This window comes from Streptodolium elevatio (assembly GCF_040649515.1).
GTDB classification, from domain to species: domain Bacteria; phylum Actinomycetota; class Actinomycetes; order Streptomycetales; family Streptomycetaceae; genus Yinghuangia; species Yinghuangia elevatio.
This window is the reverse complement of sequence record NZ_JBEZFP010000038.1, coordinates 1-56,811: the sequence shown is the minus strand read 5'-3', so window position 1 is coordinate 56,811 and position 56,811 is coordinate 1. Positions and strand designations below refer to the sequence as shown.

Here is a 56,811-nt window from a genome sequence, read left to right as displayed (position 1 = left end):
CGGGCGCCACGATGATCTCGTCGGGCACGTGCCGCGGGGACACCTCGGTGCGGATGACCTGCTTGATGCGGTCGCGCAGCGCGTCGTCGAGTTCCACGCCCGGGGCGGGGACCACGAACATCGGCATCCAGTAGCCGCCGTCCGGCTGTTCGATGCCGATCACCAAGGACTCGGCGACCTCGGGGATGCGTTCGACGGCCTCGTAGATGTCCGCCGACCCCATGCGCACGCCGCCGCGGTTGAGCGTCGAGTCGGAGCGGCCGTGTACGACGACGGTGCCGCGCGAGGTGACGGTGATCCAGTCGCCGTGCCGCCAGACGCCGGGGTAGGTGTCGAAGTAGCTGGCCTTGTAGCGCGCGTCGTCCGGGTCGTTCCAGAAGCGGGTGGGCATCGACGGCATGGGGGCGGTGATGACGAGTTCGCCGACCTCGTCGACGACGGAGCGGCCTTCCTCGTCCCACGCGTGGACCGCGCAGCCGAGCGAGCGGGCCTGGAGTTCGCCGAGGTGGACCGGGAGGGTGGGCACGCCGCCGATGAAGGCGCTGCACACGTCGGTGCCGCCGCTGACGGAGGCGAGCCAGACGTCCGGGATCGCGTCCTCGTAGACCCAGCGGAACCCGTCGGGGGGCAGCGGCGATCCGGTGGTGCCGACGCAGCGCACCCGGGAGAGGTCGTGAGTGTCCCGGGGGCGCAGGCCGCGCTTGCGGCAGGCCATGACGTACGCGGCGGAGGTGCCGTACACGGTCGTGCCGGTGCGTTCCGCGACGGTCCACTGCGCGTCGGGGGACGGATGCCCGGGGCTGCCGTCGTAGAGCACGATCGTCGAGCCCACGAGCAGGCCGCCGACCAGCAGGTTCCACATCATCCAGCCGGTCGAGGTGAACCAGAAGAAGCGGTCGCCGGGGCCGAGGTCCAGGTGCAGGGCGTTGTGCTTGAGGTGTTCGAGGAGGATGCCGCCGTGGCCCTGCACGATGGCCTTGGGCAGGCCGGTGGTGCCGGACGAGTAGAGGATCCAGAGCGGGAAGTCGAAGTCGACCGGCTCGAAGTCGTCGTCGTGGTCGCCCGCGACGAGGTCGTGCCAGGCGAGCGCGCCCTCGGGGGCCGCGGTGCCGAGCAGCGGCACGTGCACGGTGTGCCGGAGCGTGGGCAGTTCGCGGACCAGTTCGGCCACCTCGTCGCGGCGGTCGATCTCCTTGCCGGCGTAGCGGTAGCCGTCGACGGCGATCAGGGCGACCGGTTCGATCTGCTGGAGCCGGTCGAGCACGCTGCGGGCGCCGAAGTCCGGCGCGCACGACGACCAGACCGCGCCCACGCTCGCGCACGCGAGCAGCGCGACCACTGCCTCGGGGATGTTGGGCAGGTACGCCGCGACCCGGTCCCCCGGGCCCACGCCCAGTTCCCGCAGGTTGTACGCCAACGCCGCAACGCGCCTGCGCAGTTCGCCCCAGGTGATGTCGGCCGGTTCGAGGCTCTCGTCGAGGTGCACGACGGCGATCTCGTCCGGGTGCGTCTCGGCGCGGCGCAGCGCGTGCCGCGCGTAGTTGAGGCGCGCACCGGGGAACCACTCGGCGCCGGGCATGTCGGCGCTGCCGAGTACGGCGCTCGGCGGACCGCTGAAGGCGACGTCGAAGTACGCGCAGACGGACACCCAGAAGGCCTCGGGCTCGGCGATCGACCATGCCCACAGGTCGGCGTACTCCTCGAACGGCCCGACCCCGCGGTCCTCGGCGAGGCGCGCGGCGAAGTCGGTGACCCGGGCGGCGCGGACGCGCTCCTCCGAAGGACGCCACAGGACCTCGGGTTCGCCGGGCGCTGCGGGCTGGGGCGCGTCGGACATGCGGCTACCTCCGGACGTCACGGCCGCCGACCGGGTTCTCGGCCGGGCGTACCGGGATGGGCTCGGGTCGACCTGACTGTCGACCGCGCCCGAGAATGCCACCCGCCCGCCCGCGGCGCACCCCTCGAGGTACGCCGGAAGGTTGACAGCGGCGCCCCCGAGGCGGGATGTTACTTGCGGTAACACCTCAGCTGTACGACCCAATACTCACGCGCACCACGGACGATCGAGGAGGCCCGGCATGCCGGTTGCGTCTGGCATCAAGGACCGCGAGCTGACCGCGGAGCGCCTGCTGGCCGCGTCCGCGAAGAACTCCTTCGACCCGCTGAAGGACATCGACTGGGACGCTCCGCTGCTCCCGGACACGTACTTCATCAACGAGAAGCGCTGCACGCTCTACGGAACCCGCACCTGGGCGCGCATGAGTCCGGCGCAGCGCGTCGACCTGACTCGGCACGAGGTCGCGAGCACCGCGAGCGTCGGGATCTGGTTCGAGGTCATCCTGATGCAGCTGCTGATCCGGCACGCGTACGACCAGGACATGACCAGCCGCCACATCCAGTACGCGTTCACCGAGATAGCCGACGAGTGCCGCCACTCGACGATGTTCGGCCGCATGATCGAGAAGTTCGAGGCGCCCAACTACGGCCCCGGGCGCTACGCGCACGAGCTCGGCCGGGCCATGAAGACCATCGGGTTCGGCATCCAGACCTTCGCCGCGGCGCTGATCGCCGAGGAGATCCTGGACAGCGCGCAGCGCGAGATGATGCAGGACGAGACGATCCAGCCGCTCGTCCGCGACGTGTCCCGCATCCACGTGATCGAGGAGGCCCGGCACGTCCGGTACGCGCGCGAAGAGGTCGTCCGGCGCTCGCCGCGGCTCAACCGTGCGGAGCTGGAGTTCAGCCGCCTGGTCATCGCGCGGTCGGCGCACGTCATCGCGCACCACCTGATCCACCCGAACGTCTACGCGGCGGTGGGCCTCGACCCGAAGCTCGCCCGTCGTGAGGCGCTGGCCAACCCGTACCGCGACGAGACCATGCGGGCGTGGGCGCGCCGCCTGGTCGCGTTCTTCGAGGAGACCAACCTCATGGGCGGCCCCGGCCTCTTGCTGTGGCGGCGCTCGGGCCTGGTGCCCCGCGACTACCGCCCGCCTGTCGCCCCCGCACGCTGACGCGGCGTCACGCCTCCAGAGCCCCCGGCCGGGCCATCCCCTCACCGTGCCCGGCCGGGCCCGCCGCAGTCGCGCGGTCGCGCGTACGCCCCGACCAGGTCGGGGACACGGATTGTGAGCAGTGCTACTGCCGACCACCTTGCCTCAGGTAACTGACGTACCGTCAGAATAGGGGGGTGGGCCCGCCGGGCCCACAACCGCACAGCCTCCACCGGAACCGTCCGGAGAGGACTGCACCCGAGACGAAGGAGGCCCAGGCGATGAAGGACCACAAGCCTGTGGTCCCCGGCTGGTTCACCACGGACGACGAGGACTTCCGCCTCCTCGGCACCCGGTGTACCGCCTGCGGGACCGTGTTCTTCCCCCGGCAGGACACGTTCTGCAAGAACCCCGCGTGCGCGGGCACCGAGTTCGAGGAGATCAAGCTCTCGGGCCGCGGCACCGTGTGGTCGTACACCAACGCCGGCTACCGCCCGCCTGCCCCCTACGTCTCCGACCCGGACACCGAGTGGGTGCCCTTCACCATCGTCGCCGTGCAGCTCGCCGAAGAGGGCATGATCGTCCTCGGCCAGGCCGAGCCCGGCATCACCGTCGACGACCTGACCGTCGGCGCCGAGGTCGAGATCGTCCCCGGCGTGCTCTACGAGACCGACGAGCAGGTCTACACCACTTGGAAGTTCAAGCCGACGGGAGCAACCGCATGACCCGGGAACGTGAGGTCGTCGTCCTCGGTGCCGGCATGCACCCGTGGGGCAAGTGGGGCCGCAACTTCGTCGAGTACGGCATCAAGGCCGCGCAGGACGCGCTCGCCGACGCCGGCCTCGACTGGCGCGACATCCAGTACGTCGCGGGCGCCGACACCATCCGCAACGGCTACCCCGGCTTCGTCGCGGGCGCCACCTTCGCGCAGGCGCTCGGCTGGACCGGTGCCCGCGTCTCCAGCTCGTACGCCGCGTGCGCCTCCGGCTCGCAGGCCATCGCCAACGCCCGCGCGCAGATCCTCGCCGGCCTGGTCGACGTGGCCCTCGTCGTGGGCGCCGACGCCGCACCCAAGGGCTTCTTCGCCCCCGTCGGCGGCGACCGCCCCGACGACCCGGACTGGGTGCGCTTCCACGTGCTCGGTGCGACCAACCCGACGTACTTCGGCCTGTACGCGCGCCGCCGCATCGACCTGTACGGCGCGTCCGTCGAGGACTTCGCCAAGGTCAAGGTCAAGAACGCGAAGAACGGCCTGCACAACCCGAACGCCCGCTACAAGAAGGCGTTCACCCTCGAAGACGTCGCCGCGTCCCCCGTGGTGGCCGACCCGCTGCGCCTCATGGACATCTGCGCGACCTCGGACGGCGCCGCCGCCGTGGTGCTGTGCAGCAAGGAGTTCGCGGCCAAGCGCACCACCAAGCCGGTGCGCATCTCGGCGGTCTCGACCGTCACCCCGACCTTCCCGAGCGCGGTCATCGAGATGCCGGACATCGCGACGGACTCGTCGGCCGCCGTGCGGCCGAACGACCTGTCCTTCCGCGCGTCGCTGGCGCATGCGGCCTACGAGGAGGCCGGCCTCGGCCCCGAGGACCTCAGCCTCGCGGAGGTCTACGACCTGTCCACCGCGCTGGAGCTGGACTGGATCGAGGACCTGGCGATCTGCGGCCGCGGCGAGGCGGAGAAGCTGCTGCGGGACGGCGAGACCGAGGTCACCGGGCGTATCCCGGTCAACGCGTCGGGCGGCCTCGGCTCGTTCGGCGAGGCGGTCCCGGCCCAGGCCATCGCCCAGGTGTGCGAACTGACCTGGCAGCTGCGCGGCCAGGCGGGCGCGCGGCAGGTGCCGGACGCGAAGGTCGGCATCACCGCGAACCAGGGCCTGTTCGGGCACGGCTCGTCGATCATCGTGACGCGCTAGCGGTCGTCGCGGGGATCCGGAGCTTTGTCGATTTCGTTCCGGGGTCCCGGCGGCCGGTAGCCGCCGGGGCCCCGGCGTTCGCACGAAAGGTGTGCCATGGGTTTCCCGTCCGACGTCGGGGTCGTCGACCTGCTGATGGGCCTGCCGAACAAGGACCGCCGCTGGTGGGCCACCGCCATGGCCGGGACGCTGCGGGACGAGGACAGCCGCAGCGGCATGACCCACCCGGCCGGCTACATGTTCAAGGACCTCCCCGAGATGGAGCGCTCCGCCTCGTCCGCCGACGACCTGCTGCGCGCCATGGACGGGTTCGGGATCGACAAGGCGCTGATCCCGGTCTCGTTCGAGGACGAGGGCACCGTCGACGCCGTGCGCCGCCATCCGGACCGGCTCCTGGGCAGCTTCCAGGTCGACCCGACCAACATCATGGAAGGCGTACGCGCGCTGCGCCGCGCCCGCGAGGAGGCCGGCGTCGTCGCGGCGTCGTTCTTCCCCTGCGGCTGCACTCCCCCGGTGCCGATCGACGACCGCCTCGCGTACCCGATGTACGCGGCGTGCGTCGACCTCGGCCTGCCGGTCTTCGTCAACGCCGGCATCCCCGGCCCGCGCGTCCCCGCGACCGCGCAGGACGTCATGCGGTTCGACCAGGTCTGCTACGACTTCCCCGAGCTCACCGTCGTGATGCGGCACGGCGGCGAGCCGTGGTGCGACCTCGCCGTCAAGCTCATGCTCAAGTGGCCCGGCCTGCACTGGTCCTCGTCGGCGTTCGCGCCCAAGCACTACCCGCGCGAGATCGTCGACTACGCCAACACGCGCGGCGCCGACAAGGTCATGTACGCGGGCTACTTCCCCTACGGCCTGACCCTCGACCGCATCTTCGCCGAACTCCCGAACGTCGGCTTCAAGGACGACGTCTGGCCCAAGTTCCTGCGCACGAACGCCCTGCGGGTGCTGGGTCTCTGAGCCCGGCGGTCACGGCGGCGGCGCCGGCGGGCGCGGCGGGACGGACATCGTCGGGGTGTGCATCAGGGCGGGACTCTGCGGCCGTGGCGGGTAGGCCGACGGCGGCACGGACGGGGGCGGCGGGACGCTCGCCAGGAACTGCGCCCGCTGCTGCGCCTGGCTCGCCCGGTGCAGGTAGACCCCCAGCCAGATGGCGCCGGCCAGCACCAGGACGAACAGGAACCATTCGAGGCCGCCGCCGAAGTCGCCACCCCCGAAACCTCCGTACCCTCCGCCCCCGCCTCCGGTGCCGCCGCCACCGCCGCGGCCCCCGCGACCCCCTCCGCCGCCGCTCGTCCGCCCCGGCAATCGCACGAACTCTTCAAGCATGGCTGCCTCCCCCGACAGGCTCGACGAGCCTCGACGGTACCCAGCACCGGATTTCCGCGGATACGGGGAAGTCCCTTGCGGGGGACAGCGCCCAGGCACCGTGACACGGTTGTGACGAGGTACCGCCGACCGGGTCGATCTTCTGCGCCGCACGGCTGACCGGCGGTCGCACACCTGTCTGATCCGGGGTGCGGCGGGAGATCGAACGCCCATGAGCACTACCGCCGGCCGCCGTTCGCGGCCCTGTGTCGTCCCCGTCGTCCGGTACTCCGGCGACATCACGCAGCCGACCGACCCCGGCGGCCCCGACGAATCCGCGACCCCGGCGGCGCCCGTCCCGTCCCCGCTGTGCCGAGGAGCCCGCATCCGCCGCCGATAGCCCGTGTTCTCCCGGTAGTCAGTAGCCCACGGTGAAGCGGGTGCGGTGGTGCTTGGGGTGCTCGGCCTCGTCGACCAGGGCGACGGCGAGGTCTTCCATGGAGACGGACGAGTTGCCCTCCGCGTCGACGACGAGCTCGTCGCCCCCCACCCGGTAGGCACCGGTCCGCACGCCGGGTTCCAGGACCGCCGACGGGCTCAGGTACGCCCAGTCCACCGACGCCGGGGCAGCCAGCGCCGCGTCCAACTGCTCGCCGCACGCGAGGGCGATCGGTCGCCAGGAGGCCGGGAAGTCGGGCGAGTCGATGACGGTCAGCCCGTCGGTGCCGGGCACGGTGAGGCTTCCCGCGCCGCCGACGAGGAGCAGGCGTACGCCGGTCCGCTCCGCCCCCGCGAGCAGTCCTCGCGTGGCGGCCAGGAGTCCGGCCTCGCTGCCCGGTGCCGGGCGCGTGGCCCCGATGACGAGGTCCTGCCCGGCGGTGAGCGCGACGACGTCCTCGACGCGTGCGGCGTCGCCGACGCGGTGGGCGGCGTCCGGATGCAGGTCCGCGAAGCGCGCGGAGTCGCGTACGACGGCGGTGACTTCGTGCCCCCGGGCCAATGCCTCGGCGACGACGCGGCTGCCGACGTTCCCGGCCGCTCCGAACACGGTGATGCGCATGGTCCACCCCTCCGGTCAATCTCTTAGTGCTAAGAGAAATATATCTCAACGCTAAGGGATCCGCTACCGTGGTGGTGTGGCTGATCATGTGGACCGCATCGTCGAGCAGTGGGGCCGTCAGCGTCCCGACCTGGACGTGTCGCCGATGGAGGTGTTCGGCCGCCTGTCCCGGGCCGCGCGCCTGGCCAAGGCGGAGATGGGTCGGACCTTCGCCGAACACGGCCTCGACGGGCCGTCGTTCGACATGCTGGCGACCCTGCGCAGGAGCGACCCGCCGCACCGCCTCACCCCGGCGGAACTGATGCGCGCGTCGATGGTCACCTCCGGCGCGATCAGTCAGCGCCTCGACAAGTTGGAGGCGCGCGGTCTGGTGACACGCACGCGCGGCGAGGCGGACGCACGCAACGTGTACGTCGGGCTCACCGACAAAGGCCGCACCCTGATCGACGCCGCCCTGCCCGACCACGTGGCCACCGAAGAGCGCATGCTCTCCGGACTGGGCGCGGCACAGCGCAAGGCGTTGGCCTCCGGCCTGCGCGCACTGCTGGAGACCCTGGGCGACGACGACTGACCCGAATGGTCCGGGACCCCCACCCGACCTACCGGACCGCCACCGCGTCGTCGGCAGGTCAGCACTCAGACGGTGGCGCGGGTCGACGTGTCGAGGAGTTCAGGGAGGGACCCCGGGAAGTCGGGGAGCAGGCGCAGGGCCACGAGCCAGGCGTCGATCCGGTCGCCGAGGGACGCGGCGGCGAGCGTGCCCAGCGCGTGCGCGCGGGCCTCGGGGGTCAGGTGTTCATAGGGCCTGAGCGCCGGAGGTGCGGGAGGCGGCGGCGGAACACCGGCCAGGGTGGCCGCCGTCGGGCCCGGCGGGACGCGGAACCACCACGGGGTGAGGACCCGCGCGGGGTCGGCGGCGACGCCGGTCGTACGCGGGTCGGCGCGGACCACGTCGGCGCGGGCCCTGAACTCGTCGGGGCACCCCGGCTGGTCCCCGAGGGTGAGCGTGGCCACTGTGCCCCAGCGCAGTTGCGCGTCGCAGCGCATCAGTTCGTCCCAGCCCAGCACGTGGGGGGCCAGCAACAGCAGGTGCAGGCCCGAGGGGTGCAACAGGCTCGGTGGGCGGTAGCCCGTGGGCTCGTCGGACAGCCACATGGTGTCGTGCCGGCGCAACTGGGCGATCAGCGGCCGCTTTCGCGCCTTGAACGTGCTCAGCCGATGCATGATGCCCGGACCGTCGGGGTGCCTGAACGCGCGGGCGACCACGTCCGCTTCCTTCTTGCCGAGGGTGGTCCCGTGCCTGGCGAACGTCGCGTGGCCCCGCTCCGGCCCGAGGAGTCGCAGGAGGTTGTGCCCCGCGCGCAGGACCACGGCCCGGTCGGCAAGCGTCCCGTCGCGGAAGATCCCGCGCAGTCCGTGGACGACGTACGCCGCGTCGGGCGACTCGACCAGCGCGTACTGCTCGTGTCGCGTGCGGTCGTACGGGCGGCTGTCCAGCAGCGCGCGGCCCGGGTCGGCCACCGCCATCACGCGCACCATCAGGTCGCGGTGGACGCGCGGGTGCAGCGCGAGCCGCCAGGCGGTCCGGCCGTCGGCGCGGTCGGCCAGCCGCTCCAGGTCCTCGGGTGCCAGCGCCTGGTTCGCGGCCAGGGTGTGGCGCAACACCGGTGAGCCGCGGGTGATCACGGCGTCGACGACGCGCCGGTCCGCACCGTGCGTCCCGGCCAGGATGGCGCCGCGCAGGTCGGCGGAGCACCGCTCCAGCAGCGGGACGAGGATGTGGTCCGGCGCGTGGCTCAGCAACTGCGCCGGCCCGTTCACCTTTCGCCTCCTTCGCGAGACCGTTGCACGTTAGGTGCGGGCCGGGACCGTGTCACCCGAATTCGCGCCAAACGGATACAGGTTCGGACGCTCGCACCGGCTCAGTCGGGGATGCCGCCCGCGAGCAGGAAGCGCTCGACCGGCAGCGTGGCCGCGCCCAGCGCGACCGCGTCCGGTCCCAGGCGTGCCAGTTCGATCGTGGTGCCGGCGAACGGCCTTCGCAGGGCGTGGTCCGCGGCCGCGGCCTGGATCGCGGGGAGCATGCGGCCCCCGATGGCCAGTCCCGCCCAGCCGCCCAGCACGATGCGCTGCGGGTTGAACAGGTTGACCAGGTTGCCGATGCCGACGCCCAGGTAGAGCGCGGTCGTCTCCAGGACCGATGCCGCGTCCGCGGAGATGTCCGCGGCCGCGACCAGGGCGGCGATGCGGGTCTCCTCGTCGGCGCCGGTCAGCACGTCGTCAAGGCGCAGTTCGCGGTAGCGGTCGAGGATGGCCTCGGCGCCGACGTACGCCTCCAGGCAGCCGAGCGCGCCGCAGCGGCACCGCCGTCCGCCGACGTCGACGGTCAGGTGGCCGAGTTCGCCCGCGCTGGTGGTGGAGCCGCGGTACATCTTGCCGTCGGTGACGATGGCCGCTCCGATGCCGGAGCCCAGCAGGATCATCACCGCATTGCCGACGCCCCGGCCCGAGCCGAACCACATCTCGGCCCGGCCCATCGTCTTGGCGCCGTTGTCGATGTGCAGAGGCAGATCGGTGCCCTCGCGCAGCAGACGCCGCAACGGGACCGCCTCCCAGCCGGTGGTCTGGCCGTGGACCAGCAGGTCGGCGTGCTCCCCCGGGCCCGCGTCCGCGGCGCCGTGCTCGACCAGGCCCGGCACCCCGATGCCCACGCCCATGACGGCGGACGGGTCGACGCCCGCGTCACGGCAGACCTTGTCGAGGCCGGCCAGGATGTGCCGCACGACCTCGTCCACGTCGGCACCCTGGGCGGACAACGCGAAGTCGGCGCGCGCAAGTTCGCGCATGCCGAGGTCGAACAGCTCGACCTTCACGCCGGTTTCGCCGACGTCGACGCCGATGACGCGGGCGTGGTCCGGCTCGACGCGCAGGAGCACCCGGGGGCGCCCGCCGGAACTGTCCAGCGCGCCGGCCTCGGTGACGACTCCCGCCTCGACGAGGTCGCCGACGACGTTGCTGACGGTCGCCTGGCTGAGTCCGGTCAGGCGGGTCAGGTCCGGCCTGCTGAGCGGGCCGTCGGCGTACAGCCGCTGGAGGACCTGGGCGCGGTTGGCGCGCCGCAGACCCTGCACCGTACTGAGTTTGTCGGACTGCCTGCCGGACTCCATCGTGGCTCCCACCCTCGTCGTGCCTCCACATACTTCAACCCTTGAAACAAGCTGGTCAAGCAGATTTTACCGGGAAGTTCGCCGGTGTCTTGCTCTTGACGGTGATGTTCACCGCCAGTTAAATCACACCGCGAACAAAGTCCCCTGCAGCTGAGGAGTCGGTCATCGTGCGAGTACGACGTGTTCGAAGAGTCGCCCCTGCTCTGGCACTGACCCTGTCGGCCCTCGTCCTGGCCGGATGCGGCGGGTCCGATTCGGACGACGACGGCGGCGCCTCGGGCGGCCCCGGCGGGTCCGCCGGCAAGACCATCACGTACTGGGCCACCAACCAGGGCACCAGCATCGAGCACGACAAGCAGGTGCTGCAGCCCGAACTCGACAAGTTCACGCAGCGCACCGGGATCAAGGTCGACCTCGAGGTCGTGCCGTGGGACGACCTCCTCAACCGCATCCTCGCCGCGACCACCTCCGGCAAGGGGCCGGACATCCTGAACATCGGCAACACCTGGTCCGCCTCGCTCCAGGCGACGGACGCGTTCGTGCCGATCGACGACACGGTGCTCGCCAAGGTCGGCGGCAAGGACCGCTTCCTGGCCACCCCGTACGCCGCCACCGGCGCGGAGGGCAAGCCCCCGATGGGCCTGCCGATCTACAGCAGCTCGTACGCCCTCTACTACAACAAGAAGATCTTCCGCGAGGCCGGCGTCCAACCGCCCAAGACCTGGGAAGAGATGGCCGAGGTCGGCCGCAAGCTGAGCACGGACGGCCGCTGGGGCCTCGCCCTGGAGGGCGGCAGCTACACCGAAGGCGTGCACCACGCCTTCACGTTCGGCAAGCAGTACGGCGCCGAGATCTTCACCAAGGACGGCAAGCCCGCCTTCAACTCGCCGCAGATGGTCCAGGGCGTCAAGCGGTACGTCGACCTGCTCGCCAAGGACAAGATCGTCAACCCCAGCAACGCCGAGTACAGCCAAGGCACCCAGTCGCTCAAGGACTTCGCCACCGGCAAGTCCGCGATGCTGATGTGGCAGGCCGCGCAGGGCTCGCTGGTCTCGAACGGCATGAACCCGGACGACATCGGCGTGGCGCCGATCCCGTTCCCGGCCTCCGCCCCCGCCGGGGCGCCGCGGATCAACAGCATGGTCGGCGGCATCAACATGGCGGTGTTCAAGGACTCCGACGCGAAGGACGCGGCGTTCGAGTTCATGGCCTTCATGACGAGCGCCGAGACGCAGAAGACGCTCAACAAGACGTACGGGTCGCTGCCGTCGGTCAAGGACGCCTACGACGACCCGGCCTTCCAGACCGAGGGCGTCAAGGTCTTCCAGCAGGCCCTGGCCGAAACCGCCGCACCGCTGCCGCAGGTTCCCGCGGAGAGCCAGTTCGAGACGTTGGTCGGCAACGCGGTCAAGAAGCTCATCGCTGATGCCGCGTCCGGCAAGGACGTCACCGAGGCCGCCGTCAAGTCCGCACTCGACGAGGCGCAGGAAAAGATGGTCGCCGCCGGCTGACCGCCGCGCGGGACCCCTGGAGACCGCGGTGCGGCGGCACCGCCGAGGCGGCCGGCGAATCCGTTCCGGCCCCGCCACCGCACCGCGCCCCTCCGTCACGACACGCGCCCTGGGCCGACAACACTCCCTCACCACGCTCGCCGTCAGGTAGCGCCTCTTCGGGAAGCACCCGCCCAGGCAGCGCCCACGTGAGGAAGCGCCCTCGTCAGGAAGCGCTCACCACGCCGCACCGCACCGCGCTCCCGCGCGGGGATCGCAGGAAGGAACGACCCGATGGCCGCCACGACCACCCGCCGGGACCCGGTCGCCGAGGACCCGCCGGACGACGGGCCGGGCGGCCTCGGCAAGCCGACCGCCCGCGGACGGTTCCCGCGCGGACGGTTCCGGATCCCCCGCAGAGCACTGCCGTACGTCCTGCTCGCGCCCGCCATCGTGCTCGAACTCCTCGTGCACGTCATCCCCATGGCGGTCGGTATCGGGATGAGCTTCCTGAAGCTCACCCAGTTCCACATCCGGCACTGGACCAGCGCCCCCGGGGCCGGGTTCGACAACTACCGGCTCGCGGTGGACTTCGACGGCCCGGTGGGCAAGGCCCTGCTGGACTCGTTCTGGGTGACCGTGATGTTCACGGTGCTGGTCGTCGGCATCTCCTGGCTGCTCGGCATCACCGGCGCGATCCTCATGCAGGGCGCGTTCCGCGGCCGCGGCTTCCTGCGGGCGCTGTTCCTGGTGCCGTACGCGCTGCCGGTCTACACCGGCGTGATCACCTTCGGGTTCATGTTCCAGCGCGACACCGGTCTGGTGAACCACGTGCTGGTGGACCAGCTCGGGCTGGTCGACGACCGGCCGTTCTGGCTCATCGGCGGAAACAGCTTCTGGGCGCTGGTGGTCACCGCCGTGTGGCGGACCTGGCCGTTCGCGTTCCTGTGCCTGATGGCCGCGCTGCAGAACATCCCGCGCGACGTCTACGAGGCCGCCGCGCTGGACGGCGCCGGGGTGTGGCAGCAGATCCGCCGCGTCACGATCCCGATGCTCGCGCCGGTCAACCGCGTGGTGCTGCTCGTGCTCTTCCTGTGGACCTTCAACGACTTCAACACGCCGTACGTGCTGTTCGGCAAGTCGGCGCCCGACGAAGCCGACCTCATCTCGATCCACATCTACCAGAACTCGTTCGTCACCTGGAACTTCGGCACCGGATCGGCGATGTCGGTGCTGCTGCTCCTGTTCCTGCTGCTGGTGACCGCCGTCTACCTCGGGGTGGGCCGGATACGGAGGGGGAAGTCCGATGCTTGAGCCGCGCTGGTTCCGCTGGGTGCGATGGGTCGGGCTGTCGCTGCTGACCGCTTTCGCGATGATCCCGGTGTACGTGATGGTCACGTCGTCGCTCAAGCCGCTGCCCGACGTACAGGGCAACTTCCGCTGGTGGCCGTCCGACCTGACGGTGCAGCCCTTCATCGACATCTGGGACACCGTCCCGCTCGCCGACTACTTCGTGAACAGCCTCATCGTCTCCACCACCGCCACGGTCTTCTCGGTGACGATCGCGGTGTTCGCCGCGTACACCATCAGCCGGCACCGCTTCCGCGGGCGGCAGGTCTTCTCGGTGTCGGTGCTGTCCACCCAGATGTTCCCCGGGATCCTGTTCCTGCTCCCGCTGTTCCTGCTGTTCGTCAACATCGGGAACGCCACGGGCGTCGAGCTGTACGGCAGCCGCCTCGGGCTGATCATCACCTACCTGACCTTCTCGCTCCCGTTCTCGATCTGGATGCTGGTCGGCTACTTCGACTCCATCCCCCGCGACCTGGACGAGGCCGCCCTCGTGGACGGCAACGGCCCGATCGGCGCGCTGATGCGCGTGGTGATCCCGGCCGCGTCGCCCGGGATCGTGGCCGTCGCCGTGTACGCCTTCATGACCGCATGGGGCGAGGTCCTGTTCGCGTCCGTCATGACCGACGAGTCGACCCGCACGCTCGCCGTCGGCCTGCAGGGCTATTCCACGCAGAACAACGTGTACTGGAACCAGGTGATGGCGGCGTCGCTGGTGGTCAGCGTGCCGGTCGTGGCCGGGTTCCTCTTCCTCCAGCGCTACTTGGTCGCCGGACTCACCGCGGGGGCGGTCAAGTGACTTACCCGCTCACCGACTTCGAACCCCAGCAAGTTGCTGCACACGATCCGCACAGCCGCACCGCCGGCACGACCCGGGAGACCGTACGCATGCCTGACCTGTCCGAGTTCCCCGAGGATTTCGTCTGGGGCGCGGCGACGTCCGCCTACCAGATCGAGGGCGCGGTCGCCGAAGACGGCCGACTGCCGTCGATCTGGGACACCTTCAGCCGGGTCCCGGGAGCCGTCGCCAACGGTGACACCGGCGACGTCGCCTGCGACCACTACCACCGCAGTTCCGAAGACGTCGCGCTGATGCGCTCGTTGGGCCTGGGCGCGTACCGCTTCTCCGTGGCGTGGCCCCGGATCGTCCCGACCGGCTCGGGACCGGTCAACGCCCGCGGACTCGCCTTCTACGACCGGCTCGTCGACGAACTACTGGCCGCCGGGATCCGCCCGTTCGCGACCCTCTACCACTGGGACCTCCCGCAGGGACTCCAGGACGTCGGCGGCTGGACCTCGCGCGCGACCGCCGAGCGGTTCGCCGAGTACGCCGGTGCGGTGGCGGCCGCCCTCGGCGACCGCGTCACCGACTGGACGACGCTGAACGAACCCCTGTGCTCGGCCTGGATCGGGCATCTGGAAGGCCGGATGGCGCCGGGCCTGACCGACCTGGAGGCCGCCGTACGCGCGTCCTACCACCTGCTCCTCGGCCACGGCCTCGCCACTCAGGCGATCCGCGCCGAGGCCCCGCGCACGCCGCAGGTCGGGTACGTGGTCAACCTCAGCCCGATCGAACCCGCGAGCGACCGGCTGGAGGACGTGGCGGCCGCGGTACGCGCCGACGGGCACGTGAACCGGTGGTGGCTCGACCCCGTGCACGGCCGCGGCTTCCCGGCCGACATGCGGGAGCTGTACGGCGTCGACCTGCCCGAGAGGTCCGGCGACCTCGCGGTGATCGCGCAGCCGTTGGACTACCTGGGCATCAACTACTACTTCCGCCAGATCGTCACCGCCGACCCGGACGGCCCCGCCCCCTACGCACGCCAACTCCCGGTCCCGGGCTCACCGGTCACCGGCATGGACTGGGAGGTCTACCCGGACGGCCTCGAAGAGCTGCTGGTCCGGGCGGCGGCCGAGTACGGCGCGCGCAGGCTCTACGTCACGGAGTCGGGCGCGGCCTGGCCGGACACCGTCGACGCGGACGGCGAGGTGCGGGACGCGGAGCGGACGGCGTACCTCGAAGGGCATCTCGCGGCCTGCGGGCGGGCGTTGGCCCGAGGAGTGCCCCTTGCCGGGCATTTCGCGTGGTCGCTGCTAGACAACTTCGAGTGGGCCTACGGCTACGCGCACCGCTTCGGCCTCGTGCACGTGGACTACGAGACCCAGCGCCGCACGATGAAGGACTCGGGTCGGCGCTATGCGGCGCTGATCGCCGAACACGCCGCGCTCCGGGCGGCGGAGCGTACGCCGGCTTCCTGACGACCGCGGAAAAGGCGGCGGAAAAGCAGCGGAAGCGGAGCGCGAACACGCGTCGGCCACGCCCCTGTTCGTCGCCCCGGGGTGATCCCGCGGGGCGACGCAAGGGCGTGGCCTCTGCGTGTCCGGTGGGGCTCGCTCAGGCGTCGTCGTCCTTGCGCGTCAGCGAGTCCTTGGCGCCGCGCGCCTTGTCGGCGGCGTTCTGCACCGCGTCCTTGGCCTTGCCCTTGGTCTGGTCCGTCTGGCCCTCGCCCTCGAGGCGAGAGTCTCCGGTGACCTTGCCCACGGCCTCCTTCGCCTTGCCCTTGAGCTTGTCCATCGTGCTGTCGTCGCCGGCCACGGCGTCTCCTCATGGTGCGTCGGGTGTCTGGTTACCCCCGCCTTCCACCCTGACCCCGCCAGGCATACCGCGCATCCGCCCACCGCCGTTCGGGCGACGCCGGACGCCCGGACGCGGTCAGCCCGCGTCGCTCAGCCACTTCCGGATCAGCGCGCCGAGGACAGTGGCCCACACGAGCCCGCCTGCGCCGATCAGTGCCGCGGTGATCTCGGGGGCGGGGGTGGCGACGGCGGCCACGGCTGTGACGGCGACCGTGAGCGCGAGCAGGGCGAGCATCAGGGTGCGGAGGTGGTCCCGGGCGGGTCGAGCGGGCTGTCCGGGTGGTGTGGAGGTGGACATGATCGGTGTGAACTCTCCTTCGCGGAGGGGTGTACGGAACGGCCCGGCTCTCCCTTCACGGGGTTCCGGGCGGCTTCCCGTTGTCGGCCGACGGGCGAAGGGCGAAAGCTGCGCAGGTGTCGGCTGCGCCTGCGCCGGGCACGCGACCGAGCCATCACGATAATGCAATCCGACGCCGAAGAATGAGCACATCGAACGTGATCTCGTGCAGATGCACGTGCATCTGCCCATGCATAGTTTAGCGAGACTTTCGCGGTTCCGATCGCATGGGCAGCTCACAGCCATGATCACAAATGACCGCAAGGCACTATGCATGATTGAGTCGACCAAATAGACGCGCTTCTATTATTCAAGGAGACCGCATTATCGGCACGCCGGAATCGGCACACAATAGTCACGATCGACACCGATAGCGGCTTTTGGGAAATCCCACGCCGGCAGCGAAGCCCGGCCCATCAGGCAGCGTCGCGCGCCCCGTCATGCGGTCATCATGACTGGGGTGGGGGGCGGCAGACTGGGGGGATGCGCATTCGAGTTGTCGCCGCGGACGAACTGCCGGACCTCCAGGACATCGAGGTCGCGGCGGGACGGTGCTTCCTCGACGTGGGCATGCCGGAGATCGCGGGTGACGAGCCACTGCCGCTCGGCGAGTTGGACGCGTACCGGGTCGCCGGACGTGCGTGGGTCGCGGTCGAGGGGGACGCCCGGCCCGGCGCGTACCTGATCGCCAAGTCCGTCGACGGCAACCTGCACGTCGAGCAGGTGTCCGTGCACCCGGACCACGCGCGGCGCGGTGTCGGGCGAGCCCTGATCGACCACGCCGCGGAACATGCGGCCGGGCGCGGCATGCCCGCGCTGACACTGACCACGTTCGCCGAAGTCCCGTGGAACGCCCCGTACTACGCGCGCCTGGGCTTCGCCGTGCTGCCCGAGGCGGACGCGGGACCGGAACTGCGGGCCGTGCGCGCCGAAGAGGCCGCGCACGGGCTCGACCGGTGGCCTCGCGTCTGCATGATCCGCCCGGTGTGACACCAGGCGGTGTGCGACCGAGGGTCAGTGCCGCGGGGCGAGCGACAGCGCGGCTTCCAGCGGGTCGGCGTCGGGGCGCGGGTCGATCACGGCGACGACCGGGACGGTGACGCCCGCGTCGACGTATTCCTGGATGCGCGCGCGGCAGCGCTCCGGGGTGCCGTGCACGACGAGGTCGTCCACGAGTTCGTCCGGAACCAGTTCGAGCGCCTTCTTGCGGTCGCCGGCCGCCCACGCGTCCCACATGGGCTTGAGGATCTCGCCGCGCCCCAGCCAGCGGTGGAACTCGGCGTACACCGGGACGTTGAGGTAGGAGGTGATCATGCGGCGCCCGATCGAGCGTACGAGGACCGGGTCGTCGAACGGGCACACGAAGATGCGCGCGACGATCTCCTTGCCCGGCCCGCCCGCGTGGACGTACGGCACCACCGTGCGCACGTCGTCCGGCGAGAGCCAGTTGACGATCGCGCCGTCCCCCTCGCGCCCGGCGAGCTTCAGCATGCCCTCGCGCAGCGCCGCGACCAGGATCTGCGGCGGCTCCTGGGGCACGCGGGTGAGGCGGAAGCCGCGTACCGAGAAGGTCTCGTACTGCTCGGTCACCTTCTCCCCGGTGAACGCCGCGCGCAGGAACCGGACGGTGTCGCGCACGCGGTGGTACGGCCGGTCGAACTCGGCGGCGTTCCACGACTCGACGATCAGCTGCGACGCCGACCCGACGCCGAGTTGGAACCGCCCCGGCGCCAGTTCGGCGAGGGCCGCCGCACTCATCGCGAGGGTCGCGGGTCCGCGTGTGTACGGCGACACGATGGCCGTCCCCAGCCGCACCGACGGGTCGGCGAGCGCGGCGACGGTCAGCGGGGTGAACCCGTCCAGCCCGTCGACCTCCGCCGACCAGATGTCCGTGTAGCCCGCCGCGACGAGTTCGCGCACGAGGCGCGGGTGCTCGCCCAAGGGGGCGTTGAGCGGGACGGTGATGCCGTAGCGGTACGCGTTTTCGGTAGTCACTGAGCCCTCCGCGAAGTCGACCTCACAAGTACCACACCGGGTCCCCGCTGTGGACGCCGCGTGGTCGACCTTGTGTGCGGCCACTCGATGCGGCGTCCGACGCGGAACCCTGTTGATGTTCGACTACCCGAACCAGGCCGTCGAAAAGGCCGGGCATCTGAGATAGCGTCAGACGTCCGGCGAGCTCGCGCCGGCCTCCCCGGATCGGAGCTGCGACGTGGCCAAGCTGTGCCTCAACACCTTCACCTTCTCGCCGTACGCGGGCGCGAAGGAGCCGGTCGACTTCGCCGAGCTGCTGGACGGCGTGCGGGCGGCCGGGTTCGAGGCGCTGAGCCTGGACGCCTTCACCCTCGCGGCCTACGCCGAGTCCGGCCGCACGTTGGGCCAGTTGGCGGACCGGATGCGCGCGGCCGACCTGGCATGTCCCGAGATGCTGGGGTTCGTGGTCGCCGACGACGAGGCCTCGACGCTGGACGGCGCGCGGCAGGTCGCGGAGGCGATGGCGGAGTTCGGGTCGGCGTACGCGCTGGGCATGGTCACGCTGCCCGCCGATGCCCGCTGCCGGGACCTGTTCGCCGGCTGCGCGGAGATCTTCGCGGCGGCGGGCGGCAAGGCGGCGGTGGAGTTCCTGCCGTTCACCCCGATCGCGACGATCGCGGACGCCCGCACGCTGGTCCGGCACGCGGGCGTCGAGCGGTCGGGTGTGCTGGTCGACTCGTGGCACGTCTTCAACGGGCCGAACACGCTCGACGAGCTGGCCGGGCTCCCCGTCGAGGAGCTGGCGTACGTGCAGTTCTGCGACCACCCGCAGCTCCTCGGGCCGGACGCGGACACCGCCACCGAGGCGATGTCGAACCGCGTCATGCCCGGCGACGGCGTCTTCGACCTGCACGGATTCCGCGCGGCGCTGGACACCGTCGGCTTCGACGGGCTGGTGAGCGTCGAGGTGATCAACCCGCGCCTGGCCGAGCTGGGCGTGGCCGAGTTCGCCCGGCGCGCGTGGGAGTCGGCCCGGCCGTACTGGGCCTGACCCCCACGGGCGCCCGCGCGGGTCACGCGAACTCGAGGCCGCGTCCGGTCGCTTCCCAGGCGTGGATGTCGGCGCGCACCTGGTCGCCGTGCGCGAGGACCGCGTCGATGGCGTCGTTGCCGAGCACGAGGCGCAGCGGCGTGTCGTCGGCGTCGAGCGCGGCGAGGATGGCGTCCGCCGCCTTCGCAGGGTCTCCGGGCTGCGTGCCGTCGGCGGCCACGAAGTCGACGCGGAGCTTTCCGACGGTGTCGGAGTACGCGTCGAGCGGCTCCGACGCGGTGAGGGCGCCCCCGTTGAGGTTGGTACGGAACGCGCCCGGCTCGACGATCATGACCTTGACGCCGTGCGGCGCGACCTCCTGGGCAAGCGCCTCGGTCATGCCTTCGAGCGCGAACTTGCCGGCGCAGTACGCTCCGACGCCCGCGAAGGCGAGCTGCCCGCCCATGCTGCTCATCTGGACGATCGCGCCCGTCCGCGCGGCGCGCATGTGCGGCAGCACCTCGCGGGTGAGGGCGGCCGGCCCGAAGAAGTGCAGGTCCATCAGGTCGCGCAGTTCGGCCTCGGTGGTCTCCTCGACCGCGCCGAGGTGGGCACGCCCGGCGTTGTTGACCAGCACGTCGATGCGGCCGAAGCGCTCGACGGTCTCCGCGACGGCGGCCTTGACGCGCTCCGGGTCGGTGACGTCGAGGGCGATGGCGGCGGCCCGGTCCGGGTGCGCCGCGACGACGTCCGCAAGCACCTCCGGCCTGCGGGCGGTGAGGACGACGGTGTCCCCGGCGTCCAGTGCCGCACGGGCGATCTCGCGTCCGAATCCCGAGGACGCGCCGGTGATCAGCCAGATGCGGTTCGTGCTCATGTGGGGCTCCTGTCGTACCGGGCTCGTGTGCCGTACCCCCGTTCGGCGGTACGCCAGTAAGCCTGGTCCGAGGTGCCCCGACCGGTCCAATACAAGCCGCCATAGCCGTTGGTAATGAGAACGCGGACCTGGTTTCGCGGACGCGCCGGAGCGCGGGCTTCCGGGATCAGCGGCTGATGGCGATCTCGTGCGCCACGTGCGACAACTTGTCGGGGTTGCGGACGTGGTAGGCGCCGGTGACGTAGCCGTTCTCGACACGCACGGCCAGGACGCCGTCGACCTGTCCGTTCACCCGGACCAGGAGAGCCGGTCCACCGTTGATCTCCACCGGTTCGAGCGACCTTGCCGCTTCGCGTTTCCACCAGCCGCCGGCCAGGAGGCGGGCGACCTGGTCGGCGCCCACGACGGGCCGCAGCAGGGCGTGCCGCACTCCGCCGCCGTCGCTGAGGGCGACGACGTCGGGGGCGAGGATGTCGAGCAGGGCCTGCAGTTCGCCGGTTTCCACCGCCAACTGGAAGGCGCGGAGCGCGGCCCTGGTCTGGGCCGGGGTGGCGGTGCCGCGCGGCCGGCGCGCGGCTACGTGCGCGCGGGCCCGATAGGCGAGTTGACGTACCGCGGCCGGGGTCTTGCCGACGGCCTCGGCGATCTCCTCGTACGAGAGGTCGAACACCTCGCGGAGCACGAACACCGCCCGTTCGACCGGGGCGAGCGTCTCCAGCACCAGAAGCATCGCCATCGAGACGCTGTCGGCCAGGGCAACGTCCTCCGCCACGTCCGGCGCGGTCAGCAGCGGTTCGGGCAGCCACGGCCCCACGTAGGACTCCTTGCGCCGACCCAGCGCGCGCACCCGGTCGAGGGCCTGCCGGGTGGCGATCTGCACCAGGTACGCGCGTTCCTTGCGCACCATCGCCGGATCGACGGCCGTCCACCGCAGCCAGGTCTCCTGCAGGACGTCCTCGGCGTCCGCGGCCGAACCGAGAATCTCGTAGGCAACGGTGAACAGCAGGTTGCGGTGGGCCAGGAACACTTCGGTGGCGCCGTCCGCCGCCTCGGCCCGGATGCCGCGGTCCGGCGGCTCGGGTGTGTTCGTCGCCTGTCCGCTCTCCTCGCCCATACCGCCGCTCCCGCCTGTTCGCTTCCCCGCCGTGCCCGGCCGTGGTCCGTGCACTGGACGCCGGTCGTCGCTGTCGCGTAACACCCACGACGCGTGGCCTGCATCACACGGCCCCGACTGTTACGCGCGGCGGGAGGCCGACGTCTCGTGTACGTCGGCACGCCGAGCGTACGCACCGCGAGTCCGGTGCGCCGCCGTGCCGACCAGGCGTCCCTGGCGCCCGACCACTTGAACACCTGAGAGAGGCACGCAAGATGAGCACCGGCAAATTCGCCGTCGTAGGAGCAACCGGACGACTGGGACGCCACGTCGTGGACGTCCTCTCGGAACGAGGCTTCCCCGTGGTGCCGATGTCCCGCGCCACCGGGGTGGACGTGATCAGCGGCGAGGGCCTGGCCGACGCGCTCACCGGTGTCGACGTGATCATCGACGTCGCGTCATGGCACGCCTCCGACCAGGAGGCCGCCACGGAGTTCTTCCGTACCGCCACCGCAAACCTGCACGCGGCCGGTCGGCGGGCCGGCGCCGACCGGATCGTCGCCGTGTCGATCATCGGTGCGGACAAGGCCACCGCCGGCTTCATCGCTGCCCAGCAGGTGCACGAGGAGGCCAACCTCTCCGGTCCCCTGCCCGCCCGCATCCTGCGGGCGGCCCAGTTCCACGAGTTCGTCGGACAGCTCCTGGACTGGCGGCAGGGCGACGTCGCCTACGTCCCCGCGCTGCCCACCCAGCTCGTGGCCTGCCGCACCGTGGCCGAAACGCTGGTCGACCTGGCCGCCGACCCCGACGCCGCGCAGCCCGGCCCGGGAGTGCCGGTCCCCGAGGTCGCCGGCCCCCGCAGGGAGATCCTGTCCGAGGTGGCCGAACAGCTCGGCGCACGCCGCGGCATCAAGGTGGTCGGCGTCGACGGCTCCGGCATACCCGACGCCGAGATCGCGGCGGCCGGCGGGTTCCTGCCCGGCCCGCACGCCAAGCTCGGCGGACCCACCTTCCGGGAATGGCTCGACGCCCGGTCCTGAACCGGCCGGGCGGACCTGGCCCTCCGTGGCCCCGTGGACGCGTATGCCCGTGGACCGGACGCCCGTTGGCCCTGTCACCCCTCCGGGGCCACCGAAAGAAATGAGGACTTCCATGCACGACACCTCTCCCCGGGGTGAGATCTCCCGAGGCGACGGAGGCGCTGCGGTCGTGGCGGCCGGACGGGTGCCCGGGCGCGGCGCGGTCACGCTGCTGCGGGTCGCGACCGCCCTTGCCTGCCTTGAGACCCTGGTGCAGGGCCTGCTCGCCGGAATGCTGCTGAACGGCGACGTCTCGTCGATCGACCCACACGGCGTCAACGCCTACGTGTTCGAACTGCTGGTGTTCCTCCAGGTGGTCGCGGCCGTCCTGGTGTGGCGCGGCAACCGCCGGGTGACGTGGCCGTTGAAGGCGGCCGTCGTCATCCTGGCGGCCACGTTCACCCAGACCGCACTTGGGCTGGCGAGCTCGCTCGCCGCGCATGTCACCCTCGGCGTGGCGTTGTGCGCGATGGAAACCGTGTTCGTCGTACGGGTCCTGACGCTCCGCGGGCCGCCGGCGGCGTGAGCATTTTTCGGATTTGGTCTGGACCATTGACCATATGGTCCAGACCTTTCTAGTATCGCGGCACTGCTTGGCGAACGCGTGCGGTTGCCGCGGGTTCGCCGGACGGAGCAGGTCCCACCTCCCAGCATGTCGGACCTCACTCGGGAGCAGTCTTGAGCAGTGCAACGCGCACCCGTGCTCGCCGCCCGCGCGAAGGATGGCCGTCAAGGCCCGGCGCGAGAATCACCGCCGCGCTCATCGCCTTCGTCCTCCCCCTCGGAGTGCTGATCGGCCTGTCGAAGACGGCGGCCGCGGCTACGTCGGCCACCGCCACCTACACCAGGACCCAGGATTGGGGCTCCGGCTTCGGCGCCCAGTGGGTCGTCAAGAACACCGGTACCACGACGCTGAGTTCGTGGACCGTCGAATGGGACTACCCCACCGGGACCCGGGTCACCGGGTTCTGGGACGCCGACGTCACCTCGTCGGGCAACCACTGGACCGCCCGGAACAAGTCGTGGAACGGCACCCTCTCCCCCGGCGCCAGCGTCACCTTCGGCTTCAACGGCGCCGGACCGGGCGCTCCGTCCGGCTGTCGGATCAACGGCGCCTCGTGCGACGGTGGCACCCCCGGTGACAACCCGCCCTCCGCACCGGGCACCCCGGTGGCGGGCAACGTGCAGGACCACTCGCTCACGCTGACCTGGCCGGCCGCCACCGACGACCACGGCGTGCAGAACTACGACGTCTTCCGCAACGGCACCAAGATCGCCACGGTGACCGGCACTTCGCACCCCGACACGGGGCTGTCCGCCGGGACCACGTACATCTACACCGTGACCGCCCGGGACACCGCGGGCCAGAGCGGGCCCCCGTCGCCGGAGGTCTCGGTGACCACCACCGGTGGAGGCGGGCCGGGCGGCGACAAGATCCGGCTCGGATACTTCACCAACTGGGGTGTCTACCAGCGCAATTACCACGTGAAGAACCTCGTCACGTCGGGATCCGCGAGCAAACTCACGCACATCAACTACGCGTTCGGCAACGTCACGGGCGGCGCCTGCACGATCGGCGACGCGTACGCGGACTACCAGAAGACGTACGACGCGGCCTCCTCGGTCGACGGCGTGGCGGACACCTGGGACCAGCCGATCGCCGGCAACATCAACCAACTGCGCAAGCTCAAGCAGCAGTACCCGAACATCAAGATCCTGTGGTCGTTCGGCGGCTGGACCTGGTCCGGCGGATTCGGGCAGGCCGCGCAGAACCCGGCGGCGTTCGCCGAGTCCTGCTACCGGCTGGTCGAAGACCCGCGCTGGGCCGACGTGTTCGACGGCATCGACATCGACTGGGAGTACCCCAACGCCTGCGGTCTGACCTGTGACAGCAGCGGATCGGCGAGCCTGCGCACCATGATGTCCGCGCTGCGCGCCCGGTTCGGCGCGAACTACCTGGTCACCGCCGCGGTCACGGCGGACGCCACGCCGGGCGGCAAGATCGACGCCGCGGACTACGCGGGCGCCGCGCAGTACATGGACTGGCTCAACGTCATGACGTACGACTTCTTCGGGACGTGGGCGACCACCGGTCCGACGGCCCCGCACTCCCCGCTGACGTCGTACCCCGGCATCCCGACCGCCGGGTTCAACAGCGACGCGGCGATCCAGAAGTACAAGGCCAAGGGCATCCCGGCGGCCAAGCTGAACCTCGGCATCGGCTTCTACGGCCGGGGCTGGACCGGGGTCACGCAGAGCGCCCCCGGCGGCACCGCCACCGGACCGGCGCCGGGCACGTACGAACAGGGCAACGAGGACTACAAGGTGCTCCGCAACACCTGTCCGCCGACCGGCACGATCGCCGGGACCGCGTACGCGCACTGCGGATCGAACTGGTGGAGCTACGACACCCCCGCGACCATCGCCACGAAGATGGCGTACGCCAAGAACCAGGGCCTCGGCGGCGCGTTCTTCTGGGAGTTCAGCGGCGACACCGCCAACGGAGAACTGCTGACCGCCATCAACAACGCGCTCAAGTAGCGCCCACGCCGGGGGACGGCGCCCGCCACCCCCTTTGACGAACCCGGGGCAAGGGCCCGTCCCCCGTGCCCCGGGTTCACCATGCCCGTCCACCATGCGGGTTCACCGCGTGGGCTCACGCGCGGGCCACGGCGTGGGTTCACGGCTGGACGACGTAGCGTCCGCGGACGCCGCCCTTGGCCACCACGCGGTGGGCTTCACCCACCTGGTCCAGGGACACGACCGCGAAGACGCGGGCGGGCAGTTCGCCCGCGGCGGTACGGTCCAGCAGGCCGGCGAGCCGGGCGCCGTCGGGGACGGTGACGACGGCCGTCACCGAGATGCCGCGCTCGGCGGGCGGCCCGAGGTTCGGCCGGACTCCCACGAAGGCGCCCCCGTCGCGCACCAGCGCCAGCGCCGGCTCCTGCATCGCCGCAGTGTCGGCGACCGCGTCCCAGCCCGGCTCGGTGTGTGCGACGAAATCCACGCCGAGGCCGCGGACGAACTCCTCGTCCCCGGGACGGGCCAGACCGGTCACCTGCCAGCCGCGCTGCCGGGCGAGCGAGGCGACGTACGCCCCGGCCGCTCCGGCCGCGCCGGTGACCAGCAGGCGGTTGCCGGTCGCCGGAGCGTCGCCGAGCAGGTCGACGATCTGCGCGGCGGCCAGCGAGTTGAGCGGCACGGTCGACGCGGTGATCAGGTCGAGGCCGTCCGGCACGACGGCGACATCCGCCGCCGCGACGACGATCTGTTCGGCATACGTACCAAAGTCGCGGTCGAAGCCGTCCACCATGCCGGCGACCCGGCTGCCGACCTGGAGTGCGACGTCGGGCCCGGCGGCGACGACAGTGCCCGCGAAGTCCCAGCCCAGTCCGGTGTATTCGGTCTGGTTGACCAGGCCTATTGAATGGAAGAACCCGCCGGCGACGCCGAGGTCGACGGGGTTGACCGCCGCGCCCGCGACGGCGACCCGTACCTGGCCGGGGCCCGGCTCGACGAGGGGGACGTCGACGACCTCGATCGAGTCCGGCCCGCTCGGCGTACGGACGACGGCGGCACGAAAGGTGGGGGTGTTCATGGTGGCTGCTCCCGAAATGTCGTGGCGTTTGCTTCCGTGCTTCATCCTGGTGGGGTTACTCTCCATCGGGAAGTGGGCACTTCAAAGTGCGTACACCACCACCAGGTGCGGAAGGAGCGTGCACAATGCCGACACGGACGACAGGGCACAAGCGCGAGCACGACAAGGCGGCCTACGACGCGTTCCTCGCCGGCTGCCCCAGCCGACAGCTGCTCGACCGGGTGTCCGACAAGTGGGTGGCCCTGATCCTCGCCGCGCTCGGCAGCGACGGACCCCATCCGCGTGGCACCGACGCCCGGGCCGCGGAGCCGCGGGCGATGCGCTACTCCGAACTGTCCCGGCGTCTGGCGGGCGTCAGCCAGAAGATGCTGACGCAGACCCTGCGCGCCCTGGAACGGGACGGGCTGCTCACGCGCACCGTCACACCGACCGTGCCGGTCACCGTGACCTACGAACTCACCGAGCGGGGCCTGTCGTTGCAGCGTGTGCTCGACGGCCTCAAGGAGTGGGCCGAGGCGAACATGGACGACGTGTTCGTCTCCCGAGCGGAGTACGACGCCGCCTCGTCCTGAGATGCGGTGGTCGAGGGTCAGGCGGGAGTGTCGCCTTGGCGCTCACCCAGGGGCTCCGCGTGCCAGCGCCATTTGCCTTGGCGGCGGTCGTGGCCGGGGATCTCGGCTCGGCCGGTGGCCCAGAGCAGGGTCTGCCAGCGGTGGGTGTCGGCGGGGGCCTCGGGGAAGAGGCGGGCGAGGGTGCGGTCGCAGAGGTCGCTGGGCGGGGTGAAGTCCACACCGAGGCCGGCGCCGATGTCGTACGCGTGCACCAGGGTCTCCACCACGCCCATCGCGGCGAAGCCCTCGGGGTCCGAGACGCCGTACGAGTGGTAGCCGCGCACGGTCGGCGCACGCAGGGCGACCAGCGCGGCGAGCATGCCGGCGGTGGCCTCCAGCACCTCGAACACGGCCTCGGGGTCGGCCTCGCGGTCGACCATGACCGTGTTGCCCGGGCCGCCTTCGCGCGGGTACGTGTAGACGAACGGCACGTAGTGCGTCACCGGGGGCGTCGGCGCCGCGATCTGCCCGGCGTACGCGAAGAGGTCGTCGGCCAGGTGCTCCGCGGTCTCCCAGCAGTCCCAGTCCAGCGCGCCCGCCTTGGCCGACCAGTCGGCGTCGGCGGGGGCGCGGCGGAAGGCGGCGATCGCGAGGGAGACGGCGTACTCGACGTCGCCCGCGCTGACGGGTACGCGCGACGTGCCGTCACCGTCGGTGGCGGAGGGGGCAAGCGAATCGGCCATGACGGGAACCGTACCCGTGAGGGCGCCGGACGTCACTCCGCGCGCGGCTCGGTACGTCAGACCGCGCGCGGCACGGTCGCCTGGTAGGCGGTGAACAGCGGGACGGTCCCCGATGCGTCCATCACGGCACACGCGAACGGCCGGTCGAAGTTCAGGTCGAGGGTCGGCGCGGGCGGGTGCCAGCTCATGTAGTCCATGCGGACCTCGGTGACGGACGCCGCCTCCACGCCCTCCTCGTCGACCCGGATCAGCGACTCCTGGTCCACGCGGTCGACGAACAGCGGTTCGGGCGACAGCGCGCCGAACTCCGCGGCGCCGTCGGCGAGCGCGAGTTCGACGCCGAGCCCTGGGAGGTGGTCGTGCACCTCCAGTGAGGTGCGCAGCGCGAACCGCGGTAGCCGCAGCGAGACTTCGTCGTACGGCACCGCGTTCCCGGCGCTGCGCGGCGCCCAGGCCGCGGACATCGCCGGGGCGGGCGGCATGCCCTCGGGGCCGAGCGCAAAGCGGATGAGCGCGGGCCGCTCGCCGGCACACGGGAGTTCGACCACGTGCACGGTGCCGCCGTACGCCCCGATCGTCCACACGTCGCCCGCCGGCACCTTGCGGAACATGGTCGGGACGTCCTCGGGCTTGCCCTGTGCGGGTGTGAAGGGGCGGGCGAGGGTGTCGTGGCGGTTGAACGGCTCGGACCAACGTGCTTTCAGAGCGAGCACGTTCACGAGTATCAGGCGGGTGAGCGGCCCCGGGTCGGCGGGCATGCGGTCGATGAGGCCGCCGGTGGCGCGCGTGATCCACGCGTCGATCGCGGCCGGGTCGCCCAGGTCCCCGAACTCGATGACCGGCAGGCCGTCGCGGAAGGTCTCGCGCAAGGGCGCGCGGCTCCAGATGCCGGTGGCGACCGCGAGCGCGTCGGTCGCGGCGAGGTCCCGGGCCACCGCGTTCACCAGCGGCTCCGCCTCGGGCCCCGCGACGCCCAGCAGGTCGGCCAGTTCCTCGGCGGTGTCGCCGAGCGCGCCGCACGATATCCCGGCCAGCGCGAGCCACAGGCCGGTCGGCGAGCAGACCACGTCGCCGCCCGCCGCCTCGACGGCCGGGTCCGACAACATTTGGTCCAGCCAGCGGGATCCCAACTCGCGAATCTCCCCCGCGTATTCACGGACAGTCAACCCGCACTCGCCGTGGGCCATGAAACCGCCTCGCCGTGTCGAAGATCGCCGGATCTCCACACTAACGCGGGCCGGGACGCCATCGCGGCGCGCCGTGGCGGGCGGCTGGAAACCTCCGCCCCGGAGGGCGACAATCCGGCGATGGGACATGATCACGAAGACGCCGTGCGCCGGATGCTCGACAAGCAGGAGATCCACGAGGTGGTGCTCCGCTACTGCCGCGGCGTGGACCGGATGGATCTGGACGCGGTACGCGACTGCTACCACCCCGACGCGACCGACGACCACGGCAGCTTCTCCGGCGACGTCGACGCCTTTGTGGCGTGGATCGGGCGGCTCCTGCCGCGCTACTCGATGACCATGCACCTGGTGGCGAACCACCTCGCCGAATTCGCCGGGCCGGACCTGGCGCGCGCGGAGACGTACGGCGTCGCCTTCCACCGCACGGACTCCCCCGACCCGCGCGGCAACCTGACCACCGGCTTCCGGTACGTGGACGACTTCCGGCGCCGCGACGGCCGCTGGCGCATCGCACGGCGCGTCGCCACGACCGAGTGGGTCCGCGTGGACGACCCGGCGGCGCACTGGCCGATCCCCGAGGGCATGCTCACCGGCCGCCGCGACCGCACCGACGCGGTCTATGCGCCGCTGACCTGACGCGGCCCGAAGCGGATCGCGTCCACCCCGCCTCCATCATTAGACGCAATTCCCAGTCTTGTTTTCTTGCGTCCATCTCAATACGGTCTGCCGCGTCGGGGGCGCATCAACCAGGCGACGGAAGAGGGCTGGGCTCATGGCGATTTCCCGCAGATCCGTACTGTCCACCGGCGGCGCGGCCGGGGCCGCACTCCTCGCGGGGACCGCGGGCGCGGCGACCGCGGAAGCCGCACCCGCGGCGACCGGGTCGGCCCCCGCCGCCGCGGCGGCGTCCGACCCGTCCTCGGCCCTGCTGTGGCAGCAGCCCGGGCGGATCGGCGCACCCAGCGTGACCGGCCTGCACCTCCAGTTCGGTGCGGACGCGTCCGCCGAGGTCGTGGTCTCCTGGCTCACCCCGCAGCCGGTCGCGCGGCCGCGCGTGCGCTACGGCACCGTCGACGACGGCTTCGGCCGCAGCGTCGACGCGGAGACCCGGCACTACCGCGACGGACTGTCCGGCGTCGAGGTCTTCGTCCACCACGCACGCCTGAGCCGGCTGCGGCCCGCGACGCGGTACGTCTACTTCGCGAGCCACGAAGGCGCCGCGCCCGAGACGGGCGTGTTCGACACCGCGCAGCGCGGCCGCCACCGCTTCACCTTCACCAGCTTCGGCGACCAGGCCACCGCGAACCTCCGCAAGGAGATCAAGCTGCCGCCCGGCACGCCGTCGCCGAACGGGCCGTACCCGCTGTCCTCGACCAACAACATCGGCACCCAGGCCTCCTCCGACATCGTCGCCGCGGTCGAACGGGTCGCGCCGCTCTTCAACCTCGTCAACGGCGACCTCTGCTACGCGGGCGTGGCGGGCATCTTCGGCCAGGACCGCGTCGCGACCTGGGCCGACTGGTTCATCTCCAACAGCCGCTCGGCGCGCTTCCGGCCGTGGATGCCGTGCGTCGGCAACCACGAGAACGAGAAGGGCAACGGGCCGCTGGGGGCGTCGGCATACCAGGCGTACTTCACGACCCCGGACTCCGGGACCGACCGCGAGATGAAGGGCCTGTGGTACTCCTTCACCGCGGGCTCGGTACGCGTCATCAGCGTCGCCAACTGCGACGTGGCGATCCAGGACGCGGGCGACAGCTACATCCGCGGCTACTCCGGCGGCGCCCAGCGGGCCTGGCTGGAACGCGAACTGCGCGCCGCCCGCGCGGACCGCGACATCGACTGGATCGTCGTGTGCATGCACCAGCCTTTCATCTCCAGCACGAGGAGCGGCAACGGCAGCGACCTGGGCGTACGCGAGTCCTGGGGCCCGCTCTTCGACCAGTACGGCGTCGACCTGGTCGTCAGCGGCCACGAGCACCACTACGAGCGCTCCCACCCGCTGCGCGGCCGCCTCCCCAACGAGACCCGCACCCCGACCCCGGCCGCCACCCGCAAGGACGTCATCGACACCAGCCTCGGCACCGTGCACATGATCATCGGCGGCGGCGGCAACTTCGCGAGTTCGCACACCAACCTCTTCGACCGCCCGCAGGGTCGTGTCATCGTCGCCCGCAGCGACCAGGACAGCCCGGTCCTCCCGGGCCACAAGGACTCGGTCTGGGTGACCGAGGACGCCCCGTGGGCCTCCGTGCAGGACCGCGAACACCCGCACGGCTTCGCCGCGTTCGACGTCGACCCCGGCGACCGCAAGTCGGGCCGTACCCGCATCAACGTCACCTACTACACCTTCCAGGGCGCCCACGGCGCTCTCACCCCCGTCGACCGCTTCACCCTCGAACGCCCTCGCAGCGACGCCCGCCGCTGAGCGCCTGCCCTGCGAGGCCGCCCCGGTGACCTCGCAGGGCGACCCACCCGCCCGCTTCAGCCCGCGCGGTGGAAGCGCCAGGCCACGTGCGGGGCGAAGGCATGAACGGTGGCGCGGAGCCGGATGCGGTCGGGGTTCGGGCAGATCTTGCGCACCGTGCGTGGCGTGGTTCCGGTGCCGTCGGGAGCCAGGACGACCTTGATGTAGTGGATGTACTGCACGGATTCGTTGCCGAGGTTGTTGGACGTCTCGATCCGCCTCACCGGCACCCCCACCGCCGCGACACGCGACCAGGGAATGAACCGGCCCGGCCTGAGCCCCCACGCGATGTGCACCCCGGCCGAGTCCACCACGACCGCGGGCCGCCGGGTCACGAGGAAGAAGGTGTTCCAGAAGCCCAACCAGGCGGTCCCAATCGTCATGGCGACCATGAGGACGCCGGACAACGAAGCAAACTCGAAGAAACTGTGGGTGAACACCTGCGCCGCGATCACCACGCCGGCGACGCTCATCGCCGTCGCCGCGGCCAGGTACCAGGCGTTGTAACGAACGACGTACGCACGCGGGTCGGCTGGATCGGGCCGTGGCCGAGCGGGCGACGGCGAGCAGGCCACTCCCGGCGCGGGCGCAGTCGGCGGGGCCCCGGTCGGCCGCGGCGTACCCACGGGCCCAGGCGTACTCGGTGCCGCGGGCGGGCCCGGGGGTCGGGTGGGTCTGGGCGGTCGCGCGAACGGGTTCATCGGCGGGCTCCGTCGCTGGAGTTGTCGGCTCACCCGAGTGTCCGGGCACGCCGACGCCTCCGGCCACGGGACAGTCCCTCATTCCCTTGGAAGTCCCGTGTGTTCCAGGGCCCTTCGCCGACGGCCCAACTTCCTTTCCGTTCCCGGCCTACGGCACGCTGACGCCCGGCGTCTCCTTCGGGTGGGGTTGGGCCGGGATCGCTTCCCCCCTGGGGTCGGCCGGGGCGTAGGCGGGCTTGCGGAAGACGCGGGTGGCGTGGATCTGGCCCAGGCCCTCGGGGATCTCCGGGTCCGGCTGCGGGAGTCCGGGGCGCAGGTGCTCCTCGACGGAGATGTACTTGAGGCCGGCGCGCAGGTCGGCGTCGTTGCGCAGGCGTACGACCAGCGGGAATTCCGCGAGGGCCGTGGTGTCGAACAGGCCGGTGGTGTAGATGAGCTGCACGCCGAGGGCGTCGGCGACGGCGCGCTGCAGCTCCAGCAGGTAGGACGCGTTCGCGCGGCCGATCGGGTTGTCCAGGAAGAGCGTTCCCGCGTGGCGGTGCCGGGACCGGCCTCGATCGTTGCTGCGCAGGGCGGCCATCGTGCAGTACAGCGCAATGGCCGCGGTCAGGAGCTGGCCACCGGAGAAGACGTCGCCCATCTGCCCCACAGGCACCCGTTCGGCGCGCAGCACGGAGTCCGGCTTCAGGATCTCGACCTGCACGCCGCGCGGTTCGAGGCCCGCGTGCACGCCGCGCAGCAGCAGGGTCATGCCGTCGCGGCGCACCGGGGCGGCATTGGGGCCGCGGCGCGCGGTACGGGTGGCCTCGTCGACGACCTCGCCGAGCCGCTCGGACAGGTGTGCCGCGTCGGGGTCGTCGAACCGGATACGCAGGAACTCCTGCCCCGACCACTCCCCCAGTTCCTCCGGCAGCCGCGAAAGGCGCTGCGCCGCACGGAGGGTCGTCAGTGCCGCGTCGACCATGCCGCGCAGGCGGTCGACGATGCTGTCGCGGTTGCGTTCGATCTGGGCCAGTTCGTCGGTCAGTACGCGCAGCCGCGGCTCGAACGCGGCGGCCCAGGCGAGCGCGTGGTCCGGCAGGGCGGACAGCGGGAGTTCGCGGATCTGCTGGCGTGCGGGCATGCGCACCTGCTCGAACCGGGTGGCACCGGCGTGCCGTACGACCGCCTCCGCGCGCTCGCGCACCTGCCCTTCGGCGGCCGACAGTTCGCCCGCCGCGGTACGCAGCGCGCGCCGGAAGGCGGTCGCCGCCTCGCGCGCTTCCGTCGCGGACCCCTCGAAGGGCGCCGCCGGTTCGTCGTCCGCGGACTGCTCGGCCGCCGGCAGCGTGTCGGTGAGCGAGACCGAGATCTCGGCGAAGACCGAGGCACCGGACTCCGCGTCGGACAGGGCGCGGACGAGCCGCGTGTGGGCGTCCCGTGCGGCCTCCACCTCCTCGCCGCACGTCGCGTGTTCCGCCGCGGCCTCGCGCAACAGCTCCTGGGCGTGCGCCGGATCGCGCGGTACGCGGTCCTCGGGCAGTTCGACGTGCGCGTCGCGGCCGTCGCCGGGTGCGTGCCGTTCGACCTCGCCGCGCAGGCGGCCGAGGAGTTCGTTGGCGGCGTCGGCCCGGCCTTCGAGGGTGCGTACCTGCTCCTCCGCGCGGGCACCGGCGGCGAGCCGCGAGGGCCCGTCGGCGCCGTCGGGACCTTCGAGGAGTTCGGCGGCGTGTTTGCGCACGCGCGCGGACAGACGGTCCAACGCGGCTTGTGCGGCGGCCTGTTCGCTCTCCGCTCGGGCCTGCTCGGCACGCAGGTCGGCGCCGACGCCGACCTTGTCGTAGAGCACCGAGGCGGTCCGGTACGCCTCCCGCAGCGACGGCAGCGCCGCGGGCGGCTCCGACGACGCGGCCGGGTCGTCGCCCTCCGGCGCGCCGCTGATCTCGGCGCGTTCCTCCAGGAGCGCGCGCGTGGTCCGCCGCGCGTCGTCGGCGGCCCGCTGGGCTTGGCGGCGGTCCTGGTCGGCGGCGCGGGCCAGCAGCAGGTTGGCCTCGGCGGCCCGCTCGTGCTCGCCGGTCTCCTGGTCGAGTTCGCGGATGCGGCGCGTCCAGCCCGCGCGTTCGCGGAGGCGGAAGGCGAGGCCGGCGAGGGTGTCGGCGCGGCGGCGGGCGAGCTGGGCGGCGTCCATGCGGCGGTCGCGCCGGTCCACGGCCCGGGCGCGCACGGTCTCGGCCGTCGCGGCGGCGGCCTCGGCCGCGGATCCCGCGGCGCGCGCGGCGACCAGCGCCTCGGTGGCGGCTTCGACGGCCGTGGCGAGTTCACCCACGCGGCCGACCGGGCACGAGGTGCGCCACGCGGCGAGGCGGCCGGCGAGCGTACGGTCGCCGTCGAGGCGGGCGGCCCGCTCGCGGATGGCGTCGTCGCGGTCGGTCGCCCGGCGGCGCAGCGCCGTGCGCTCGGTGTCGGCGGCGCGTTCGTCGTGCATGGCCGGGTTCGGCGGGACGAGGAACACCGCTTCGGCGGCCGGTGTTTCGGCGCGGGCGGCGAGGAGCGCGGCCGGCGTGCCGACCGCGACGGCGGACCGCGGCAGCAGTGCCGCTTCCGCCAACACCTCGCGCGCCCGCGCAATTTCGTGCGGTGCGGTGACGACGACACCGTCCACCAGGTCGGGGTGGGCGTCCAGGACGGACGCGTGGCGCCCCGGCGCCACGGACTGCGCGAGGTAGCGCCAGCCCGGCAGCGCGGGGATGCCGTGCTCGCCCAAGTACTCGACGGCGGCCAGGACATCCGGGCTGGGGGGCAGCAGGCCGCCGTCGCCGAGCGCGGCGAGGATGCGGCTGTCCTCGGCGGCGTCGGTGCGCAGTTGGAAGAGCGCGCGCTCGCCGTCCGCGACCGCGTCGGCGAGTTGGCCGCCCAGGATGTCCGCGGCCCGGTCGAGCACCGCGGCGGGGCCGCCGGGGCCGTCGGCGTCCTGGCCGCTCGGGCCGGCTCCCGAGGAGCGTCCGAATGACCTTTCCAGACCCAGGAGTTCGGCTACGCGCGGTTCGTCCAGGAGTTCCTGCGCGGAGGCCCGTACGCCCTGAAGGTCGTGCTCGGCCGCGCCCAGCTTGTCGGCTGCTCGTGCCGCGGCCAGTTGGGCGCGGCCGCGTTCGGATTCGGCGTCGCGTACGGTCGCCGCCGCCTGTTCGACGGCGGCGCGCGCCTCGCCCCACGCCGTCGCCGCGGACTTCTCCTCGGCGGCGGCGCGTTCGGCGGCTTCCGCCGGGTCGTCCTCCTCGGCGATCCAGCCCGCCTCGACGGCCTGGCCGAGTTCGCTGCCGACCTCGTTGAGCCGGGCGCGCAGGTGCACCGCCTCGCTGCGGGTGCGCTGCGACTCGGTCGCGGCCACGGTCGCGGCACGCTGGGCGGTCTCGCCCCGCTCCTGGAGTTCGGCGGCGCGCTGCTCCTCCTGGTCCGCGCGTTCCTCGGCGACGGCCGCCGCCGCGGTGAGGGCGCGGACCAGCGCCCCGGCCGCGGCCTGGCGGGCGGCGAGGGCCGGGGCCGCGTCGCGTTCGGCGGCCTGGATGGCGGTGGCGACGCGTTCCGCGCGGTCCACGGCGGAGCGCTGGCGCAGCACGGCCTCGGTGCCCAGCCACGCCGCGTGCATGCCGCGAGCCTCGGTCAACTCCCGCTTCAGGGAAGCCCCGTCGGCCTCCGCGGCGGCAAGCCGCATGGTCGCGTGCCGGTGGGTGATCTCGGCGGTGATGAGCGCGGTGTGCGCGCGGGAGCGCTGGGCGGCGTCGACGGATTCGGCCGCCGCGGCGACCCGGTCGGACAGGTCGGCGGCCCGACTGCGCTCGCGGTCGGCGCGCAGCGCGAGTTGGCGGCCGAGCGCGCGGGCGTCCTCCTCGGCCGCGTGGTGTCCGGCGCGGACCCGGGCCCGCTGGTCGGACGCCTCGGCCAGGGCGTGCAGCAGTCCGGTCGCGCCCGCCACGAAGTCGCGCTCGGCCATGAGTTCGGCGCGTTGCGAGAGTTTGGCGGCGAACCCGTCCACGAGGTCGGCCAGCCCGTCGGTGTCGGCGGTGTCCGTGACCGCGCGCAGCAGCAGGTCCACGAAGTCCGCGTCGTTCTTGACCGCGAACAGGCCGGCCGCCTCGCCTTCGTCCGCGTTCATCTCGCGCTGGTAGCGGAAGAGTTCGGGGTCGAGGCCCAGGTGGTTGAGGTGGTCGTTCCAGCGCTCGTGGATCTCCTCCCAGACGACGTCGACGTCCGGGTAGAGCTTGGCGGTCTCGGCGAGGGCGTCGCGGAAGCCGCGCATCGTGCGGCGGCGTCCGGCGGAGACGACCGGCAGGTCGTCCAGGGTCAGACCGGGACCGGGGCGGAACGAGTACCACGCCTCGGCGAACTTGCGCGGGTCCGACGACACCTGGCGCCCGCGCCACTCGCTCACCTTGCCGACCACGACCAGTTCACCGGTGAGGGTGTGCTGCCACTCCAGCGCCACGTGGCCGCAGTCGTCGGCGAGCAGGAACTTGCGCAGGACGCCGGAACTGGCGCCGCCGAGCGTGTTGCGGTGGCCCGGCAGCATGACCGAGAAGATCAGCTTGAGCAGTACGGACTTGCCGCCGCCGTTCTCCAGGAACAGCACGCCCGCGGGTGCGGGGCGGCGCGGCGGGCCGACCGGCTCGCCCTCGAAGAGCTGGGCCTGCCGGGGCGCCGGGTCGGGCACCGGCTCGCCGACGCCGCGCAGGTCGAGCACGGTGTCGGCGTAGCGCGCACCCGCGGGCCCGATGGAGAACAGGCGGACGCGGGACAGCTCGTACATCGGTGGCGTTCTTCTCTCGGCTCGGCGGGGTCAGGACTGGGGGATCGTGGATCGTGGCGCTGGGTTGGAGGCGGCGGGGTCGGACGGGGGGGTCGTACAGCGGGGTCGGTCGGGTCGGACGGCAGTCGGGGAAGCCAGGCGGCAAGCAGCACCGGCGGGTTGCCCGTGCGGTGCCCGCCGCGGACGTACGCGCCGCTCAGACGCCGTGGAACGGCAGCCCCGCCCCCGGGGCCAACTCGCCCGCGTCGTCGGACGGCGGAACCAGTGTCGCGCCGCCGTCCGACACCGGGACGACGCCCAGTTCGAGCAGCTCGCTCATCGCGGCGGTCCCGGCCATGTCCCGCACCTGGAGCTGGTAGCGCGCGGTCGTGCGGTATGTGCCGCCCGCCTCGTCGGACACACGTTGCAGGAACCCGGAGTCGACGAGGAACGCGACCGCCTTGCCGACGATCCCGATCGTCGACGCCGACAACCTGCGCGCGTCCTTGGTGGCGCCCGTCGCGCTGCGCCGCGCGTACACGCGCCACGCGGCTTCCAGGCCGGGCGAGTCGACCGCCGGATCGATGTTCTCCCCCGCCTGCTCGGCGCGTTCCTCCAGGCGGCGGCAGGCCTGCCGCACGAAGGAGTCCACGCCGTGCACGCTGATGCGGCCGACGTACGAGTCCTCCGCCAGGTCGTCGGGGCGGGGGAACGCGAGGGCCGCTATGGCGAGATGCGCCAGCCCGTGCAGGAACCGGTCGGTGGACTCGGACGACGCGCGCCGCGCGTAGTCGCTCATCCGCACCGCGAAGACGGAGTCCTCGGCCGCGGTCACCGCCATTCCGGCGCGCGGCGACACCTCCAGTACGACGAGGCCCAGGCCCGCGGCCACGGCGTCGCACAGTGACGCGAAACGCGGGTCCTCGCGGTGGCGGCGGACCAGTTCGGCGTACTCCGCGTCGCGCGCCGGCAGCAGCTTCGGCTGGAGGCCGAACGCGACGAGGCGGGCCGCGTCGCTGACGTCGCCCGGCGTGATCGGGGCAGGCTGGGGCGGGCCCGCGTGCGGGGCACCGGCGTGCCCCGCGGCGCCGGCCCCGACCCCGGCGAGGTGGCGGTCCTGGACGGGGAACCCGGTCGGCTCGGTCATGCGGTCCCCTGCCCGTCTTGCGATACGTCCATCAGGCTGATCACGTCCACGTCCACGTCCACGTCCACGCTCGCATCCATGTCCATCTCCGGGACGCCGTCGCCGCGTTCGCCCGGGCCCGCCCCCGATCCCGGGACCGTTCCCGGGCCGGCCTCCGGTTCCGCGGACAACAACGCGGTGCCCACGATGAGGTCGGCCCCGCCCACCTCCGGGTCGTCCAGCACCACGCCGTCGTCGATCGCCACGAGCAGCGACCGGTCCCCCTGCCGCAGCGCGGTGCCGACCGGGGGCGACGCGGCGTGGAAGGCCAGCAGCGCGACCAGGTACGGCAGGTCGGGGTCACCCGCGCGCGCCTCCGCGAGCAGCCCGGACAGCCGGCGCGGCGCGTCCGGCGGCAGGTCCAGCAGCGCGGCGGCCGCGTCGTGCTGGGCCTCGCTGAAGCGGCTGTCGTCCGGGGTCGCGACAAGGTCCGGCTCGGGAATCTCGGCCCCGAGGTGTTCGCGCTCCAGGGGCGGCGTGAGCAGGAGCTCGGTCAGATCGTGCAGGCGTACCGCGACCGGGGTGCGCAGCCCGGTCCCGGACGCGAAGAAGCTGTCGGTGACCGAGCGGGCGTCGCCGACGCCCAGTTCGAGGACCGGGCGCAGGAGTTGGCCGTACAGATCGAGTCCGGGGCGCTGCGGGCGGGCGGCGAACGACTGCCGGTCCTGCTCCGCGCGGAACAGCGGCCCGGCCTCCATGAGTCGGGTCTGCAACTGCGTGTGGCGGCGGATGCAGTCCTGCACGATGTCGACCAACTCGGCGGCGCTGCGCTTGTGCTCGGGCTCCTCGGCCTCGTCGCGGGCCCGCCGGATGTTGGTGAGGATCGCGTTCTCGTGCCGGTAGCGCTCGGCGACGTGGTCGAGCGCCTCGTCTATGAGGTCGGGTACGGCCTTGAGCCAGTCGACCGCGCGGACGTTGCGGCGGGTGGCCTCCAGGGCGCGGCGCAGCGTCTCGGCGTACTGCACCGTGCGGTAGCGGGCCTGTTCGGCGGCGAACCGCGCCTCGGCGAGGCGGCCGCGGCGGATCAGGTGTTCGAGTTTGACCTCGGCGGCGATCTGCGCGCTCGTGACGTCGGTGTCGAGCGCGCCGACGAGGACGTTGACCGCCTCGTCGGTGGCGCGCAGGAAGATGTCGCCGTTCGGGCCCGGCACTTCCTCGAGGAGCTTGAAGTCGTAGTCGCGCCGGACGTATCCGCCGCCTTGCGTCAGCGTCCCGTAGACCGCCCGGAAGCCCCGGTCGACGCTGCCGACGTTGATGAGGTTCTCCAGCACCCAGCGGGCGACCCGCTCGTGCTCGGCCGCGCCGCGCTCGGGGGCCTGCGCGGCGACGCGCGGCCGGAGCCGGGCGACGACCTCCTCGTGATCGGCGCCCGTGTCGAAGTCCATGGTCACGGTGACCAGGTCGATGGCGGTGAGGCCGATCTCGGCCATCGCGTACACCGAGTACTCGCCCGCGAGATTGACCTTGCGCGCCTCCAGGTCGTGCAGCGGCGCGGTGCAGGCCAGCGCCTTCAGGCGGCGCGCGAGCCCGTCCTCGGTGACCCCGGAGCGGTACGGCACGGCCCCGGGGAGGTGCGGGGCGCTGTGCGGGGTGCCAAGAGGGGCAGCCTGGGCGGAAACGGTCACGGTCGACAAGAGTAGAGCGTCGGGGCGACAGTCCCGGCCGTGCCTCGCCGGTGTCGTGGGGAGCCGATTGCTCCGGTCGGACGCGGCCGGTCGAGGGGCCTTCGGTGGGCAACGCTACCCGATCGGGTGCGCCCGCCCGGGGGCCGTGGTCGCGGCGGGGGTCGACGTACCGTCGGCGCGGGATCGTCGCTCTGTCGTCACGGGGTCGTCGCCGGGTCGACGCGACGTCACCGGGGCGTCGGCGCGGGGGCGTCGCTGCCTCGGCACGGCGCCAACGCGGCGCCGTCGCGGTCACACGGCGGCCAGCCTCTGGCGTGCGGCCGCGCGTACGCCGTCGTCCTCGGCCGGATCGCGGGCGAGTGCGCGCAGTTGTTCGGGGACGCCGTCCACCCGCATGTCGGCCCGGTCCACGGCGAAGAGCCGGGTCTCGGCCTCGCAGTCCCACAGGCAGTCGACGGCGGTGGTGGCGGTGAAGTCGGGCTCTATGCGGGCGAGGGTGTCCACCGCCCGTGAGCGGAGTCCGGCACAGGGGCTGCCGCGGTAGACGTCGCGCACCGGGTCGAGCGCGTCGGCCAGGCCGAGTCTGCCCACGCCGTCGACGAGGTCGAGCAGCTGATAGCGGTCGCGGTCGGGACGACAGCGGCGCAGTGCGGCGATCAGGGCCGGTCCGTCGGTCTGTTCGCCCGCTCCGGCCAGTATCCGCACGGCCACCTCCCCCAGCGCGCCGTCGGCGCCGAGCCAGCCTCTGGCCCGGACCACGGCCTCACCGGTACGCAGCCCGCCGACCGCCTGCACGGCCGCCTGGCGTACCGGGACCGGTGAGTCGTCGGCCAGCGCGGTCTCGGCCAGGTCGAGCAGCGCGGGGTCGCCGACGTCGCCCAGGTAGCGCAATGCCGCTATCCGCGCACCGGCGGCGCCCGACCACGCGGTGGCAAGGATCAGGCCGCGGTGCTCCGCGGTCGCCACCGAGGCGAGGCGTCTGCCGCACACAAAACTGCGGCGCGGACTCGCGGCGGCCTCCGACAGCACCTGGTCGACGGTCGGCCGGGTGCCGGGGTCGGCGGGCTTGCCGCGCGACAGTTCCCAGCGCCACCAGTCCAGGTCGACCTTCTCGACGATGGACCGCATGCGCGGGTCCTGGAAGCCCCACACGCGCCAGGGGCGCATGCCGGAGCCCCGTCGTACGCAGTCGTACAACTCCTCGTCGTCGCCCCGTTCCAGGGCGAGGACGAGCATGCCGTGCAGAGCCATCGGGTCCGTGGCGCGCGTCAACTGCTCGACGGCGATGGTCCAGTCGCAGCCCTCGGCGGCGTAGCGGCGCAGCAGGGCGACGGCGTCGTCACGGCCGGCCCGGGCGAGGTCGCCCAGGACGGCCAGCGGCAGTGCGGTGCGCTCGGCGTCCTCGTCGGTCCAGTCCTCGTCGCACAGGAGGTGCGCGGCGAGGGTGTCGAGCGGGGCGTCGAGCCGGGCGTACAGGCGTGCGTAGTAGAGGGAGCGGGACTCCGTCGCCGGCACGGCGCGGGGATCTCGCAGAACACAGGAGTCCAGTGCGGCGACGACCTCGGCGCGCGCGGCGTCGCCGACGGCGGCGAACGCCCGGCGGGCGCCCTCCCCGTGGCCGCTGCGCAGCAGCGCGAGCAGGTCGCTCTGCGGCGGGTGGACCGCCGGGGCGGCCGCGGGATCGGCGGTCGCGGCCGCCTCGATCGCGGCTCGTGCCCGACTGGTCATGACTTGTTCCTGGCTGGATCGAACATGCCGCCAGCATCCGGGTCCCCGGATCAGGGGGCAACAGGATTTCACCCACATGAACGCCGGGTGGCCTGGAACGGACCGTTTTGCGGTCGTCGCCGGGCCGGGCCGTGCGGGTTCAGGCCTGCCGCGGAAAGCTGATCCGAGGCCGGTGCCGCCGTACTGCCCGGTAGTCCTCGTCGGGCAGCGGGGTGAGCATACGGGCCGGGACGTACGCCTCCTGCGCGCAGGTCCGCGTCTGCACCTCGCCGGCGTGCGCGACGGCGCCCCAGACGGGCCAGCTCACGCGGGCCCGCCAGGTGCCGTCGCCGTACTGGTGCCAGCTCACCAGCGTGACGTCGAGGTGCTGGCCGTCCGGCAGCCGCAGCCGCACGCGCGGGGGGCGCGTACGGCGGTGCGGACGTGCCAGGTCGGGTGTGCTGCGCAGGTCGGCCGGGATCCCGGGGGCGGCGAGTGCCGCGTCGGTCGGCTCCGACGCCGGAGCGGGAACCCGCGCCTCGGGGGGCGCGGGGTCGTCGCTCCGGGCGGGGCGCACAGTGGTCGCGGCGTGGACGGATGCGGGGGAAGCGGCGTGCCCGACACGACGTGCCGTACCGGCGCCGGCCCCGGTCTTGGTGCTGGTCACGGGGCACATTGTGGAACGCGGACACCGCCGTGTCGGGGCACCTTCACGGCCCGGTCATGCCAACCACCCGTGTGGCGCAAGCCGCGTGGACCGCACTACGAGACGACGCGCAGGTCCGGCGGGCCGCCCACGGGCAGGCCGAGCATGATCGCCAGGTCCTCGGCCAGGTGGGCCGCCTGGGCGAGCGTCAGACGCTCGATGGTCCACTCCTCGGTCGGCCGCCCCTCGGCGTCCGTGTGCGGCCCGAACCGCAGCTCGACGGGACGCTCGGCGTCCGTGGACCGCAGCACGGGGACACGGGCCACCAGAGTCACGTTGTTCGACATGCGGTTACTCCGATCGTCGGGGCTCGTCGAGCCCGAGAGACTTATCGACACACATCGACACCTGCCCCCCACCTCTTGAGCCCCCGCCAAGGTGACCTCCCCCACATCACGCCGCAACTGGACAGACATCAGGCCGACACAGCAGGGCAGCGGACAAGAAACGGCAGGCGCGACAAGCGCCCAATTGCATAGGCGCTCCGACAGGCCCGACCGGCTGATCCGGCACTCTCCTCCCCTACCGCACACGACAACGCGCCGCGGGGGAGGAGCGGAGCAGTGGGGTCGGAGTCGACGAAGGGCGGTTGAGCAAGGTCGAGACTGCGGGGTGCTTTGACCGCTGCGCCTCCACGGGACCGCGCACTTGCTCCCATTCCCGTCCCGCCTGCCTCTCGGAAGCGGATTGACGCCCCGCCGCACAACAACGCGGCAACTGCGGCAGGGAGGCGGCTGTGGTGTTTCGACGGCACGAGACCAGATGCTCCGCACTCGTTCCTGCTCCTGCGCCGCTTCCGGCATCTGCCGTCTCGGGGGCGGATCCGACCGCGGGGGCGCGGGAACGGGCGTGGGGCAACTGTCTCGTCGGCTTGTGGCGGCGGGGTGGTTGGGGTGCGGGGGGTATGGCTACGTGGGTGAAGCGGGTACCACCATGGGAAGCGATGGTTCGGCGGCGGGACGGGGCGCGGCCGGGCGCTGGTGGTGCCGGGAGGGTGTCAGCGTGATGGAGGCGTGCGAACCGCTCGTACCGGACGCCGCCGAGCGTCTGCTGGATCTCGCCGTCACACATCCTGATCCGGCGACGCGGGCGGATCTGCTCGCGATCCTGGTCTGCGTCGCGCTGCCGGAGCAGTTGCGGCCCCGGCTCTCGGTGACGCTGATGGACGCGCTGTCGGTGGCCGACGCGGATCTGTTCCCCGATCTGGTGCGCACCGCCGCGGGCAGCGACAACCCCGCCGTGGTGATGTGGGTGCGCGCGTTCGCCGCGACGCCGGGGCCACGGCGGCCCGCCGCGCTGGAGGCGCTGGTCGACGCCGGCGACCGCGACGTCGGGATCGAGTTGCAGCACCTGATGCGCTCGCCGGAGGCCGGCGACCGCGTCGTCGCGCTGCGCCTGCTCGCCCGGTGGCGGCGGCGCGGCGGGGCGGGGGTGGACGGCGAGGACGGGGGCACGGGGCCGCCCCCGGAGGTGGCGGTCGCCAACGGGCATCTTGCCGTCGTCGACACAGCCGACCTGGCCGCGGATCCGGCGCCCGCGGACGACGCGTGGCGGCCGACGTACCACGGGATCCTGCGTGTGGTGGGCTCGCGGTGGTTCGAGCTGATGCAGCGTCACCCGCCCATCCACGCAACGTCGTTGCCGCCCGAACGGCTCGGACCGCTGCTGGTGGACCGGCTGTTGGACAGTGCGGTCGCGGTGTCGGACGTCGCGGCGGTGAACGGGTCGGGGCACCCGCGTACGGTCGAACTCCGCGAGTGGCCCTCCGAGATGCCGTCCGAGACCGCGGTACGCCTCGCGCGCGAACTGAACGGCGCCTACCTGCCGGACCGCACCGGGCTGTTCCGCCGCTACCGCCTGGCCCGCCGCGGCGAAGGGCCCGATCTGGCGGTGTCCGCCCAGACGTTGGCCGAACTGGCGGGTGTAGGGCCGCCGGTGGTCGCGGTCAACGAGATGCTGGGCCCGCTGCTGTCGCACGACCCGAACGAGAGCGCGGACGCCGCCTCGTTCCTGCGTACCGCCCTGGAACAGGCCGCCGCAGCCCGGACGCACGGGGCGTACCACACCGATCACTGACCACCGGCCCGCGCGGGAACGGCGCGGTTGGCGGCGAACGCCCTCGGCCCCGGGGCACCGAGGTGATCTCGATGCGCCGGGGCCGCACGGTTGGCTACTTCTGTTGACGTGTCGTCAGGTCGGCTCTCGGCGGGCCGGACGGTCGAGCGGCGGGATCAGACCGCGCTCAGGAAGGCCTTGACGATCGGGCCCGCCGCCTTGCCGCCGGACTCGCCCTTCTCGACGATCACCGCGACCGCGATGTCGCCCTTGAAGGCGATCATCCAGCCGTTGGTGAGCACCTGGCCGCCCTCGCTGAACTCGGCGGTACCGGTCTTGGCGCCCTCGGCGACGCCCTTCAGCGACTCCGCGGTGCCGCCCGCCACCACGCTCTGCATGAGCGCGCGCAGTTGGCCGGCGATGGCCGGGTCCACCGGCTTGCTCGCGGCACGGGCCGGCGGGGCCGGGTCGGTGACGATCACCGGCTGGTTGAAGGTCCCGGACTCGACGGTCGCGGCGACCGAGGCCATGACGAGCGGGCTCGCCTGCACCTTGCCCTGGCCGATCATCGACGCGGCCTTCTCGTTCTTGCTGGCCGCCGGGGGCACCGAACCGTCGAACGTGGTGGTGCCGACGTCCCACTGCTGGCCGACGCCGAAGACATCGCTCGCGACCTTGGTGAGGGTGTCGTCCTGCAGGCGGTCCGACTGCGCGATGAAGCCGGTGTTGCACGACTGCATGAAGTCGGCGCCGAACGTGGCGTCCGGGATCGGCTTCAGGTCGTCGTAGTTCTTGAACGTCTGGCCGTTGACGACCAGCGTGTTCTCGCAGGGCGCCTTGTCGGTCGGCTTCAGACCCGACTGCAGCAGCGCGGCGGCGGTGACGGTCTTGAACGTCGAGCCCGGCGCGTACCGGCCGTTGAAGGCGCTGTTGTTGCCGTTGGCCGGGTTGTTGGCCGCCGCCAGGATGCCGCCCGTCTTGGTGTCGATCGCCACGATCGAGGCGTTCTTGTCCGACGCGGCCATGACCTTCTCGGCCTCGGTCTGCATCTTCTGGTCGAGGGTGGTCTTGATCGGCGTGCCCGGCGTGCCGCCCTTCTCGTAGAGCGTCGCGACCTCGGCACCGCTGCCGTTCTTGACCGTCACCTTGGTCGTCGGCGTCCCGCCCAGCTGCGCCTGGTAGCGGGCCTGGAGGCCGCTGGTGCCCACCTGGTCGCCCGCGCCGGCGTTCTCGTAGCCCGGCTTCTGCAGGATCTCGTCGGTGGCCTCGCCGACCTGGCCCACGATCTGCTTGGCGACGGTGGACGTCTGGAGGGTGATGTCCTTGATCACGATGGCCGGGCCGAACCGCTCCAGCTTCGGCTTCGCGATGCGGTCGAACTTGTCCTTGCTCAGGTTGACGACGAAGACCGCGTTCTCCGGGTTGGACTTGGCGACCTGGTCCTTGAGCTTGGGGATGTCCTTGTCGAAGACCGGGTCGGAGAGCGCGGCGTAAATGGCGTCGGCATTCGCGCCCATCTTGGACGGCCACAGCGAGATCGACACCGCCGGCATCGCGCCCGCGAGGTTGCCGCCGTTGCGGTCGAGGATCGACGCGCGGTCAGGGCTCTTGCGGACGTTCGAGAACTTCCAGCCCTCTTCGAACTGCGGGTGCAGGATCTTGGCCTCCCAGTGCACGACCGCCTTGCCGTCCTTGTTCACCACAGGGACCGCGGATTCGATCGTGAGGGGCTCCGGCACACCCGCGACGGTGAGCTTCGCGCTGTACGCGAGGCTGCCCGGCTTGTCGTCCTCGCCCTTGGTGTAGCCCTTCGCCGCGTACTCGCCCTGCCGCAGCTGCAACTGCTTGCGCGCGTCGTTGAGTGCGGCGGTCGCCTTGGCCGGATCGTCCGTGAGCGCGGCTGCCTTCGGGATGTCGTTCGCCTGCCAGGCGGCAAGGAATTCCTTCGCCGTCGCCTCCGACGTGTCCTTCTTGCCGCCGTCGTCGCTGCACCCGGTGAGCGCGAGCGCGACCACGACGGAAAGGGCCACCGGCACCGCCGAGGGAATCCGTCGCCTTGTCCTGCCCACTTACGCCTCCTGCTTAGCCGCCAACCGCCGGGTCCCCGGCCGTACGTGCCGCCACGCTACCCAACGCCCCGACGCACGGAAGCCCGGCGGTGGATTCGGGCCTCGGTTGTGACCGACCTGTAGATGTTCAAATCCTCTGGTACGACCAGTTCTCGGCGAACGCCTGCCCCGCGTGCGGACATGGACACGCATCGTCAGATCGGATGACGCGACGGGTGGCTCCTCATCCTCTCGCACGAAAACTGCTGCCGCACGGAAACCAATACGAGGGGATGCGCGTCGGATAGAGACATGGGGCCGTACGGCACAGGCCCAACGGACATCCGGTCGGGGAGTGCCGGTCGAGCAGGAGGAGAACGGGGCGATGGGGACCACGAGGATCGCCATTCCGACACCACCGCGGTACGGGTGGCAGGAGGACGCGTCCTGCCGGGGAATGGACGCGGCATTGTTCTTCGGCGACGACCAGGAGCGTCCCGGCGAACGCCGGGCCCGCGAACGCGTCGCGAAGAAGGTGTGCATCAGCTGCCCGGTGCGGCGGCTGTGCCTGGACCACGCGCTGACCGTGCCCGAGCGGCGCGGCGTGTGGGCCGGGATGGGGGAAACGGAGCGGGCGGCATTGCTGCGGGAACGCGAGCACGCCGCATAACCCGCGGACACCTGGGTGGTGTCGACGGGCAAGAGCGGTAACGCCGAACCGGGCGTCGCGGGGGCGGCCGGATGCCATCAGGACGCGACGCCGACCGGCCCCCTTCCGGCGGCGGAGCGTCCGCGGGGCGAACGAGCGTGCTGACAGTCGGCCGTCAGGCCGCCGACGGTCAGCCGGGCAGGTCGGCTTCCGCCACGAGGCCGCGCACACCCAGGCGTTCGCGTACGCGCGGCTCACACGCGTCGACGATCACCGCGACGCCGGCCCACTCGGCACCCGCCTCCGCGACCATGCGCCGCACGGCATTGGCCTGCGCGCCGGACTCGATCCACTCGTCCACGAGCAGCACGCGGTCCTGCGGGCCGAACAGGCGCCGCGGCGCCATCAACGTCAGACCCCCGTCCTGGTAGTCGGGGGGCGTCTGGGCGCGCAGCATCGGGTCGTCGCCGTCGCGCTGGCCCTCGCCCGCGATGCGGTACTCCTTGCGAACCTCCACAAAGCCGACGCCCAGGTGCAGCGCGGTGAGCGGCCCCAGCACGAGGCCGCGCGTCTCGATCCCGGCCACGACCGTCGGCCGACCGGGCGCGTCGGCAGGGCGCGCGCCCTGCCCCGTCTGCCCTGCGTCTGTCTGCCCTGCTGCTGCCGCACCCGCGGCTTCCCCTGCCGCTTCCCCCGCGTGCAGCTCGGCGAGCGAGGGTCCGAGCATGCGCAGCAACTCGGGGTCGCGCCACCACCCCGACAGGTCCGCGAACTCGCCGACAGGCGTGTCTCGCCACGCGAACGTCTCCTGCAGTCGCCGGACGACTCGCTGACGGTCCGTCACACCCATACGCGGATAGCCCGCCCTTTCTTGCCCACCACCCGGACGACCGGCAAGGCTACCGGTCACACCACATGGAACACCGGCCCCCTCGGGGTGAAGGGCAGCCGCGCGCCGCGTGGCACCAGGAACGCGTGTTCGCGCCGCACGACCACCCGGTCGCAGTAGCCGTCCGTGATCACCAGGATCGGCCCGTCCGCCGGGAAGTCCTCGGCGCGCTGAAGCAGGTCGACACCCGGTTGCAGCACCGTCCCGCCGCGGCCGCGGACCCGTACGCTCCCCGCGATGTCCTCCACCGCCATGTACCCGGCGTCATAGGCCGCCGCGTCGCAGAACACCACACGGGCGCGGGGCACGTCTCGCGCACTCGCGTACGACGCGATCGCCCCCAATGCCTTGCCCAGCAACTCGGGGTCCATCGATCCCGACGTGTCCAGCACCACGCCGAACGTGCACTGCTCCACGGCCTCCTCGGGGAGGTGGCGGCCCGGACGCGGGATGTCCGGGGTGGCCGCCTGGCGACGCGAGGCACGCGCGTACGAGCGGCGGTACTCGGGCGCGCGCACGTGCTCGTCGAACCACCGGGCCAGCTTGGCGTCCCAGGCCAACGGGGGGTGTCCGAGCGCCCGGATCTCCTCGATCAGTCCCGCGGGCACCAGTCCCCGCGACGTGTCGTGGTACGCCAGTCCGGTCGACAGCGCGCGCCGGTAGAAGGCGTCCAGGTCGACCGCGTCGCGCCGCCCCGCACCGCGCTCCCAGGGCGCCGGCGGCGTGTTCTTGCGCTCCCGGTGCCGCGTGCCGCGGCGGTCGGCCGACTGCGGGTCGCACAGCCAGTAGTCCCCCAGCACGTCGCCGGTCTTGCCGCCGTGCGTACGTCCCCCGACCGTGCGCAGTTTGCGGGCCCGCCGCAGGTCGGTGGTGAGCGTGTCGTACACCGCCTCCGCCGACAGGCCGCTCAACTGCGGGTCGTAGAGCAGCCCTTCGGGCATGTCCCCGACACCCATCTGGACCAGCCAGTCGTTGATGACGAAGTCGCAGGCGATGTTGAACAGTTCCGGGTCACGGCCCTCGACGCGCCGGTCGTGGCCGAGCGCGGCGTGCAGCATCTCGTGGGCCAGCACGAACCGCCACTCCTGCCGCGTGAGGTCGGCATGCGGATTGACATAGATCTCCCCCGCGCTCGCGCTGACCGCCGCAATGGAGATGTCCCAGACGCGCGCCACCGCAGGGTCGTCGACGATCGTCAAGCCCGCGGCGAGCGCCCCCAGCAGCGGGTACGCCGACACGAACCAGTTGAGCGCGATGTCCCACGGCCCTTGAGACGCTTTGCGCCGCACACCCCCGGCCTGCGAGTTCGCCTGGGCCATGGCGTCCTGCGCGGCATTCGCCAGACTGCGCGCGAACGACGCCGTCCAGTCGTAGTCCCACGGCCCGCACGTGGCGTCGTAGCCGCGCGGCTCGGGCAGATGGTCGAAGCACGGTCGTCCACCGTTCGCGCCGAGGCCGCGCAGCTCCGGCGGAATCCCGGTCTCCGCCCAGCGTTCGGCAAGCGCGGTCTCGTCGCCATTGGGCAGCGGCGGCTGGTGCACAAGAGGTACACCGACGCGTACCGCCTCCTGGGCGAACCGTTCGACCGCGACACAGCACGCGACCGAGTACGCCTCGGGCACCCGCCCGCCAGGCACCGCACCGGCCTCGCGCAAGCGGTCCGGCGCGACATGGCCGAGCCCGAGGTGCAGCAGCAGATGGGTGAACACCCAGGCCCATTCCTCGGGTCGGCCGTCCTGGTAGGAGTTGACCTGGATGCCGCCGCGCGAGTCGATGCGCGCCCAGGCGACCGGCGGCCCGTCCTTGGCATCACGCACGTACGCGCCCCGTGCGAGCCCCTTCAGCGCCCAATTGTCCGCGGCAAGCTGCCAGCCGGCGTCCCGGGTGCGGAGGCGGCGTGCCGCGCGCTCTTGTGCGGGCCTGGACACGCCGTCACTTCCCCGCGCGGGCCGCGACCAGACGGGGCATGTCCTTGGCCGCGTCGACGAGGAACCAGCCGGGCAGCCGGGAGTTGCCGTGTTCGTCGTCGGCGATCACCAATTGGGCGATCTCCAACGAGATCTCGGCCAGCTCGACGAGCAGGGCCTTGGCCCGGAACGCGAACTGCCGCACGGCGGGCGACGCGTGCCGCTTGTCGGCCGGCAGGTCCTTGGCCATGCGGGCGCGGAACGTCTCGGCCAGGAAGTACAGCAGGTCGCGGTCCGCCGGGGCGGCCGGCCAGCGGGCGTCGCCCTTGAGGATCGCGTCCAGGCCATAGGCGTTGCGCACGGTCTTGAGGTACGCGAGGAACCCGGCGGCGTGCGTGGCCGTCAGGGTCCCGTGCGCGAGCAGTGCCACGATCTCGGTGCCGCGCGGGCCCGAGACGGCGTCGCCATACGAGGCGAGGGTGTCGGACAGCATGTGCCAGCTACGCGGCGTGGAGAACGGCTCCTCGCTCTTGGGCGGCGGGCTCCACAGGTGGTCAGGACGCTGCGTCAGGTATTCGACGATCCACGGGTGGATGCCCGCGTGCACCGCCCACGTCAGCCAGTCGGCGGCGGACGCGCGCAGATGCACGTGGACGAGGCGGTTCGCGAGCGCGGACGACATGGGACGCGCGAGCGCGTTGTCGGTCGCCCGGTTGCCCGCGCCGACGACGACCGACCCCTCGGGCAGTTCGTACGTGCCTATGCGCCGGTCGAGGATCAGGCTGTAGAAGGCCTTCTGCACATCGGGGGACGCCGCGTTGAGCTCGTCGAGGAAGAGGCAGTACGGCTCGTCGCGGGCGATCTGCTCGGGCGGGCAGAAGCGGCTGCGCCCGTCGACGATCTGCGGTACGCCGATCAGGTCCTCCGGGGCGAGCTGCGTACCGAGGAGCGACACGCACTCAAGGCCGAGTCCCTCGGCGAACTGCCGGATCATCGCGGACTTTCCGATGCCGGGCGCACCCCACAGGAACACCGGCCGCACGACGGCCACATGAAGCAGCACCGCGGGCAGCGCGGCGGGTGTCACGGTCACGGAAGACTGCACAGATGGTCCTTTGACAGGTGGGAGAAGGGGGCGGCACCCGATCGGCCTCGGCCGACGGCGTTCGGCGGCATTCGGGCGAACATCCGTGCGACGCCGAGGAGAAGCGGAGCACGGAGAACCGGTGGGAAGCGAACGGAACCGGACGGCACGCGGAGGCCCGGGACATGGCCTCCGCACGGATGCGCACAGGGCGGGTGACCGCGTCCAGGGTGGCGGGAGGGCCCGTACGATGTCACCCGGTTTTGCGCGCCGGGCCGCAGATGCCGCTTGAACCGTTGACCTTCCTCTAACGTGTGTCACAGACGACTGATCACCTCCGGGGAGGCCCCTCGGAGCGGCCGTCCACCTCGGAACGGCCGCGCAGGCCAGAACGACCAGGTACTAGGAGAACGCCCTCGATGACGATGGTGCGGCTGCGGCGGCAGGACCCGCGCGTCGTCGGGTCGTACCGGCTGCTGCGCAGGCTCGGCGCGGGCGGCATGGGCGTCGTGTACCTGGGCACCGACCGGCACGGCAAGAAGGTCGCGCTCAAGCTGATCCGGCCGGAGCTGGCCAACAACCCTGAGTTCCGGTCCCGTTTCGCGCGCGAGGTGGCCGCGGCGGCGCGCGTACGCGGCAACCGCACGGCCCCGCTGGTGGACGCGGACCCGGAGGCGGCCCGGCCGTGGCTGGCGACCGCGTACGTCCCCGGCCCGTCGCTGCAGCGCCGGGTGGGTGAACGCGGACCGCTCGGCTGTGTCGAACTGGCCCGTGTCGGCTCGGCGGTCGCCGACGGCCTGGTGTCGGTGCACGCGGCCGGCGTCGTGCACCGCGACGTGAAGCCGTCCAACATCCTGCTGTCCCCCGACGGCCCGCAGATCATCGACTTCGGCATCGCGTACGCCGACGGCGCCGGCACGCTGACCCATACGGGTACGGCCGTCGGCTCCCCCGGCTTCCTGGCACCCGAACAAGTGCGCGGGCAACCGGTCACCCCGGCCACCGACGTGTTCGCCCTGGGGGTCACCCTCGCCTATGCCGGGCGCGGGAGTTCGCCCTTCGGTTCGGGCCCGGTCGACGCGCTGCTGTACCGCGTCGTGCACGAAGAGCCCGACCTCGAGGGCGTCCCCGGCCCCGCGATGCCGCTGATCTCGGCGTGCCTCGCGAAGGATCCGCTCATGCGGCCCAGCGCGGAGGAGGTACGCGACCGACTCGCCGTGCTGGCGCGCCGTCAGGCGGAGGCCGCCGGCGACTCCGGGCCGCGCTCCGGCTCGGTGCGCACCGGCGGCGTGAAGTCCTCCGGGCCGGGCCCCGGTTCGGGCGGCTACCCGGCACAGGGCTCGGGCCCGGGCGGCGGCCAGGGCGCGAAGGCCGGTCCCGGACCCAAATCGGGGGCGGGACCGAAGTCGGGTGCGGGACCGAAGTCCGGCGCGGGGCACAAGTCCGGATCGAAGGCGCCCGGCGTCGCGGGTATCGCCGCGGCGCTCGCGGCCTCGACGGGTCCGGGGGCGAACTCGGGACCGGGTGCCGGGCCGGGTGCCGGTTCGCAGGCGCACGGAGGCGGCGGCGATTCCGACCCCGACACGGGCCGGAACCGCGCCCAGGGGCGTCCCGGGGCACCCCGGGGTACCGCATCCCCCGGACCGCGCTCGCGAGGCGGCTCGACGTCCGGTGCGCGGCCGTCCGCCCAACGGCGGCGCCGCCGCGTCCTGATGCACCAGGCCATCGTGTTCGTGATCGTCACCGCCGTCGTCGCGCTCGCGATTGCCGCCTTCCAGGGCGCCGACGGCGACTCCGGGTCCCCGCGGCCCGCGGACAACCCGCTGCCGACCGAGACCGTGGGCGCCCTTGCCCCGGCGGCCACCGCACCGGCCGCCGACTGGGCGAATCGCACGTACGCCGACCCGACGGCCGGCGGGGCGTCGCTGACCCTCATCAACGGGTCGGCGACGGTGGGCGCGGACCGCGTCGACCTCTCCGAGACCGTCCCGGCGACCTTCGTCGGTGAGCCGGCCGTCGTCGTCGTCCTGACCCGCACGCCGGGCGCGGGCGGTCCGGTGACCCAGTTCGTCGAGTTGTTCCGCTTCGACGGCGGAGTCCCGGTGCCGCTCGGCGTGAAGGCCGTGCAGACGGATCCGCGCGCGACCGCCACGAAGTGGACCGTAGAGCCGGGGGCGATCCTGCGCACGGTCACGATCCCCGGCGAGGCCGACGTCGTGAGCCGCTACGCCGTACGCCCCGACGGCACTCTGAGCTGAGCGCCGCCCGCCGACGGGCGCGCTCGCCCGGCGCTGCCGGGGCCTGAGCGGCCGAACGCCGTCGGCAGCAGTCCGGCGCAAGCAACCCCCAATTGCCACATACGGGCGCGCAGGCGATCGAGGCGGCGCCGAGGAAGGTTCGCCGGATCCGGGGTGTTCGGGTGCTTTGCATGGCCAGACGCAGCCGGTGAGGTCTCCCAGCACCGCAATCGGCGCCCGGTGCGCAAGGCCCGATGCCCGGTGCGTGATCGACAGTTCGCCCCCGTCCACCGACGGCCGTCTGTCACCGTGTTCTCCCGCCTGAGCCAACTCCCGCTCACTGGCTGCCCACGCCGCATGCCGATCGGAACCGCCTGCAATTGCGCGCCAGGGCTGGGGGCTGACCGAGGACAGCGCATGCACGCGCCCGCCGAGTACGGCGGTTCACGGCCACGGCAGTCTGTGGTGCTCGTGCCCTTCGGCTCCTGCTCCGCGCCTCCGACGCGGGTGTGACGCACGGCCGTCACGCATGGATGCGCACTTACGCGAAGACGCAGGCACGCAAAGGCGCGGGTACGCGAAGGCGCCCTCCGCCCCGGGGAATCGGGTGGAGGGCGCCTTCCGCGTAACGGTGTCCGGTCAGCCGAACTGGCGTTCCAGGTCCTTCAGTTTGCGCTCCAACGAGTCGAGGCGCGGCAGCGTCATCGTGTCGTCCTCGGCGGTGAGGTCGATGACGTCGCGTTCGCGTTCGGCGGCAGCTCCCTCGGTCGGCGCGGGAAGGGCAGGACGGCCCGCGGAGTGCGGGGCGTCGAGGGTGGAGGCTGCGGGGCCGGATGTGCTGTCGGCTATGGCCGGCTCCGAAACAGCTTCGGAGCCCCCACCTCCCGGCAGCGCCGCGATCTCCTGACGCGGGCCGGAACGGCCCCAATTGCGGCCGTCGCCACGGCTGATCGCCTTCAGTTGCGCGCGCTCGCGCTTGCTCTGCAGACGGCGCCGCTCCCGCGTGTCCTGCTTCGCACGGCGGTCGTCGCGGACCTCCTCGACGGCTTCGTCGAGCGTACGCACGCCCTCGAGCAGCATGAGCGACCAGGCCGCGTACGTCTCCCGCGGTGCGCGCAGCCAGCGGACGATGCGGATCTGCGGCAGCGGCCTCGGGATGAGGCCCTGTTCGCGCAGCGCCGCACGGCGCGTCTGCTTCAGCGCGCGGTCGAACAGCACCGCGGCGGACAACGACATGCCCGCGAAGAACTGCGGCGCGCCCGCGTGGCCGATGCCGCGCGGGGCGTGCACCCAGTTGAACCACGCCGAGGCACCCGCGAATGTCCAGACCAGGATGCGGGATCCGAGAGCCGCGTCGCCGTGGCTGGCCTCGCGCACGGCGAGGACGGAGCAGAACATGGCCGCGCCGTCGAGGCCGAGCGGTACCAGGTACTCCCAGCCGTCGGTCAGGCCGAGGTTCTCGCGGCCGAAGCCCATCAGGCCGCGGAACGACAGTGCGGCGGCGATGGCGGCGCAGCAGAAGAGCAGCGTGTACGACGCGATGCCGTACCAGAGCTCTTTCCGCCTTCGTCGCTCTTGATCGCGCTCCCAAGTGTCGTCGCCGGCCAGGGCCACTCCGGTGTCGCGCTTGGACCGCAGCAGGTACGCCACCAGTGCCACGAGGAGCACGAATTCGACCAGGCCGACGACGGCCCAGGCCAGGGGTACACCCATGATCTTCATGAAGCCGTTGTGCCTCACTTCCCATACCTGGTCCGGACCGCGGACGCCGGTCCCCCGTGAACCGAGCGAATCGGCGCGCGCCGGACCGGAGTTCGGAGCGTTCCCTGCGCGCCGGATCCCCCCTCGTACGGCGCCCTATCTTGGCGGAAAATCCGCTCCGCGTATCCCGAACGGCGGAACAACCCCTGTGCGAGTGAATGGCGCTTCACCCTTGAGGGGCCTGTCCGCGTCCAATGGGCGCGTGGTGATGGGGCGGTCCGAAAACCGGTGCGGTCGGAAACCCGACCGCCCGACGATACAGCCGTTCGGGTGATGCGTGCGCCGCCGCACCGGCTCCCGCGCGTAAACGTCGGTGAAAACCGGATGACAAGCGGGTGCCGACACCTGGAACCTTGCCGCACAACGGACATGACGGACCCTCACCAGGACGGACGTGAAAAGCTGACCGGGATGACCGCGTACAACGGACTCAAGCTGCACCGCCGGACACTTCGCCTCGACGGCCGTTCCTACACGGTCCTGGGCCTGCGCCCGGGCACCGCGGAACGCTTCGCCGTCAACGAGTTCCACGGCACCTGGCACGTCGTCACCCACCGCGCTGGAGCACTCCTTTTGGGCTCCCTGCTTTGGGGCATGGCGCACCAACGCGCACAGAACACCGTCTTGGTCGTGGACCGGCCATTCCTGGACACAAATCCATTCGATGCGGAACCGTCACCGCCGATCGTGATCGCCCCCGCGCATTTGGCGCCCTTCGGTGACCGCGCGGCCCGCGAACTCCGGCGCCGTCTACCGCTTTCCACGCCCTCCGAAGGCACGGTCCGATTGCGCACCTCCGGATACGCGGAGGCGCTCGCCGACACCCAGGCATGGTTCCGCAACCGTCCGCCTCGGCACTTCCACGGCTACGACGAGCGGCACCGCCGCCCGGTGATCGGCGTACGCGCGGGACTGCTCGTGCTGCCCGGCACCGCGGAGTGGCTGCGCGAATGGGCGGTGGAGATCGGTCCGCTGGACCCGGCGCGGCCCGGAGCGGCATCCGGTCTCGGCATGGTGTACGACTGCATCCACACCGATTTCAGCCTGGAAGTCCAGGTGTTCGACAACTACCACGACCGCGTCACCGCGGCCCGCCTGGCCCGCGAACAACTCGAGTCGGACCCGGCGGCGCCGAAGGACCCCGACAGCCTGCACCCCCTCGTCTGGGACCGCGGCACAACCATCCACACCCGCATGCGCCGCAACCGGACAGCACGCCAACCCCGTTCGGCGCCCCGCACCACGCCCTGACGCACGCCCCTGCCCTACTCCTTCTTCACGAGCCGACACAGTCCGCCTGCGCGTGGAAGAAGGCAATCGCCTCCGTCCGCGCATCGTCGACGCGACCGCGACCCGCGGCCCGGTACGCAAGCACCAGTTGCTCGTAGGGCTGCGGCGCGTACCCGTCGGGATCCCGGACCAGCCACTCAGGCCGCGCCCCGCGCCATCCGCTGCCGCCGCGTGGTCGTCGATCGTCTCGTAGCGGAAGTGGTGCAGTCGCAACCACCGCGGCCGTTCCGCGCGTTCGTCCTGCAGCACCCGGGCGGTCGCGCGGTTCAGGCCCACGAGTCCGTCTTCATCCGACCCGCGCGGGGTCAGCATCAAGGTGTCGGCACGCAGCGCGCGTACGTCTGTGTTTCCGACCGTCAAGTTGGCTTCGCCGCCGACGACATGCGTACCGGTGAGGTCCGCGTCGCCGCGCGTGTCCAAGTTGGTGGCATTCGACGGCAAACCCGCCCGGGACGGCGATATGGCAGCCGCGCAGGCGCATCGACACCACCTGGGTCGCGTTCAACCGCAACGTGTGGTCCAGATAGGCCCCTTCGATCAGGAGGCCGAAGGGCAGGTTGAGCGCGCCCAGATCGGCTTCGCCGACGATGCGGGCGCCGCGCACCGCAGTTCGGCCGCAGGTGAGCTGTTCTCGGCCGCCTCCGCCAAGAGTGCGCAGCGCGGTCCCGCGTACCCGCTGATCCCCAACCGGAGCCGATGCGGCGTCGGTGGCGGCGTGTCCGGCGCCGAGGTCGGCGGCACGTCCCTCCCGCCATGCCGTGCGGACCCGTTCCTCTGCCGCCGTGAAACCTCCACCGCCCCCTCCGCCCCCAGTCGTGCCCATCGCCGGCGCCTGCGCGTGCCGGCCGCGCACCGGCGTGGCACCCTGCCCCGCCTGGGAGTTCGCCGATCGAGGTCAGGTGCGCAGGGCGCGTTCGAGGGCGAAGGTGCCGGCTACTGCGGCGGCGATGAGGCAGGGCGCCATCTGCTCGGCGGTGACGGCGGTGAGGTCGGTCCATGTGTCGTGGTCGCGTCCGCCGGGGCGGGAGGCCACCAGGATCGCGGCCAGGGACCACTTGAGTGCCGTGGCCAGCGCCCATCCGCCCAGGATCCCGGCGGCCACGCGGTACGGCCGCGCGAGGCCGCCGACCAGCAGGACGATGCCGGTCATCGCCACGCCCATGACGCGCGCCGATCCCTCGGGCGCGGTGACCAGGACGGACGCGGAGCCCAGCAGCGCGCACACGAGCGCCGCCACGGTGGCCCCCGGTCGCGGGCGCAGGCGCGCCCGGTACAGCAGCAGGAGCGCGGCGAGCATGCCGGTCGCCCACGCTGCCAGGTACGGGGCGTAGTCGAGGATCGCGTGCACGCC

The 56,811-nt window shown here is 72.2% G+C and carries 47 protein-coding genes and 1 pseudogene (1 of these 48 only partly in view); 22 read left to right on the top strand and 26 right to left on the bottom strand.

The annotated features are described in order from the left end of the window. On the bottom strand, positions 1-1,837 hold the 5' portion of the coding sequence (locus tag AB0C36_RS17030) for an acetoacetate--CoA ligase (RefSeq protein WP_358354704.1). It extends 173 nt beyond the left edge of the window; 1,837 of the gene's 2,010 nt are visible here — the first part of the coding sequence; the start codon lies at positions 1,835-1,837; its stop codon lies off the left edge, out of view. 241 nt (positions 1,838-2,078) lie between these two features. Here AB0C36_RS17030 and AB0C36_RS17025 point away from each other — a divergent pair, with 241 nt between their 5' ends. From AB0C36_RS17025 to AB0C36_RS17010, 4 genes are all read left to right on the top strand, one after another. Beyond that, positions 2,079-3,011, top strand: coding sequence for an AurF N-oxygenase family protein (locus AB0C36_RS17025; protein WP_358354701.1), 933 nt, complete (start codon positions 2,079-2,081; stop codon positions 3,009-3,011). A gap of 260 nt (positions 3,012-3,271) precedes the next feature. After that, positions 3,272-3,715 carry a Zn-ribbon domain-containing OB-fold protein gene (locus AB0C36_RS17020; RefSeq protein WP_358354699.1) on the top strand — a complete coding sequence of 148 codons (444 nt, stop codon included), beginning with the start codon at positions 3,272-3,274 and terminating at the stop codon, positions 3,713-3,715. Beyond that, the gene (locus AB0C36_RS17015; protein WP_358354697.1) at positions 3,712-4,905 is read left to right on the top strand and encodes a lipid-transfer protein; all 1,194 of its coding nucleotides are present in this window, start codon (positions 3,712-3,714) and stop codon (positions 4,903-4,905) included. The genes AB0C36_RS17020 and AB0C36_RS17015 overlap by 4 nt, the downstream gene beginning before the upstream one ends. A 96-nt stretch (positions 4,906-5,001) precedes the next feature. Beyond that, entirely contained in the window at positions 5,002-5,868 is an 867-nt protein-coding gene (locus AB0C36_RS17010; protein WP_358354695.1) for an amidohydrolase family protein, read from the top strand. Positions 5,869-5,877: 9 nt separating this feature from the next. Here the strand turns inward: AB0C36_RS17010 and AB0C36_RS17005 are convergent, their stop codons facing one another. Then, positions 5,878-6,237, bottom strand: coding sequence for a hypothetical protein (locus AB0C36_RS17005; protein ID WP_358354693.1), 360 nt, complete (start codon positions 6,235-6,237; stop codon positions 5,878-5,880). Positions 6,238-6,448: 211 nt separating this feature from the next. Between AB0C36_RS17005 and AB0C36_RS17000 the strand changes: the two genes are divergently transcribed. Continuing rightward, on the top strand, positions 6,449-6,616 hold the full coding sequence (locus AB0C36_RS17000; RefSeq protein WP_358354691.1) for a hypothetical protein: 168 nt from the start codon (positions 6,449-6,451) through the stop codon (positions 6,614-6,616). An 18-nt stretch (positions 6,617-6,634) separates the two neighbouring features. Here AB0C36_RS17000 and AB0C36_RS16995 read toward each other — a convergent pair whose 3' ends face one another. Further along, positions 6,635-7,276 (bottom strand): NAD(P)-dependent oxidoreductase, encoded by a 642-nt coding sequence (locus tag AB0C36_RS16995; RefSeq protein WP_358354688.1) that lies wholly within the window; start codon positions 7,274-7,276, stop codon positions 6,635-6,637. Between the two features lie 76 nt (positions 7,277-7,352). Here AB0C36_RS16995 and AB0C36_RS16990 point away from each other — a divergent pair, with 76 nt between their 5' ends. Beyond that, on the top strand, positions 7,353-7,847 hold the full coding sequence (locus tag AB0C36_RS16990) for a MarR family winged helix-turn-helix transcriptional regulator (protein ID WP_358354685.1): 495 nt from the start codon (positions 7,353-7,355) through the stop codon (positions 7,845-7,847). A gap of 65 nt (positions 7,848-7,912) precedes the next feature. On the opposite strand, the gene AB0C36_RS16985 is transcribed toward AB0C36_RS16990, so the two are convergent. Next, the gene (locus AB0C36_RS16985; RefSeq protein WP_358354682.1) at positions 7,913-9,097 is read right to left on the bottom strand and encodes a hypothetical protein; all 1,185 of its coding nucleotides are present in this window, start codon (positions 9,095-9,097) and stop codon (positions 7,913-7,915) included. A gap of 101 nt (positions 9,098-9,198) precedes the next feature. Then, entirely contained in the window at positions 9,199-10,443 is a 1,245-nt protein-coding gene (locus AB0C36_RS16980) for an ROK family transcriptional regulator (protein WP_358354679.1), read from the bottom strand. A 167-nt stretch (positions 10,444-10,610) separates the two neighbouring features. Between AB0C36_RS16980 and AB0C36_RS16975 the strand changes: the two genes are divergently transcribed. The 4 genes from AB0C36_RS16975 to AB0C36_RS16960 all read left to right on the top strand — a co-directional run bounded on the left by AB0C36_RS16975 (position 10,611) and on the right by AB0C36_RS16960 (position 15,539). After that, a complete protein-coding gene (locus AB0C36_RS16975; protein WP_358354677.1) occupies positions 10,611-11,954 on the top strand; it encodes an ABC transporter substrate-binding protein in 1,344 nt (447 codons plus the stop codon). A 273-nt stretch (positions 11,955-12,227) separates the two neighbouring features. Then, a complete protein-coding gene (locus AB0C36_RS16970; RefSeq protein ID WP_358354674.1) occupies positions 12,228-13,247 on the top strand; it encodes a carbohydrate ABC transporter permease in 1,020 nt (339 codons plus the stop codon). Then, entirely contained in the window at positions 13,240-14,079 is an 840-nt protein-coding gene (locus AB0C36_RS16965; protein ID WP_358354671.1) for a carbohydrate ABC transporter permease, read from the top strand. The genes AB0C36_RS16970 and AB0C36_RS16965 overlap by 8 nt, the downstream gene beginning before the upstream one ends. Positions 14,080-14,168: 89 nt before the next feature. Beyond that, positions 14,169-15,539: a GH1 family beta-glucosidase gene (locus AB0C36_RS16960; RefSeq protein ID WP_358354668.1), complete on the top strand. Its 1,371-nt coding sequence runs from the start codon at positions 14,169-14,171 to the stop codon at positions 15,537-15,539. A gap of 136 nt (positions 15,540-15,675) precedes the next feature. On the opposite strand, the gene AB0C36_RS16955 is transcribed toward AB0C36_RS16960, so the two are convergent. Both AB0C36_RS16955 and AB0C36_RS16950 read right to left on the bottom strand, forming a co-directional pair. Continuing rightward, positions 15,676-15,855: a CsbD family protein gene (locus tag AB0C36_RS16955; RefSeq protein ID WP_358354726.1), complete on the bottom strand. Its 180-nt coding sequence runs from the start codon at positions 15,853-15,855 to the stop codon at positions 15,676-15,678. 138 nt (positions 15,856-15,993) lie between these two features. After that, the gene (locus AB0C36_RS16950; RefSeq protein ID WP_358354665.1) at positions 15,994-16,215 is read right to left on the bottom strand and encodes a hypothetical protein; all 222 of its coding nucleotides are present in this window, start codon (positions 16,213-16,215) and stop codon (positions 15,994-15,996) included. Positions 16,216-16,737: 522 nt separating this feature from the next. Here AB0C36_RS16950 and AB0C36_RS16945 point away from each other — a divergent pair. Then, positions 16,738-17,244, top strand: a complete 507-nt coding sequence (locus AB0C36_RS16945) for a GNAT family N-acetyltransferase (protein WP_358354662.1) — start codon at positions 16,738-16,740, stop codon at positions 17,242-17,244. Between the two features lie 24 nt (positions 17,245-17,268). Here the strand turns inward: AB0C36_RS16945 and AB0C36_RS16940 are convergent, their stop codons facing one another. After that, on the bottom strand, positions 17,269-18,249 hold the full coding sequence (locus tag AB0C36_RS16940) for an LLM class F420-dependent oxidoreductase (RefSeq protein ID WP_358354659.1): 981 nt from the start codon (positions 18,247-18,249) through the stop codon (positions 17,269-17,271). A gap of 217 nt (positions 18,250-18,466) precedes the next feature. Here AB0C36_RS16940 and AB0C36_RS16935 point away from each other — a divergent pair, with 217 nt between their 5' ends. Continuing rightward, complete coding sequence (locus AB0C36_RS16935; protein ID WP_358354656.1) at positions 18,467-19,279, top strand: sugar phosphate isomerase/epimerase family protein; 813 nt, start codon at positions 18,467-18,469, stop codon at positions 19,277-19,279. A 22-nt stretch (positions 19,280-19,301) separates the two neighbouring features. Here the strand turns inward: AB0C36_RS16935 and AB0C36_RS16930 are convergent, their stop codons facing one another. After that, positions 19,302-20,135: an oxidoreductase gene (locus AB0C36_RS16930; RefSeq protein ID WP_358354653.1), complete on the bottom strand. Its 834-nt coding sequence runs from the start codon at positions 20,133-20,135 to the stop codon at positions 19,302-19,304. A gap of 166 nt (positions 20,136-20,301) precedes the next feature. Continuing rightward, entirely contained in the window at positions 20,302-21,249 is a 948-nt protein-coding gene (locus AB0C36_RS16925) for an RNA polymerase sigma-70 factor (RefSeq protein WP_358354650.1), read from the bottom strand. 254 nt (positions 21,250-21,503) lie between these two features. On the opposite strand from AB0C36_RS16925, the gene AB0C36_RS16920 reads away from it, so the two are divergent. The 3 genes from AB0C36_RS16920 (at position 21,504) to AB0C36_RS16910 (ending at position 24,848) form a co-directional block, all read left to right on the top strand. Continuing rightward, positions 21,504-22,268 carry an SDR family oxidoreductase gene (locus AB0C36_RS16920; RefSeq protein ID WP_358354647.1) on the top strand — a complete coding sequence of 255 codons (765 nt, stop codon included), beginning with the start codon at positions 21,504-21,506 and terminating at the stop codon, positions 22,266-22,268. A 112-nt stretch (positions 22,269-22,380) separates the two neighbouring features. Next, a complete protein-coding gene (locus AB0C36_RS16915) occupies positions 22,381-22,833 on the top strand; it encodes a hypothetical protein (RefSeq protein WP_358354644.1) in 453 nt (150 codons plus the stop codon). 152 nt (positions 22,834-22,985) lie between these two features. Beyond that, a complete protein-coding gene (locus tag AB0C36_RS16910) occupies positions 22,986-24,848 on the top strand; it encodes a glycosyl hydrolase family 18 protein (RefSeq protein WP_435839056.1) in 1,863 nt (620 codons plus the stop codon). A 139-nt stretch (positions 24,849-24,987) separates the two neighbouring features. Here AB0C36_RS16910 and AB0C36_RS16905 read toward each other — a convergent pair whose 3' ends face one another. Continuing rightward, positions 24,988-25,905 (bottom strand): alcohol dehydrogenase catalytic domain-containing protein, encoded by a 918-nt coding sequence (locus AB0C36_RS16905; RefSeq protein ID WP_358354641.1) that lies wholly within the window; start codon positions 25,903-25,905, stop codon positions 24,988-24,990. Positions 25,906-26,030: 125 nt separating this feature from the next. On the opposite strand from AB0C36_RS16905, the gene AB0C36_RS16900 reads away from it, so the two are divergent. Continuing rightward, a complete protein-coding gene (locus AB0C36_RS16900) occupies positions 26,031-26,477 on the top strand; it encodes a winged helix-turn-helix transcriptional regulator (RefSeq protein ID WP_358354638.1) in 447 nt (148 codons plus the stop codon). A 17-nt stretch (positions 26,478-26,494) separates the two neighbouring features. Here the strand turns inward: AB0C36_RS16900 and AB0C36_RS16895 are convergent, their stop codons facing one another. Both AB0C36_RS16895 and AB0C36_RS16890 read right to left on the bottom strand, forming a co-directional pair. After that, complete coding sequence (locus AB0C36_RS16895) at positions 26,495-27,199, bottom strand: maleylpyruvate isomerase N-terminal domain-containing protein (protein ID WP_358354635.1); 705 nt, start codon at positions 27,197-27,199, stop codon at positions 26,495-26,497. Positions 27,200-27,255: 56 nt separating this feature from the next. Further along, on the bottom strand, positions 27,256-28,305 hold the full coding sequence (locus tag AB0C36_RS16890; RefSeq protein ID WP_358354632.1) for a serpin family protein: 1,050 nt from the start codon (positions 28,303-28,305) through the stop codon (positions 27,256-27,258). A 201-nt stretch (positions 28,306-28,506) separates the two neighbouring features. Between AB0C36_RS16890 and AB0C36_RS16885 the strand changes: the two genes are divergently transcribed. Further along, complete coding sequence (locus AB0C36_RS16885; protein WP_358354629.1) at positions 28,507-29,022, top strand: nuclear transport factor 2 family protein; 516 nt, start codon at positions 28,507-28,509, stop codon at positions 29,020-29,022. 136 nt (positions 29,023-29,158) lie between these two features. Further along, positions 29,159-30,814 (top strand): purple acid phosphatase family protein, encoded by a 1,656-nt coding sequence (locus AB0C36_RS16880; protein WP_358354627.1) that lies wholly within the window; start codon positions 29,159-29,161, stop codon positions 30,812-30,814. Between the two features lie 56 nt (positions 30,815-30,870). On the opposite strand, the gene AB0C36_RS16875 is transcribed toward AB0C36_RS16880, so the two are convergent. The 7 genes from AB0C36_RS16875 to AB0C36_RS16845 form a co-directional block, all read right to left on the bottom strand. Next, positions 30,871-31,326 carry a hypothetical protein gene (locus tag AB0C36_RS16875; protein WP_358354624.1) on the bottom strand — a complete coding sequence of 152 codons (456 nt, stop codon included), beginning with the start codon at positions 31,324-31,326 and terminating at the stop codon, positions 30,871-30,873. A gap of 376 nt (positions 31,327-31,702) precedes the next feature. Continuing rightward, positions 31,703-36,337: a hypothetical protein gene (locus AB0C36_RS16870; protein ID WP_358354621.1), complete on the bottom strand. Its 4,635-nt coding sequence runs from the start codon at positions 36,335-36,337 to the stop codon at positions 31,703-31,705. Positions 36,338-36,533: 196 nt separating this feature from the next. After that, positions 36,534-37,463, bottom strand: a complete 930-nt coding sequence (locus AB0C36_RS16865; RefSeq protein ID WP_358354618.1) for a hypothetical protein — start codon at positions 37,461-37,463, stop codon at positions 36,534-36,536. Further along, a complete protein-coding gene (locus tag AB0C36_RS16860) occupies positions 37,460-39,061 on the bottom strand; it encodes a hypothetical protein (protein WP_358354721.1) in 1,602 nt (533 codons plus the stop codon). The genes AB0C36_RS16865 and AB0C36_RS16860 overlap by 4 nt, the downstream gene beginning before the upstream one ends. 357 nt (positions 39,062-39,418) lie before the next feature. Next, on the bottom strand, positions 39,419-40,855 hold the full coding sequence (locus AB0C36_RS16855) for a HEAT repeat domain-containing protein (protein WP_358354615.1): 1,437 nt from the start codon (positions 40,853-40,855) through the stop codon (positions 39,419-39,421). 139 nt (positions 40,856-40,994) lie between these two features. Further along, complete coding sequence (locus tag AB0C36_RS16850; RefSeq protein ID WP_358354613.1) at positions 40,995-41,501, bottom strand: hypothetical protein; 507 nt, start codon at positions 41,499-41,501, stop codon at positions 40,995-40,997. 95 nt (positions 41,502-41,596) lie between these two features. Continuing rightward, positions 41,597-41,827 carry a hypothetical protein gene (locus tag AB0C36_RS16845; RefSeq protein WP_358354610.1) on the bottom strand — a complete coding sequence of 77 codons (231 nt, stop codon included), beginning with the start codon at positions 41,825-41,827 and terminating at the stop codon, positions 41,597-41,599. Positions 41,828-42,473: 646 nt separating this feature from the next. Here AB0C36_RS16845 and AB0C36_RS16840 point away from each other — a divergent pair. After that, complete coding sequence (locus AB0C36_RS16840; protein WP_358354608.1) at positions 42,474-43,616, top strand: hypothetical protein; 1,143 nt, start codon at positions 42,474-42,476, stop codon at positions 43,614-43,616. Positions 43,617-43,771: 155 nt separating this feature from the next. Here AB0C36_RS16840 and AB0C36_RS16835 read toward each other — a convergent pair whose 3' ends face one another. Next, a complete protein-coding gene (locus tag AB0C36_RS16835; RefSeq protein WP_358354605.1) occupies positions 43,772-45,664 on the bottom strand; it encodes a penicillin-binding transpeptidase domain-containing protein in 1,893 nt (630 codons plus the stop codon). Positions 45,665-46,028: 364 nt separating this feature from the next. Between AB0C36_RS16835 and AB0C36_RS16830 the strand changes: the two genes are divergently transcribed. Continuing rightward, positions 46,029-46,313 (top strand): WhiB family transcriptional regulator, encoded by a 285-nt coding sequence (locus AB0C36_RS16830; RefSeq protein WP_358354603.1) that lies wholly within the window; start codon positions 46,029-46,031, stop codon positions 46,311-46,313. Positions 46,314-46,482: 169 nt separating this feature from the next. Here the strand turns inward: AB0C36_RS16830 and AB0C36_RS16825 are convergent, their stop codons facing one another. The 3 genes from AB0C36_RS16825 to AB0C36_RS16815 form a co-directional block, all read right to left on the bottom strand. Next, complete coding sequence (locus AB0C36_RS16825) at positions 46,483-47,136, bottom strand: phosphoribosyltransferase family protein (RefSeq protein WP_358354600.1); 654 nt, start codon at positions 47,134-47,136, stop codon at positions 46,483-46,485. A gap of 62 nt (positions 47,137-47,198) precedes the next feature. Continuing rightward, positions 47,199-49,109 carry a vWA domain-containing protein gene (locus AB0C36_RS16820; protein ID WP_358354597.1) on the bottom strand — a complete coding sequence of 637 codons (1,911 nt, stop codon included), beginning with the start codon at positions 49,107-49,109 and terminating at the stop codon, positions 47,199-47,201. A 4-nt stretch (positions 49,110-49,113) separates the two neighbouring features. Beyond that, positions 49,114-50,193, bottom strand: coding sequence for an AAA family ATPase (locus AB0C36_RS16815; protein WP_358354595.1), 1,080 nt, complete (start codon positions 50,191-50,193; stop codon positions 49,114-49,116). A gap of 398 nt (positions 50,194-50,591) precedes the next feature. Between AB0C36_RS16815 and AB0C36_RS43240 the strand changes: the two are divergent. Next, positions 50,592-51,575, top strand: a pseudogene (locus AB0C36_RS43240) (serine/threonine-protein kinase); the annotation flags it as partial. A gap of 1,473 nt (positions 51,576-53,048) precedes the next feature. Here AB0C36_RS43240 and AB0C36_RS16805 read toward each other — a convergent pair. Beyond that, positions 53,049-54,122, bottom strand: coding sequence for a DUF2637 domain-containing protein (locus AB0C36_RS16805; RefSeq protein WP_435839057.1), 1,074 nt, complete (start codon positions 54,120-54,122; stop codon positions 53,049-53,051). Between the two features lie 417 nt (positions 54,123-54,539). On the opposite strand from AB0C36_RS16805, the gene AB0C36_RS16800 reads away from it, so the two are divergent. Continuing rightward, positions 54,540-55,421, top strand: coding sequence for a hypothetical protein (locus AB0C36_RS16800; RefSeq protein WP_358354588.1), 882 nt, complete (start codon positions 54,540-54,542; stop codon positions 55,419-55,421). Positions 55,422-56,355: 934 nt separating this feature from the next. Here the strand turns inward: AB0C36_RS16800 and AB0C36_RS16795 are convergent. Then, positions 56,356-56,811: hypothetical protein (locus AB0C36_RS16795; RefSeq protein ID WP_358354585.1), on the bottom strand; the 456-nt coding region annotated here is incomplete at its 5' end.

What these genes read in the sequence shown, in the direction of transcription:
- AB0C36_RS17025 (WP_358354701.1), top strand. Translation starts at nt 2,079, where the DNA reads ATGCCGGTTGCGTCTGGCATCAAGGACCGCGAGCTGACCGCGGAGCGC.
- AB0C36_RS17020 (WP_358354699.1), top strand. Translation starts at nt 3,272, where the DNA reads ATGAAGGACCACAAGCCTGTGGTCCCCGGCTGGTTCACCACGGACGAC.
- AB0C36_RS17015 (WP_358354697.1), top strand. Translation starts at nt 3,712, where the DNA reads ATGACCCGGGAACGTGAGGTCGTCGTCCTCGGTGCCGGCATGCACCCG.
- AB0C36_RS17010 (WP_358354695.1), top strand. Translation starts at nt 5,002, where the DNA reads ATGGGTTTCCCGTCCGACGTCGGGGTCGTCGACCTGCTGATGGGCCTG.
- AB0C36_RS17005 (WP_358354693.1), bottom strand. Translation starts at nt 6,237, where the DNA reads ATGCTTGAAGAGTTCGTGCGATTGCCGGGGCGGACGAGCGGCGGCGGA.
- AB0C36_RS17000 (WP_358354691.1), top strand. Translation starts at nt 6,449, where the DNA reads ATGAGCACTACCGCCGGCCGCCGTTCGCGGCCCTGTGTCGTCCCCGTC.
- AB0C36_RS16995 (WP_358354688.1), bottom strand. Translation starts at nt 7,276, where the DNA reads ATGCGCATCACCGTGTTCGGAGCGGCCGGGAACGTCGGCAGCCGCGTC.
- AB0C36_RS16980 (WP_358354679.1), bottom strand. Translation starts at nt 10,443, where the DNA reads ATGGAGTCCGGCAGGCAGTCCGACAAACTCAGTACGGTGCAGGGTCTG.
- AB0C36_RS16970 (WP_358354674.1), top strand. Translation starts at nt 12,228, where the DNA reads ATGGCCGCCACGACCACCCGCCGGGACCCGGTCGCCGAGGACCCGCCG.
- AB0C36_RS16965 (WP_358354671.1), top strand. Translation starts at nt 13,240, where the DNA reads ATGCTTGAGCCGCGCTGGTTCCGCTGGGTGCGATGGGTCGGGCTGTCG.
- AB0C36_RS16960 (WP_358354668.1), top strand. Translation starts at nt 14,169, where the DNA reads ATGCCTGACCTGTCCGAGTTCCCCGAGGATTTCGTCTGGGGCGCGGCG.
- AB0C36_RS16955 (WP_358354726.1), bottom strand. Translation starts at nt 15,855, where the DNA reads ATGGACAAGCTCAAGGGCAAGGCGAAGGAGGCCGTGGGCAAGGTCACC.
- AB0C36_RS16950 (WP_358354665.1), bottom strand. Translation starts at nt 16,215, where the DNA reads ATGTCCACCTCCACACCACCCGGACAGCCCGCTCGACCCGCCCGGGAC.
- AB0C36_RS16945 (WP_358354662.1), top strand. Translation starts at nt 16,738, where the DNA reads ATGCGCATTCGAGTTGTCGCCGCGGACGAACTGCCGGACCTCCAGGAC.
- AB0C36_RS16930 (WP_358354653.1), bottom strand. Translation starts at nt 20,135, where the DNA reads ATGAGCACGAACCGCATCTGGCTGATCACCGGCGCGTCCTCGGGATTC.
- AB0C36_RS16925 (WP_358354650.1), bottom strand. Translation starts at nt 21,249, where the DNA reads ATGGGCGAGGAGAGCGGACAGGCGACGAACACACCCGAGCCGCCGGAC.
- AB0C36_RS16920 (WP_358354647.1), top strand. Translation starts at nt 21,504, where the DNA reads ATGAGCACCGGCAAATTCGCCGTCGTAGGAGCAACCGGACGACTGGGA.
- AB0C36_RS16915 (WP_358354644.1), top strand. Translation starts at nt 22,381, where the DNA reads ATGCACGACACCTCTCCCCGGGGTGAGATCTCCCGAGGCGACGGAGGC.
- AB0C36_RS16905 (WP_358354641.1), bottom strand. Translation starts at nt 25,905, where the DNA reads ATGAACACCCCCACCTTTCGTGCCGCCGTCGTCCGTACGCCGAGCGGG.
- AB0C36_RS16900 (WP_358354638.1), top strand. Translation starts at nt 26,031, where the DNA reads ATGCCGACACGGACGACAGGGCACAAGCGCGAGCACGACAAGGCGGCC.
- AB0C36_RS16895 (WP_358354635.1), bottom strand. Translation starts at nt 27,199, where the DNA reads ATGGCCGATTCGCTTGCCCCCTCCGCCACCGACGGTGACGGCACGTCG.
- AB0C36_RS16890 (WP_358354632.1), bottom strand. Translation starts at nt 28,305, where the DNA reads ATGTTGTCGGACCCGGCCGTCGAGGCGGCGGGCGGCGACGTGGTCTGC.
- AB0C36_RS16885 (WP_358354629.1), top strand. Translation starts at nt 28,507, where the DNA reads ATGGGACATGATCACGAAGACGCCGTGCGCCGGATGCTCGACAAGCAG.
- AB0C36_RS16880 (WP_358354627.1), top strand. Translation starts at nt 29,159, where the DNA reads ATGGCGATTTCCCGCAGATCCGTACTGTCCACCGGCGGCGCGGCCGGG.
- AB0C36_RS16875 (WP_358354624.1), bottom strand. Translation starts at nt 31,326, where the DNA reads ATGAGCGTCGCCGGCGTGGTGATCGCGGCGCAGGTGTTCACCCACAGT.
- AB0C36_RS16870 (WP_358354621.1), bottom strand. Translation starts at nt 36,337, where the DNA reads ATGTACGAGCTGTCCCGCGTCCGCCTGTTCTCCATCGGGCCCGCGGGT.
- AB0C36_RS16865 (WP_358354618.1), bottom strand. Translation starts at nt 37,463, where the DNA reads ATGACCGAGCCGACCGGGTTCCCCGTCCAGGACCGCCACCTCGCCGGG.
- AB0C36_RS16855 (WP_358354615.1), bottom strand. Translation starts at nt 40,855, where the DNA reads ATGACCAGTCGGGCACGAGCCGCGATCGAGGCGGCCGCGACCGCCGAT.
- AB0C36_RS16845 (WP_358354610.1), bottom strand. Translation starts at nt 41,827, where the DNA reads ATGTCGAACAACGTGACTCTGGTGGCCCGTGTCCCCGTGCTGCGGTCC.
- AB0C36_RS16840 (WP_358354608.1), top strand. Translation starts at nt 42,474, where the DNA reads ATGGGAAGCGATGGTTCGGCGGCGGGACGGGGCGCGGCCGGGCGCTGG.
- AB0C36_RS16830 (WP_358354603.1), top strand. Translation starts at nt 46,029, where the DNA reads ATGGGGACCACGAGGATCGCCATTCCGACACCACCGCGGTACGGGTGG.
- AB0C36_RS16805 (WP_435839057.1), bottom strand. Translation starts at nt 54,122, where the DNA reads ATGGGTGTACCCCTGGCCTGGGCCGTCGTCGGCCTGGTCGAATTCGTG.
- AB0C36_RS16800 (WP_358354588.1), top strand. Translation starts at nt 54,540, where the DNA reads ATGACGGACCCTCACCAGGACGGACGTGAAAAGCTGACCGGGATGACC.